This is a genomic window from Streptomyces sp. NPDC107528 (assembly GCF_055639295.1).
Genome location: NZ_JBVKAV010000003.1, coordinates 230687 through 285678, shown reverse-complemented (window position 1 = coordinate 285678; position 54992 = coordinate 230687). Strand labels below are relative to the sequence as shown.

At 71.0% G+C, this 54992-nt stretch carries 58 protein-coding genes and 2 pseudogenes (2 of these 60 running past the window's edge); 32 read left to right on the top strand and 28 right to left on the bottom strand.

The window, feature by feature from the left end; all coding sequences use genetic code 11:
• The 5 genes and pseudogenes from ACZ7L5_RS11110 to ACZ7L5_RS11090 form a co-directional block, all read right to left on the bottom strand.
• Positions 1-1211, bottom strand: the 5' portion of a protein-coding gene (locus tag ACZ7L5_RS11110) for a PP2C family protein-serine/threonine phosphatase (RefSeq protein ID WP_471516744.1). Its footprint begins 61 nt before the window's first position; the window shows 1211 of its 1272 coding nt (coding positions 1-1211); its start codon is at positions 1209-1211; its stop codon lies beyond the left edge, outside the window.
• Positions 1211-2020 (bottom strand): alpha/beta fold hydrolase, encoded by an 810-nt coding sequence (locus tag ACZ7L5_RS11105; RefSeq protein WP_471516285.1) that lies wholly within the window; start codon positions 2018-2020, stop codon positions 1211-1213. The genes ACZ7L5_RS11110 and ACZ7L5_RS11105 overlap by 1 nt, the downstream gene beginning before the upstream one ends.
• A 133-nt stretch (positions 2021-2153) precedes the next feature.
• Entirely contained in the window at positions 2154-2585 is a 432-nt protein-coding gene (locus tag ACZ7L5_RS11100; protein ID WP_328877693.1) for a hypothetical protein, read from the bottom strand.
• Positions 2586-2625: 40 nt separating this feature from the next.
• A pseudogene (locus ACZ7L5_RS11095) lies at positions 2626-2757 on the bottom strand (sigma factor-like helix-turn-helix DNA-binding protein); the annotation flags it as partial.
• Positions 2754-2953: pseudogene (locus ACZ7L5_RS11090) on the bottom strand (RNA polymerase sigma factor SigF); the annotation flags it as partial. The pseudogenes ACZ7L5_RS11095 and ACZ7L5_RS11090, both read right to left, overlap by 4 nt.
• A 248-nt stretch (positions 2954-3201) precedes the next feature.
• Here ACZ7L5_RS11090 and ACZ7L5_RS11085 point away from each other — a divergent pair.
• Both ACZ7L5_RS11085 and ACZ7L5_RS11080 read left to right on the top strand, forming a co-directional pair.
• Positions 3202-4434, top strand: coding sequence for a phospholipase D-like domain-containing protein (locus ACZ7L5_RS11085; RefSeq protein WP_471516283.1), 1233 nt, complete (start codon positions 3202-3204; stop codon positions 4432-4434).
• Positions 4435-4558: 124 nt separating this feature from the next.
• Positions 4559-4729, top strand: a complete 171-nt coding sequence (locus ACZ7L5_RS11080) for a hydrophobic protein (protein WP_363036632.1) — start codon at positions 4559-4561, stop codon at positions 4727-4729.
• Positions 4730-4989: 260 nt separating this feature from the next.
• On the opposite strand, the gene ACZ7L5_RS11075 is transcribed toward ACZ7L5_RS11080, so the two are convergent.
• The 5 genes from ACZ7L5_RS11075 to ACZ7L5_RS11055 all read right to left on the bottom strand — a co-directional run bounded on the left by ACZ7L5_RS11075 (position 4990) and on the right by ACZ7L5_RS11055 (position 12937).
• On the bottom strand, positions 4990-5925 hold the full coding sequence (locus ACZ7L5_RS11075) for a cyclase family protein (protein WP_471516281.1): 936 nt from the start codon (positions 5923-5925) through the stop codon (positions 4990-4992).
• A 49-nt stretch (positions 5926-5974) separates the two neighbouring features.
• A complete protein-coding gene (locus ACZ7L5_RS11070; protein WP_471516279.1) occupies positions 5975-7138 on the bottom strand; it encodes a substrate-binding domain-containing protein in 1164 nt (387 codons plus the stop codon).
• 126 nt (positions 7139-7264) lie between these two features.
• Positions 7265-8428, bottom strand: coding sequence for an ABC transporter permease (locus ACZ7L5_RS11065; RefSeq protein ID WP_471516278.1), 1164 nt, complete (start codon positions 8426-8428; stop codon positions 7265-7267).
• Entirely contained in the window at positions 8425-9924 is a 1500-nt protein-coding gene (locus ACZ7L5_RS11060; protein ID WP_471516276.1) for a sugar ABC transporter ATP-binding protein, read from the bottom strand. The genes ACZ7L5_RS11065 and ACZ7L5_RS11060 overlap by 4 nt, the downstream gene beginning before the upstream one ends.
• A 154-nt stretch (positions 9925-10078) precedes the next feature.
• The gene (locus tag ACZ7L5_RS11055; protein WP_471516743.1) at positions 10079-12937 is read right to left on the bottom strand and encodes a SpoIIE family protein phosphatase; all 2859 of its coding nucleotides are present in this window, start codon (positions 12935-12937) and stop codon (positions 10079-10081) included.
• Positions 12938-13469: 532 nt separating this feature from the next.
• Between ACZ7L5_RS11055 and ACZ7L5_RS11050 the strand changes: the two genes are divergently transcribed.
• Positions 13470-14039: an AAA family ATPase gene (locus ACZ7L5_RS11050; protein ID WP_471516274.1), complete on the top strand. Its 570-nt coding sequence runs from the start codon at positions 13470-13472 to the stop codon at positions 14037-14039.
• A 148-nt stretch (positions 14040-14187) separates the two neighbouring features.
• Entirely contained in the window at positions 14188-15645 is a 1458-nt protein-coding gene (locus ACZ7L5_RS11045; RefSeq protein WP_471516272.1) for a DUF1996 domain-containing protein, read from the top strand.
• A 12-nt stretch (positions 15646-15657) separates the two neighbouring features.
• Here ACZ7L5_RS11045 and ACZ7L5_RS11040 read toward each other — a convergent pair whose 3' ends face one another.
• The 4 genes from ACZ7L5_RS11040 to ACZ7L5_RS11025 all read right to left on the bottom strand — a co-directional run bounded on the left by ACZ7L5_RS11040 (position 15658) and on the right by ACZ7L5_RS11025 (position 20110).
• On the bottom strand, positions 15658-16413 hold the full coding sequence (locus ACZ7L5_RS11040; RefSeq protein ID WP_471516270.1) for a sigma-70 family RNA polymerase sigma factor family protein: 756 nt from the start codon (positions 16411-16413) through the stop codon (positions 15658-15660).
• 41 nt (positions 16414-16454) lie between these two features.
• Positions 16455-17201 (bottom strand): SDR family oxidoreductase, encoded by a 747-nt coding sequence (locus ACZ7L5_RS11035; protein WP_471516268.1) that lies wholly within the window; start codon positions 17199-17201, stop codon positions 16455-16457.
• A gap of 103 nt (positions 17202-17304) precedes the next feature.
• Positions 17305-19005, bottom strand: coding sequence for an L-aspartate oxidase (locus tag ACZ7L5_RS11030; RefSeq protein ID WP_471516742.1), 1701 nt, complete (start codon positions 19003-19005; stop codon positions 17305-17307).
• A gap of 205 nt (positions 19006-19210) precedes the next feature.
• Complete coding sequence (locus tag ACZ7L5_RS11025) at positions 19211-20110, bottom strand: RNA polymerase sigma-70 factor (RefSeq protein WP_471516266.1); 900 nt, start codon at positions 20108-20110, stop codon at positions 19211-19213.
• Between the two features lie 193 nt (positions 20111-20303).
• On the opposite strand from ACZ7L5_RS11025, the gene ACZ7L5_RS11020 reads away from it, so the two are divergent.
• Entirely contained in the window at positions 20304-21233 is a 930-nt protein-coding gene (locus ACZ7L5_RS11020; RefSeq protein WP_362383539.1) for a UTP--glucose-1-phosphate uridylyltransferase, read from the top strand.
• Positions 21234-21250: 17 nt separating this feature from the next.
• Here the strand turns inward: ACZ7L5_RS11020 and ACZ7L5_RS11015 are convergent, their stop codons facing one another.
• The 4 genes from ACZ7L5_RS11015 to ACZ7L5_RS11000 form a co-directional block, all read right to left on the bottom strand.
• Positions 21251-22189, bottom strand: coding sequence for a hypothetical protein (locus ACZ7L5_RS11015; RefSeq protein WP_471516264.1), 939 nt, complete (start codon positions 22187-22189; stop codon positions 21251-21253).
• Positions 22186-22671, bottom strand: a complete 486-nt coding sequence (locus ACZ7L5_RS11010) for a hypothetical protein (RefSeq protein ID WP_471516262.1) — start codon at positions 22669-22671, stop codon at positions 22186-22188. Before ACZ7L5_RS11010 ends, ACZ7L5_RS11015 begins: the two co-directional genes overlap by 4 nt.
• A 3-nt stretch (positions 22672-22674) precedes the next feature.
• A complete protein-coding gene (locus ACZ7L5_RS11005) occupies positions 22675-23898 on the bottom strand; it encodes a macrolide family glycosyltransferase (RefSeq protein ID WP_471516260.1) in 1224 nt (407 codons plus the stop codon).
• 116 nt (positions 23899-24014) lie between these two features.
• Entirely contained in the window at positions 24015-24488 is a 474-nt protein-coding gene (locus tag ACZ7L5_RS11000; RefSeq protein ID WP_363036607.1) for a carboxymuconolactone decarboxylase family protein, read from the bottom strand.
• Between the two features lie 265 nt (positions 24489-24753).
• Between ACZ7L5_RS11000 and ACZ7L5_RS10995 the strand changes: the two genes are divergently transcribed.
• The 5 genes from ACZ7L5_RS10995 to ACZ7L5_RS10975 are packed head-to-tail and all read left to right on the top strand — an operon-like array spanning position 24754 to position 28675.
• Positions 24754-24939, top strand: a complete 186-nt coding sequence (locus tag ACZ7L5_RS10995; RefSeq protein ID WP_328877672.1) for a hypothetical protein — start codon at positions 24754-24756, stop codon at positions 24937-24939.
• 22 nt (positions 24940-24961) lie between these two features.
• Entirely contained in the window at positions 24962-25672 is a 711-nt protein-coding gene (locus ACZ7L5_RS10990) for a hypothetical protein (RefSeq protein ID WP_363036605.1), read from the top strand.
• The gene (locus ACZ7L5_RS10985; protein ID WP_471516257.1) at positions 25669-26682 is read left to right on the top strand and encodes a DUF6895 family protein; all 1014 of its coding nucleotides are present in this window, start codon (positions 25669-25671) and stop codon (positions 26680-26682) included. Before ACZ7L5_RS10990 ends, ACZ7L5_RS10985 begins: the two co-directional genes overlap by 4 nt.
• Positions 26679-27599, top strand: a complete 921-nt coding sequence (locus ACZ7L5_RS10980) for a DUF6895 family protein (RefSeq protein WP_471516255.1) — start codon at positions 26679-26681, stop codon at positions 27597-27599. The genes ACZ7L5_RS10985 and ACZ7L5_RS10980 overlap by 4 nt, the downstream gene beginning before the upstream one ends.
• Positions 27596-28675, top strand: coding sequence for a serine hydrolase domain-containing protein (locus tag ACZ7L5_RS10975; RefSeq protein ID WP_471516253.1), 1080 nt, complete (start codon positions 27596-27598; stop codon positions 28673-28675). Before ACZ7L5_RS10980 ends, ACZ7L5_RS10975 begins: the two co-directional genes overlap by 4 nt.
• Positions 28676-28801: 126 nt before the next feature.
• Here the strand turns inward: ACZ7L5_RS10975 and ACZ7L5_RS10970 are convergent, their stop codons facing one another.
• The gene (locus tag ACZ7L5_RS10970) at positions 28802-30175 is read right to left on the bottom strand and encodes an alpha-lytic protease prodomain-containing protein (RefSeq protein ID WP_471516251.1); all 1374 of its coding nucleotides are present in this window, start codon (positions 30173-30175) and stop codon (positions 28802-28804) included.
• 200 nt (positions 30176-30375) lie between these two features.
• Here ACZ7L5_RS10970 and ACZ7L5_RS10965 point away from each other — a divergent pair, with 200 nt between their 5' ends.
• The 7 genes from ACZ7L5_RS10965 to ACZ7L5_RS10935 all read left to right on the top strand — a co-directional run bounded on the left by ACZ7L5_RS10965 (position 30376) and on the right by ACZ7L5_RS10935 (position 36869).
• Positions 30376-30825 carry a Fur family transcriptional regulator gene (locus tag ACZ7L5_RS10965; RefSeq protein WP_363036598.1) on the top strand — a complete coding sequence of 150 codons (450 nt, stop codon included), beginning with the start codon at positions 30376-30378 and terminating at the stop codon, positions 30823-30825.
• A gap of 24 nt (positions 30826-30849) precedes the next feature.
• Entirely contained in the window at positions 30850-33063 is a 2214-nt protein-coding gene (gene katG, locus ACZ7L5_RS10960) for a catalase/peroxidase HPI (protein WP_471516249.1), read from the top strand.
• A 176-nt stretch (positions 33064-33239) separates the two neighbouring features.
• Positions 33240-34346 carry an NAD(P)/FAD-dependent oxidoreductase gene (locus ACZ7L5_RS10955; protein WP_471516246.1) on the top strand — a complete coding sequence of 369 codons (1107 nt, stop codon included), beginning with the start codon at positions 33240-33242 and terminating at the stop codon, positions 34344-34346.
• 96 nt (positions 34347-34442) lie between these two features.
• Positions 34443-35138 (top strand): P-loop NTPase family protein, encoded by a 696-nt coding sequence (locus ACZ7L5_RS10950; protein WP_471516244.1) that lies wholly within the window; start codon positions 34443-34445, stop codon positions 35136-35138.
• Complete coding sequence (locus ACZ7L5_RS10945) at positions 35135-35422, top strand: hypothetical protein (protein WP_328877662.1); 288 nt, start codon at positions 35135-35137, stop codon at positions 35420-35422. Before ACZ7L5_RS10950 ends, ACZ7L5_RS10945 begins: the two co-directional genes overlap by 4 nt.
• A complete protein-coding gene (locus tag ACZ7L5_RS10940; protein ID WP_471516242.1) occupies positions 35419-36183 on the top strand; it encodes a metallophosphoesterase family protein in 765 nt (254 codons plus the stop codon). The genes ACZ7L5_RS10945 and ACZ7L5_RS10940 overlap by 4 nt, the downstream gene beginning before the upstream one ends.
• A gap of 158 nt (positions 36184-36341) precedes the next feature.
• On the top strand, positions 36342-36869 hold the full coding sequence (locus ACZ7L5_RS10935) for a hypothetical protein (protein WP_471516240.1): 528 nt from the start codon (positions 36342-36344) through the stop codon (positions 36867-36869).
• A 520-nt stretch (positions 36870-37389) separates the two neighbouring features.
• Here the strand turns inward: ACZ7L5_RS10935 and ACZ7L5_RS10930 are convergent.
• Positions 37390-37953 carry a hemerythrin domain-containing protein gene (locus tag ACZ7L5_RS10930; protein ID WP_471516238.1) on the bottom strand — a complete coding sequence of 188 codons (564 nt, stop codon included), beginning with the start codon at positions 37951-37953 and terminating at the stop codon, positions 37390-37392.
• 190 nt (positions 37954-38143) lie between these two features.
• On the opposite strand from ACZ7L5_RS10930, the gene ACZ7L5_RS10925 reads away from it, so the two are divergent.
• Positions 38144-38923 (top strand): SDR family NAD(P)-dependent oxidoreductase, encoded by a 780-nt coding sequence (locus ACZ7L5_RS10925; protein ID WP_471516236.1) that lies wholly within the window; start codon positions 38144-38146, stop codon positions 38921-38923.
• A gap of 19 nt (positions 38924-38942) precedes the next feature.
• Here the strand turns inward: ACZ7L5_RS10925 and ACZ7L5_RS10920 are convergent, their stop codons facing one another.
• Positions 38943-39515, bottom strand: coding sequence for a GNAT family N-acetyltransferase (locus ACZ7L5_RS10920; protein WP_471516233.1), 573 nt, complete (start codon positions 39513-39515; stop codon positions 38943-38945).
• A gap of 71 nt (positions 39516-39586) precedes the next feature.
• Here ACZ7L5_RS10920 and ACZ7L5_RS10915 point away from each other — a divergent pair, with 71 nt between their 5' ends.
• Entirely contained in the window at positions 39587-40039 is a 453-nt protein-coding gene (locus ACZ7L5_RS10915; RefSeq protein WP_471516231.1) for a PPC domain-containing DNA-binding protein, read from the top strand.
• A 17-nt stretch (positions 40040-40056) separates the two neighbouring features.
• Here ACZ7L5_RS10915 and ACZ7L5_RS10910 read toward each other — a convergent pair whose 3' ends face one another.
• Positions 40057-40710, bottom strand: a complete 654-nt coding sequence (locus ACZ7L5_RS10910; RefSeq protein ID WP_471516229.1) for a phosphoribosyltransferase — start codon at positions 40708-40710, stop codon at positions 40057-40059.
• A gap of 251 nt (positions 40711-40961) precedes the next feature.
• Between ACZ7L5_RS10910 and ACZ7L5_RS10905 the strand changes: the two genes are divergently transcribed.
• The 7 genes from ACZ7L5_RS10905 (at position 40962) to ACZ7L5_RS10875 (ending at position 45449) form a co-directional block, all read left to right on the top strand.
• Entirely contained in the window at positions 40962-41360 is a 399-nt protein-coding gene (locus ACZ7L5_RS10905) for an SseB family protein (RefSeq protein ID WP_328877654.1), read from the top strand.
• Positions 41361-41440: 80 nt separating this feature from the next.
• Positions 41441-42331: an SDR family oxidoreductase gene (locus ACZ7L5_RS10900; protein ID WP_471516227.1), complete on the top strand. Its 891-nt coding sequence runs from the start codon at positions 41441-41443 to the stop codon at positions 42329-42331.
• Positions 42332-42371: 40 nt separating this feature from the next.
• Positions 42372-43448, top strand: coding sequence for a glycosyltransferase family 2 protein (locus tag ACZ7L5_RS10895; RefSeq protein WP_471516225.1), 1077 nt, complete (start codon positions 42372-42374; stop codon positions 43446-43448).
• A gap of 86 nt (positions 43449-43534) precedes the next feature.
• Positions 43535-43987 (top strand): YbhB/YbcL family Raf kinase inhibitor-like protein, encoded by a 453-nt coding sequence (locus ACZ7L5_RS10890; RefSeq protein WP_471516223.1) that lies wholly within the window; start codon positions 43535-43537, stop codon positions 43985-43987.
• Between the two features lie 43 nt (positions 43988-44030).
• On the top strand, positions 44031-44270 hold the full coding sequence (locus tag ACZ7L5_RS10885; protein ID WP_471516221.1) for a hypothetical protein: 240 nt from the start codon (positions 44031-44033) through the stop codon (positions 44268-44270).
• 109 nt (positions 44271-44379) lie between these two features.
• A complete protein-coding gene (locus tag ACZ7L5_RS10880) occupies positions 44380-44739 on the top strand; it encodes a hypothetical protein (RefSeq protein ID WP_471516219.1) in 360 nt (119 codons plus the stop codon).
• Positions 44740-44807: 68 nt separating this feature from the next.
• Complete coding sequence (locus tag ACZ7L5_RS10875; protein ID WP_471516217.1) at positions 44808-45449, top strand: phosphoribosyltransferase; 642 nt, start codon at positions 44808-44810, stop codon at positions 45447-45449.
• A 20-nt stretch (positions 45450-45469) separates the two neighbouring features.
• On the opposite strand, the gene ACZ7L5_RS10870 is transcribed toward ACZ7L5_RS10875, so the two are convergent.
• Together ACZ7L5_RS10870 and ACZ7L5_RS10865 are read right to left on the bottom strand one after the other, a co-directional pair.
• On the bottom strand, positions 45470-46594 hold the full coding sequence (locus tag ACZ7L5_RS10870) for a CapA family protein (protein WP_471516215.1): 1125 nt from the start codon (positions 46592-46594) through the stop codon (positions 45470-45472).
• 62 nt (positions 46595-46656) lie between these two features.
• A complete protein-coding gene (locus ACZ7L5_RS10865; RefSeq protein ID WP_471516213.1) occupies positions 46657-47112 on the bottom strand; it encodes an archease in 456 nt (151 codons plus the stop codon).
• Positions 47113-47225: 113 nt separating this feature from the next.
• Here ACZ7L5_RS10865 and ACZ7L5_RS10860 point away from each other — a divergent pair, with 113 nt between their 5' ends.
• The 3 genes from ACZ7L5_RS10860 (at position 47226) to ACZ7L5_RS10850 (ending at position 50564) form a co-directional block, all read left to right on the top strand.
• Positions 47226-47681, top strand: a complete 456-nt coding sequence (locus ACZ7L5_RS10860) for a TIGR03668 family PPOX class F420-dependent oxidoreductase (RefSeq protein WP_471516211.1) — start codon at positions 47226-47228, stop codon at positions 47679-47681.
• Positions 47682-47860: 179 nt separating this feature from the next.
• Positions 47861-49198, top strand: a complete 1338-nt coding sequence (locus ACZ7L5_RS10855) for a gluconate:H+ symporter (protein ID WP_471516209.1) — start codon at positions 47861-47863, stop codon at positions 49196-49198.
• A 37-nt stretch (positions 49199-49235) separates the two neighbouring features.
• Positions 49236-50564 carry an enolase C-terminal domain-like protein gene (locus ACZ7L5_RS10850; RefSeq protein WP_471516207.1) on the top strand — a complete coding sequence of 443 codons (1329 nt, stop codon included), beginning with the start codon at positions 49236-49238 and terminating at the stop codon, positions 50562-50564.
• Between the two features lie 27 nt (positions 50565-50591).
• Here the strand turns inward: ACZ7L5_RS10850 and ACZ7L5_RS10845 are convergent, their stop codons facing one another.
• Positions 50592-51038: a PaaI family thioesterase gene (locus ACZ7L5_RS10845; RefSeq protein WP_471516205.1), complete on the bottom strand. Its 447-nt coding sequence runs from the start codon at positions 51036-51038 to the stop codon at positions 50592-50594.
• Positions 51039-51137: 99 nt separating this feature from the next.
• Here ACZ7L5_RS10845 and ACZ7L5_RS10840 point away from each other — a divergent pair, with 99 nt between their 5' ends.
• From ACZ7L5_RS10840 to ppk2, 3 genes are all read left to right on the top strand, one after another.
• Positions 51138-51572, top strand: coding sequence for a MarR family winged helix-turn-helix transcriptional regulator (locus ACZ7L5_RS10840; protein ID WP_471516202.1), 435 nt, complete (start codon positions 51138-51140; stop codon positions 51570-51572).
• Between the two features lie 21 nt (positions 51573-51593).
• Positions 51594-52058 (top strand): SRPBCC domain-containing protein, encoded by a 465-nt coding sequence (locus ACZ7L5_RS10835; protein ID WP_471516200.1) that lies wholly within the window; start codon positions 51594-51596, stop codon positions 52056-52058.
• A 73-nt stretch (positions 52059-52131) separates the two neighbouring features.
• Positions 52132-53046 carry a polyphosphate kinase 2 gene (gene ppk2 / locus ACZ7L5_RS10830; RefSeq protein ID WP_471516198.1) on the top strand — a complete coding sequence of 305 codons (915 nt, stop codon included), beginning with the start codon at positions 52132-52134 and terminating at the stop codon, positions 53044-53046.
• Here the strand turns inward: ppk2 and ACZ7L5_RS10825 are convergent.
• From ACZ7L5_RS10825 to ACZ7L5_RS10815, 3 genes are all read right to left on the bottom strand, one after another.
• Complete coding sequence (locus ACZ7L5_RS10825; protein ID WP_471516196.1) at positions 53024-53410, bottom strand: luciferase domain-containing protein; 387 nt, start codon at positions 53408-53410, stop codon at positions 53024-53026. The two genes, ppk2 and ACZ7L5_RS10825, sit on opposite strands and share 23 nt — an antisense overlap.
• 87 nt (positions 53411-53497) lie before the next feature.
• On the bottom strand, positions 53498-54418 hold the full coding sequence (locus ACZ7L5_RS10820; RefSeq protein ID WP_471516194.1) for a YceI family protein: 921 nt from the start codon (positions 54416-54418) through the stop codon (positions 53498-53500).
• 87 nt (positions 54419-54505) lie between these two features.
• Positions 54506-54992, bottom strand: the 3' portion of a protein-coding gene (locus tag ACZ7L5_RS10815; protein ID WP_471516192.1) for a maleylacetate reductase. 596 nt of this gene lie beyond the right edge of the window; only the last 487 of its 1083 coding nucleotides appear in the window; its start codon lies off the right edge, out of view; its stop codon occupies positions 54506-54508.

The following is a 54992-nucleotide window of genomic DNA, read 5'->3' as shown; positions in this document are numbered from 1 at the left end:
TCGACGCCGGTGCCGAAGCTGTCGAGCAGGTCGCGGATCGCGGCGACGGTGGTGGCCGCGGTGGCGGGCGCAAGGGACTGGGCGAAGTCGAGGAGGGCTTCGTCGCCGTAGCGGTCGTCGTCCTTGTCCGAAGCGGTGTGGGCTTCGGTGAGGCCGTCCGTGTGGAGCAACAGGGTGTCACCCGCCTCCAGGTGGACGGTGGTGGTCGCGATGTGGGCGTCGGACAGCACACCGATGAGCTGTCCGCCGGGCGTGGGCAGATAACGGGCGCTGCCGTCCGCGCGCATCAGCAGTGCCGGGGGGTGGCCACCGGCGGCCAGGGTGATCCGGAAGCCGCCCTCATCGGTGTCGGGGGTGAGCAGTCCGAAGATCACGGTGCAGAACCGGGGGTCGGTGCCGTTGTATTCGTGGTTGAGGACGGTGTTGAGGTTGCTCAGGACGGCGGCCGGGTCCGGGTCGTAGACGGCGGCGGCGCGCAGGGTGTAGCGGGCCAGGGAGGTGACGGCGGCCGCGGCGGCGCCCTTGCCGCATACGTCGCCCAGGAACAGTCCCCACGTCCCGCCGGCGAGCGGGAAGAGGTCGTAGAAGTCGCCGCCGACCATGTCGGTGGAGGCGATGTGGTAGTACGCGGACACGTCCAGTCCGGGCACGCTCACCAGCGCCGGGGGCAGCAGGGTCTGCTGCAGGGTGGCGTTGAGGCGCTTGAGCTCTTCGCGTTCGTGTTCCGCCTGCTTGCGGGCGCGCAGCAGTTCCGTCTCGTAGGCCCGGCGGTCACGGGCGTCGAAGACGGTCGTGCGGATCAGCAGGGGCTCCCCGTCGGGGCCCGTCTTCACCGTCGAGGTGATCAGGACGGGCAGCCGGGAGCCGTCGGCTGCCTTCAGCTCCAGCGCGATGCCGCGGACCTGGCCCTGCATGCGCAGCAGCGGGGCGAAGTGCGTCTCGTGGTAAAGGCGGCCTCCCACGGTGAGCAGGTCGGAGAACGTTCTGCGGCCGACCAGGTCACCGCGGGCGTGACCGAGCCAGTCCAGCAGCGTCGTGTTGACCTTCGCGATGGTGCCGTCGAGCAGCGTGGAGAGGTAGCCGCACGGCGCATGCTCGTACAGATCCTCGGCGCTGTCTTCCAGCAGCGCGGAGAAGGCCGCGCGGTCGGCACCGTGCGGTTCCCCGGGCAGTGGAAGCTCACCGCTCGCTCCGTCGCCGGTCTTGCACATCATCGCGCGGCTTGGACGAAATCGATGATCGCGGCGGCCGTCTCCTCCGGTGCGGCGAGCTGGGGGCAGTGCCCGGTCGCGTTCAGGGTGACCAGCCGGCTCCCAAATATCCGGGACCGCACGAACGCCCCGACCTCCGGAGGCGCAATCGCGTCGTTGGAGCACTGCGCGACCAGGGTGGGAACGGTGACTTTGACGAGATCGTCGCGGTTGTCGGACAGAAACGTCACGCGGGCGAAGACGCGGGCGATCTCCGGGTCGGTCCGGCAGAAGCTGTTGGTCAGTTCCTCGCCCAGTTCCGGCCGGTCGGGATTCCCCATGATCACCGGAGCCATGGCGCCCGACCAGCCCAGATAGTTCGCTTCCAAGGAGCCGAGGAGTTCGTCGATGTCCTCGGCGCTGAACCCGCCGCGATATCCGGCGCCGGGATCGTCGATGAAACACGGCGACGGGGCGAGCAGCACCAGACCGGCGAATGCCTCCGGCTCGCGCGCCGCCGCCAGGACGCCCATCATCGCGCTCACCGAGTGCCCCACGAACGTCACCGGGCCGAGCGCCAGATCACGGCAGATCTCCAGCACGTCCTCGGTATAGCCGTCCAGCGTGGAATAGCGCTCCTCGCTCCACGCCGACAGATCGGACCGTCCGGCCCCCACATGGTCGAAGAGCACCACGGTGAAGTCGCGCTCCAGAAGCGGTACCACCAGCCGCCACATGTTCTGGTCGCACCCGAACCCGTGCGCCAGCATCACCACCGGCGCCCCGGTACGGCCGGACACCGTCACATGGTTTCTGCTGCGTACAGTCATGCGGCACATCCTCGCAGAGCGCTTCTTCCATCATCGCAGCGCCGAACGAGCCCCGCACAGGTCGCCGGCCCGTGATGGCGGGCGAGAGAAGAAGCCGGTGCAGCGCGTTGCCGATGGCGCTCGTCCTCGGCGGTTACTCGGGCCTGCCCAGGGACCAGCCGGATACATCCGCGAGCCGGCCGCGCCACAGGGGCATGACCACGGGACGGCCCGATGCGGCCGTTCCGGTGGCGTCACGCAGATGGATCCACTGCGGCAGCCGCTGCGCGACCCCGTTGCCCTGCTTGTCGGCGACTGCTTCGTCCACCTGCTCCGGGAACCGTTCCAGCAACTGGGCGCCGGGCCCGTCGACGCCGCGCAGGCTGCGCGCCCAGTCGGCGCGCCAACTCTCGTGGGAGACCAGGTCACCGTGGAGGAAGCAGCCCCCGACGACAAGGGTGATCGGCAGGGCGGCCTGCGCGTCCTGCCCGATCAGTCGTACCAGCATCTGCAGCTGCACGTCCGGCACCGGCTCGGTGACAACGGGCGCGGCGGGCTGACGCAGTGGATCGTGCTCGGCATTCACGCCAGGGCCTCTTTCGGTGGGGGCGAGCGGAGCAGGGAGGTCATGAGGGGAGGGGACCGATGCGCAGCTTGGTAAGGGTGCGGGTGAGCAGGCGGGAGATGTGCATGTGCGACAGACGCAGTTCGCGCCCGATCTCCGCCTGGGTCATCTCCTGGCCGAAGCGCATCCGAACTCGACCTCGCGGGAGAGGTCGAATCGGTTGACGGCCTTGATCAGGCCGATGGTGCCGACCGGATGATGTCCTCCGTGTCGCGGCTGCCCCGGTTCGCGTCCTTGGGAGTGACCTTGCCACCGTCCTCGATCCGCGGCAGGTCAGCTGTGACCTCCGGTGTGTTCGTGCTGCAGGCGGGTGCTTCGGGGACGTTCACGCAGGACCTCACGGTGCCGCCTTAGGTGGAAAGCAGGTTGGGCCTCTCCTGCCCGCCCCGGCTGCATGCATGTCCGCGCGGCCGCGCCCATTGCGTGCGGGGCCGGAAACGCACCGTACGGATGCCCGGCCCCCGCCGCCCGCGAGTCTCGGGTGAAATGCCTGGGGGTACAGTCTGCTCGCTGCGTCCCGCGCCGGACCGGGCAGCGTGGCTCCCCTGTCTCTTTCGGGCGCCGGCCAGGTGACGCCATGACCAGTACACAGGACCAGCCAGAGCTGACCGCCCCCGGCGCCGATGCGCAGGCAGAGGCTGCAGAGGCTTCGGTCCAGGAACGCACCACACGGATACGCCGCCGGCTGGAGCGGCTGATCGGCATCGCGGCGACGGAGGGCAACGCACTCACCGCTCTGCGTAACGGAGATGAGATCTTCCCCGCGATGCTGGCGGCCATCCGGTCTGCCGAGCACACCGTGGACATGATGACGTTCGTGTACTGGAAGGGGGACATCGCCCGGGAGTTCGCGCAGGCGCTGGCCGGCCGGGCCCGGTCGGGAGTGCGGGTGCGGCTGCTGCTGGACGGGTTCGGCAGCCGGCTGATCGAGAAGGATCTGCTGGAGGAGATGGAGCGGGCCGGGGTGCAGGTGGCCTGGTTCCGCAAGCCGCTGCTCCTGTCGCCTTTCAAGCAGAACCACCGCTGCCACCGCAAGGTCCTCGTCGTCGATGAACAGACGGCCTTCACCGGCGGGGTCGGCATCGCCGAGGAGTGGTGCGGCAACGCCCGCAACGAACACGAATGGCGCGACACCCACGTCGAGGTCCGCGGGCCGGCCGTGGACGGCATCGCCGCCGCGTTCGCCCAGAACTGGGCCGAAGGCCACCACGAACTCTTCGACGTGCGCGACCGGTTCGTACCGCACCGCCCGCAGGGCGGCGCGGTGGTGCAGGTGGTGCGCGGGTCGGCCAGCTTCGGCTGGCAGGACATGCAGACGCTGATCCGCGTGATGCTGGAGTCGGCCGAGGACCGCTTCAGGCTGGCCACCGCCTACTTCTCACCAGACGCCTACTTCGTCGACCTGCTGTGCGCCGCCGCCCGGCGGGGCGTCAAGGTGGAGATCCTCCTGCCGGGCCCGCACACCGACAAGCGGGTCTGCCAACTGGCCGGCCAGCACCACTACGACGCCCTCACCGCCTGCGGCGTGGAGATCCACCAGTACCAGCCGACGATGATGCACGCCAAAGTCGTCACCATCGACGGCATCGCCGCCCTGGTCGGCTCCACCAACTTCAACCGCCGCTCCCTCGACCACGACGAAGAGATCATGCTCGCCGTCCTGGACCAGGAGTTCACAGCCACCCTCGACAGCCACTTCGACGGAGACCTCAAGGCCGCCACGCTGATCCGTAAGGGCCGCTGGAAGCGGCGTTCCGTGCTGCAGCAAGCGCGTGAGGTCGCCGTCATGCCCATACGCCGCTTTCTGTAGCCACGCCGTGGATGCGGCTCGCTCGCAGCGCATCTGAGTTCCCTGGAATCGCGGAAACATGCGTTCACGCTGTGAGCGTGAAGGGGATTTGGCGGGGCACCTGAGTGTGCGGAGGTTGATATTCATGGTTCCCCTGCTTGTCGTTCTGCTTCTCGCGCTGATCCTTTTCGGCGCCGGTTTCGCCCTCAAGGCCCTGTGGTGGATCGCCGTCGTCGTCCTGGTGGTGTGGCTGCTCGGCTTCGTGGTCCGACCCGCCGGCCACGGTGGCCGCAAGGGTCGCTGGTACCGCTGGTAGGTAGACAGCACTGAACGCGAAGGGCCCCGCCGAAGATCGCCGGCGGGGCCCTTCGGTACGCCAAGCGGCGCACGCATCCACGAAATTCGACATCAGGCCAATGGGGACGCTTTTACAGGGCAGGAGTATCCGTGAGGCCGGAGCGGGCGGTGCTTCGCAGGGAACCTTGCGCCTCCAACACCTTCCGTTCCGGCCGCATTTGAGTTTCCGGGTCGCCTGCGGTCACGCTTGCGGACTGCACAGGGTCGGCGAAGTCGTTGTCACAGGACCGCGACAGGATTGACGGGGGAGCCCGTGCCGTGGGGGACGTTCAGGGGTGCCACGACGAGCAGGAACTCGTAACGCCCTTCCGTCGCGCACGCGGTGGACAGTGGCTCCAGGTCGAGGTTGTCCAGTAGCGGTACTCCCATGGCGGTGATGGCGAGGGCGTGTACGGGGGAGTGCAGCCCCTCGACCGGAGAGGGCCGAACGTCGCTGTCGCCGTCGCCACCGAGCAGTGAGATCCCGCGTTCGGCAAGCAGGGGCACGGCGTCCACATGGAGGCCGGCACTGGCGTGGTCCGGGTTCCAGGGGCCGAGTCGGGCGCGGCGCCGGAAGTGGCCGGAGCGCAGCAGGACCGCGTCACCCTCGCCGATCTGCACGCCGAGCGCGTTCTCGGCGGCGAGGACGTCGTCGGCGTGTACGGCGGTGCCGGGTTCGAGCCAGTCGGTGCCGAGGACGGCGGGCAGGTCGAGCAGGACGCCCCTGGTGACGAGGGGACCGAGGGAGGAGACCGCGCCGAAGTGGGCGCCGGCGGCGTCGACGACCTCGCGGGCGGTGCGGCCGTCATAGAGCTGCCCCCGATAGGCGATGTGGGAGAGCGCGTCGAGGTGGCTGACGCCCTTGCCGTGGTAGTCGACGGCGATGAAGTCCTTGTGGCAGGACGGCTCGGGCGCCTCCACGTCGCCGAGGTCGGACATGTGGAACAGCGCGGGCTTGCTGTTGTCCGGGCCGGGCACCGTGTTCCAGGGCAGGGCCATCGGCACCGTCGTACCGCTGCGGACGAGTGCGGTGGCACGGCGGACATGTGCGGGCGTGACCCGGTTCCACGCGCCACGGTCGGCGGGGGTCCAGTGCCCCCATGCGCGTACGGTCTCGAAGAGGGCGTCGAACTCCTCCCGTGAGACGTGGGGGCCGTTGTCCGCGGTGCTGGTCATGTGATGCTCCGTGCTCCAGGGGTCGCAGGGAGGCGAGGGCCGAACACGGCTACTTGCCCCAGATCTTCCGATACGCCTGCTGGTATCCCGAGGGATCCCACGTCGTGGCACCGTCGGTGTTGTCGGCCGTACTGATGTGGATGGGGGCCACATAGCCGCTCGCGGGACGGCCGGAGAAGGCCCGGTTGAACTCGTCGATGATCTGCCAGCCCTGGAGGGACAGCGGTTCGGGCACCGTCGCCGACTGGTACTGCTCGTTGTTGATGCGCTGGAAGGCCGAGGGGTCGCCGTCTCCGGCGCCGATGTTGTAGGGCGGGCCGGAACCCTTCTCGCCGGCCGCGCGCAAGGCCGGTGCGGCGTCGGCGAAGTAGAGGTCGTTGATGGCGACGGAGTGGGTCCACCTGTCCTGGAAGCGCGACAGGAGCGAGGAGACCTCCCGGGGCGTGCGGCTGCTCGCGTCCGGGATCGGGATGTTCTGGTACGACAGCAGCTGCACGCCCGAGCAGGTGGCGAGTTCCTTCCTGATCAGCTCCGACTTGTTCCGGGCGAAGGGGATGGAGGCATCGGTGAAGATCACGGCGCCCGCGTTGCCGTTGGATTGGGAGATCACCCATTGCGCGCTGATTCTGGCCACCTCCTCGACGTTCGTGGTGATGTTCGTGAAGAGCGGAGGGCGTCGGCTGGGGCCCGGGGCGGCGACCGCGTGCCAGCCGACGAGCGGAATGCGGGACGCGGCCGCCCGAGTCACCTGCTGCGAGGTCGCGTTGGGGTCGAAGCCGCCGATGACGATCCCCGCCGGCCTGAGGGCCCCCGCCTCGCTCATCGCCGCCTGGATGCCAGCCGGGGTGCCGCCGCCGTCGATCACCCGGACGTTCCAGCCGATGACGCCCGCGGCGTCCCGCACACCCTCGGCGGCGCCCGCCACTCCGGGGTTGGTCATGGTCTGGGCGACGTAGACGATGGTCCGGCCGGACACGGCCGTCGGGCCCGTGGTCGGCCCGTTCCAAGGGACGTCCGTCCGCCGCGCCCGATCGACGGCCGTCTGGGCCCTCGCGTGGGCCGTGGGACAGCCGTTCGGGCCGGAGGTGGGGTCATCCGGCACGTTTTCGGAGCCGCGTTCGCAGCCGGCCAGGACGGTTACCGCGGCAAGCAGGGCAGCGGCCACGGACGTGGCCCTGAGGGTGCCAGGGGTTGCCTTCGGTGTGCGGTGCACGGAAGCTCCTCGCGGAGGATGCGGGGACGAGGGCGGGTGAGGGGGTGTGCGGCTGGGGGCTGTTCTGCCCAGGGACGGGGATCGCGGGAATGTGGATCGCGGGCACGTGGATCACCAGGGCGTGGATCACGGGGCACCGTCGTTTGTGCCGCCGTCCCGCGTGCCGCCGTCCCGCGTGCCGCCGTCCCGCGTCGGGCCCGGCGCCGGCTCCGTCGGCACGTCGGGTGAATCGCGTGCCGTGGCGGCGCCGGTGCGCAGCCGGCGGCGCGCGGTGTAGCCCGCGAGGCCGACGGCCAGGAGGAGGGTGCCGCCGTGGAACAACGGGACGGTCCAGAAGTCGGCGCCCATCTGGCCGATGCCGGTGAGGCCGACGGCCAGGACGGCGACGGCCACGAGGGTGCCCAGGGCGTTGGGGCGGCCGGGCTTGATGGCTGTGGAGCCGAGCAGGGCGCCGACGAAGGCGGGCAGCAGATAGTCGAGGCCGACGCTCGGATTGCCGATCTGCTGCTGGGCCGCGAGCAGCACTCCGGCGAAGCCGACGAGCAGCCCCGACGTGGCGAAGGCGTACACCGTGTACTTCCGGATCGGGATGCCGAGGAGATCGGCGGCGCGCGGGTTCGACCCGACGACATACAAGTACCGGCCGAGCGGCAGCCGCTCCAGCACCAGCCACAGGACGGCTGTGATGGCGAGCACGTAGAACGCCGGGATCGGAAGGCCGAGGAATGTGGAGTTGTAGAGGTCGGTGAAGGCGGCCGGGAGACCCTGCGGGCCGGGGACGATCCGGCTGCCGTCGGTGATCCAGCCGGTCGCGGCGTACATCATGCTGCCGGTCCCGAGCGTGGCGATGAACGAGTCGATCCGGCCGAACTCGACGATGACACCGTTGAGGACGCCGACGACACCGCCTCCGACGATCACCGTGAGGCAGACCAGTGGCCAGGGCCATCCTTCATTGACGATGAGCTGCATCACCAGGACGTGCGCCAGGCCGAGGCCGTAGCCGATGGAGAGGTCGAAGGCGCCCGTCACGATCGGGACCATCGCGGCGAGCGCCAGCACCGCCGGGATCGACTGGGTGGACAGGATCGAGTCGACGGTGTCCCGGGTGGGGAAGGTGCGCGGCAGAGTGAGGGAGAAGATCAGGAAGAGGAGGGCGGTGAGGGCCAGGAGGCCGTAGGCGCCGACGAGGTGTCCGCCCCGGCCACCGCGCAGCCGGGCCGTCGGGCTCGGGCCGTCCCGGCGGCCGGGTCGGCTCCGCGGTCCCGGCGAGGAGGGCGAGGCGCTCACCGGTTCGTGGCCGTGTCGGCGGGCGGCATGGCCGAAGCGGCCCGGGTGAGCCCGGTGACGGTGAGGGACGGGCCGCTCAGCTCCGCCGTCACGGATCCGCGTACGAAGACCAGCGCGCGCCGGCACACGCCCGCGACCTCCTCGAAGTCGGTGGAGACCAGGAGGACCGCGAGGCCGGCTGCCAGCGCCTCGTCGAGCAGACGGTGGATCGCGGCCTTGGCGCCGACGTCCACGCTCGCCGTCGGCTCCTCCAGGACGAGCAGACGCAGCCCCACCCGGAGCCACCGTCCGATCATGACCTTCTGCTGATTGCCGCCGGACAGGGTGGCGATGGCGGCCTCGCTGTCGCGGGGACGCACCGAGAACCGTTCGATCAGGCCGGCGGCCTCGTGGCGTTCCCGGCGCGGACCGATCCAGTGCGGCGCAGGCAGGCCGCCCGCGCGAGGGTTGGCCAAGAGGTTCTCCCGTACGGTCAACTCGGGGAGGCACCCTTCGACCTGTCTGTCGCCGGGTACGAGGGCGACGCCGAGCCGGACGGCGTCGCCGACCGAGCGCGGACGGTACGGCCGGCCGCCGAGCAGGGCCCGTCCGGCGAGCAGAGGCCGGGCACCCGCGACGGCTCGGCCCAGGTCCATGTGTCCGGCGCCCGTGAGACCGACCAGGCCCAGGACTTCGCCGGCCCTGAGTTCCAGCCCGACCGGTCCCGCACCGGTGGTCCGTACGCCGTCAAGGGTCAGGACCGCTGGAGCGCTGCCCGGCGCCGGGGCGGGAAGGTGGTCGGCCGGTGCCTCGCCGGTGATGTCGTACACGAGGCGGGCGGGGCTGTGACCCGCCAGCGGACCCTGGCTGACCAGCCGGCCGTCGCGCAGGACGGCGAAGGTGTCGGCGACCTCGTACACCTCGTCCAGGCGGTGGGTGACGTAGAGGATGCCGTGCCCACGGTCGCGCAGGGTGTGCAGGACGCGGAACAGCCGGGCGCAGTCCGCGGCGGGCAGGCGCGCGGTCGGCTCGTCGAGGACGATGAGCCTCGCCCGCGCCGCGAGGGCCCGTGCGATGGCGACCAGTGAACGCTCCGCCGGGGCGAGCAGTCCGACCGGTACGTCCGGGTCGAGGTGCCCCGCGACGGTCCGCAGGGCCTCGGCACAGCGCTCTCGGGTCCGAGGCCAGGAGATCAGCCCGGCGCGGCGGGGATACCCGGTGCTCAGGGCGATGTTCTCGGCGACGGTCATCCACTCCACCAGACCCAGGTCCTGGTGGATGAAGGACATGGCGCGGGAGGCGTCGTGACTCCCGAGCGGCAGCCCGTCCACCGTGACCTGCCCGGCGTCGGCGTGATGGACGCCGGCCAGCACCTTGATCAGGGTGGACTTACCGGCTCCGTTGGGGCCGAGGAGGGCGAGGACGCTGCCGGCGTGGACGTCGAGGTCGACTCCGGCCAGCGCGACGGTCCCGCCGAAACGCTTGGCGAGCCCACGGACACGGACCAGAGGTTCCACGGACAACTCCGGTGGTCGGCCTGGCGGGTTCCTCCCGACTTCAGGAGCGATACTAATGGGACGTATATCTAAATTGCGGATATTTGCCCATCCTCGCTACCCCTCGCTACCCCTTGCTACCCCGTGTGATCCCTCGTGGATCAATCGGCCCGCCTCACGCGCCGTGCAGCTCGCACTCGGCCCAGATGACCTTGCCATCCGGCGTATAGCGCGTTCCCCAGCTCTGTGCCAGCTGCGCGACCAGGAAGAGCCCTCGGCCGCCCTCGTCGGTGGTCGCGGCGCGGCGCAGGTGGGGAGCGGTGTCGCTGGCGTCGGAGACCTCGCAGATCAGGGTGCGGTCGTGGAGCAGCCGGACCCGGATCGGTCCGGCGGCGTGGCGGATGGCGTTGGTGACGAGCTCGCTGAGCAGCAGCTCCGCGGCGAACGCGGCCTCGTCGAGCCCCCAATCGGCCAGCTGGCGCGTCGTCGAGGCGCGGACCTCGCTGACGACGGCCGGGTCGGCGGGCACGTCCCAGGCGGCGATCCGATGCGGTTCGAGGGCGTGGGTGCGGGCGACGAGCAGGGCGATGTCGTCGTAGGGGTGGGCGGGCGCGACGGTGTCCAGGACGACCTGACAGATCTCCTCGGGTGTGCGCGTCGAGTGGGCCAGGGTGTCGCGCAGCTGGTCGAGCACCGCGTCGACGTCCCGTTTGCGGTCCTCGATGAGTCCGTCGGTGTAGAGGATCAGGCGGCTGTCCTCGGGCATGTCTATGTCGGCGGCCTCGAAGGGCAGACCTCCGAGGCCCAGCGGAGGACCTGCGGGCAGCTCAGGGAACGACACCGTCCCGTCGGGGTGGACCAGCGCGGGCGGGGGATGGCCGGCCCGGGCCATGGTGCACCGCTGCGAGGTCGGGTCGTAGACGGCGTACAGACAGGTCGCGCCGATGATGCCGGCGCCGTCGGAGGCCGGGTCCTCCCGGTCCAGACGGCTCACGAGGTTGTCCAGGTGGACGAAAACCTCGTCCGGTGGGAAGTCGAGCTCGGCGAAGCTGCGTGCGGCGGTGCGCAGTCGTCCCATGGTGGCGGCCGAGAGCATGCCGTGGCCGACGACGTCGCCGACGAAGAGGCCGATGCGCGTACCGGAGAGCGGGATGACGTCGTACCAGTCCCCGCCGACGTCGGACTTGGCGGGCAGGTAGCGATGGGCGACGTCGACGGCGCTGTGGTCGGGCAGGCCGTGCGGGAGCAGGCTGCGCTGGAGAGCAAGGGCCATGGTCCGTTCGCGGGTGTAGCACCGGGCGTTGTCGAGGGACAGCGCCGCGCGGACGGCGAGTTCCTGGGCCAGTGAGCGGTCGTCGTCCTCGAAGGGGGCGGAGTCCTGCGCGCGGTAGAAACTCACGATGCCCAGGACGACGCCCCGCGCGACCAGGGGAACGGCGATGAGGGAGTGCACGTGGCGCAGCAGTCGTGCGGTGTGCTCGGGGTCCTGTGCGAGCCAGCCCGCGGCGGCGTTCAGGTCGGGCTCCAGCACGGCCTGTCCGTCCGTCAGTGATCGCAGCTGGGGCGTGGTCGGGCTGTACTCGACCGTCTGGCCGACCGACCTGAAGGGACAGTCGTCGCGGATGCCGTGGACCACCGCGCGGTGCAGGACGTCCAGGGGAGTGGCGGCCTCCTCGCCGCGCAGGACGGCCTCGGGCAGGTCGATGGTGACGAAGTCGGCCAGTCGCGGCACCGCCGTCTCGGCGAGCTCCTGGGCGGTACGGCGCACGTCCAGGGTGCTGCCGATGCGCGTGCCGGCCTCCGACAGCAGCTCCAGGCGGCGCCGGGCGGCCAGGGCGTACGTCCCCACCTGCGGTTCCCCCACCAGTACGAGCCCTCTGGGCGGGGGCGGGGAGGAGTGGTGATCGCCCCCCGTGCCGTCGAGGCCGGCGGTTGTGATGCCCGCGGCCCCCGGGGCGCTCCAGCCGGGGGTCGCGTCGGGAGGGTGCCCGGTCGGCGGTACGGCGGAAGGATCCCCGAGCGCGGCAACGACGGCGACGGTCCCGGACAGTGGCGGCGCAGCGGCGGCAGGCAGGGTGGACAAGCCCGGCGGCTCGTCGAACTGGTGCGGGATGGCGTCGGCCCCGAGTGGCGCGGGACCGGGCAGAACGGCCTCGATGGCGAAGCCCTCCACTCCGGACGCGCTCGTCATCGGACGGCTCACCAGCGTGATCGACCGTCCGTCGGGCAGGGCCACGTCGACGGCGGCCCGCTGGGCGCGGGAGATCAGCTCGGCGGCCTTCTCCAGGAGGATCGCCCGGTCGCCGGGGCGCAGCTCCAAGGCCAGCTCGTCCACAGCGACGCTGTGGTGAAGTCCGGAGACGGCCTGCGCTCCGGCGGCCAGGTACGCCCGCAGCAGATCGCGCTCCCGCGTGGAGTTCTGCCGCAGCAGCCGCCGCTCGATGGCCTCGGCAGCCTTGCGTATCACGTGGTCCAGCGACGGGTCCTCGGCGCTGCGCGGATAGCCCAGGCACAGCACGCCCTCGATGCGCCCGTTCAGCGGATCGCGCACGGGAAGCGCGCGGCAGGCGCTGCCCTGGGAGCGCTCGGCGAAGTGCTCGGCACCGTAGACCCGGATAAGTTGCCGCTCTGCCAGGGCGAGACCGATTCCGTTGGTACCGGCGAACCGCTCGGCGAACACGAACCCCGGGACGCTCTGGATCGCAGGCAGGCTCCTGGCCAGCGACATCCTGCCGAAACGGCGCAGCAGAACCGTCCCGTTCGCGTCGGCGACGGAGATGTTCATCTCGCTGCCGTCGAACCTGGACCGCAACCGGTCCAGCACCGGCACGGCGGCACGGACGATCCGGCCGTCGGGCTCGAAGTCCTCCCGGAACGGCAGCTCGGACTGGTTCGGCGACAGGCCGAGGGCCCGGGAACGCTGCCAGGAACTCAAGATCGCGGGCCGAACACCCGCCGCGACCGACTCACCCTGCAGAAACCGCTCGCGAAAGTCGGCGGGTCCTGTGCCGCCTGCCGCACGTCCCGTCAGCATCGGTTCGTCGTCGGACCGAACCACGCCTCGCCTCACTCCGCGTCTACGACCATGCGCTCATCGGAAGAATCTGGCATTGATGAGGATACGGGCATTGTGGACACGAGTCACGGCGCGCAAGTCTGTGCTTGCGTGGCCCGCACCAAGGTGCGGAAGAACGACACCGCTGAGAACACCGTCGCGACGCCGCGGAGTAACTGAGATCCGTCGCGGTGAACGCGGCAGGCACCAGACGCAACCACGTCGTGCCCCGTTCGCCCGGATCATCGTGCAGGTAGTGCACGAACGCGCGTCCCACAGAGATCGCACTCGTCCACGACGAGAGCGACGTTCGGGTCACCCTTCACGCGGTCGAACAACCGGGCCCATGGGCCTGTCAGGATCCAGAAGGCTCCCTCTTCCCAGAGGAACCAGACAGGACGTACCGTGGGCCCGCTCGTCGCGATCCGAGCCGGACGGCACCTGGTCCCTGGGTCCGAGCGGGAGTCACATTCGAAAGCGGTGTGCCGGCCGAACCTGGCACGGTGGCGACATGAACGCGCCGCCCCTCAACCGGACGTGCCCTCACCGCGGACAGGTCGTCGTCCTGACCGGGCCGCCCGGCGCCGGCAAGAGCACGGTGGCGCAACTGCTGGCCGATCACCTGACTCCCAGCGTCCACCTGCACAGCGACGACTTCTGGCGCTGGATCAAGCAGGGCCGGATCGAGCCCTACCTGCCCCAAGCCCATCGACAGAACCAGGTGGTCCTGCGGGTGCTGGCGTCGGCGGCCTTCGGTTACGCCGACGGCGGTTACCAGGTGATCTGCGACGGGATCGTCGGCCCCTGGTTCATCGATCTCTTCCGCGTGACGGCCCGGGAGCGGGCCCTGCCGCTGAGCTACGTCATCCTTCGGCCGGACCCACACATCACACTCGAACGGGCAACGAGCCGGCTCGGCGACGCCTTGACCGACCCCGAGCCGATTCGCTCGCTGCACGACCAGTTCAGCGACCTGGGCGCCTATGAGGCCCACGTCCTGGACTCCACCAACCTGACCGCGGAGGCGACCGCCAACAGCGTCCTGCAAGGCCTTGCGAGGGGCGCCTACCTCAGCTCCTGACCATGGCCGGCGTGGTCGACACCACCGTTGCCGGCCTGCTGTGCCCGAGTTCTTACGAGAAACTGACGCGACAACCGAACTCCTCCTTCACATCAGCCCCATGGACAACTCTGGTGATGGTCCCACCACGAGAGTTCGGAGAAGGTCCATGCGGCGCAACGCGCGAAAACGAACGAAGAGCACGAGCGGCAAGGTCATTGCCGCCCTGGCGGCCCTCACGCTCGGAGGGGGTGGGCTGGTGGTCGTGAACGTGTATGCCTCCGCCCATGAGACGTCCGGCGGCAACACCGTCAAACGGTCTTCCGAGGGCGGCGCGGGCCAGGCCGTGGCCCCGCAGGCCTCGACCATCGACTGCCCCGACGTCGGCAGCCGGCTGGAGCAGACCCCGGCCGGGGCCAGGGCTCAGGTCGACAAGGAACTCGCCCTGCTGGACAGCCAGATCTCCGAGGCGTACCAGAAGCTGCGGAATTCGGGCCGGGCGATGGCGCAGGACAGCGGCTTCGCGAACAACGCCGTCCTCGGCCCCCTCAAGGACAAGCGGACCGCGACGATCGAGCGGATCGCCACCGCCATCGACAGGGTGGGGGACAGGCCGCAGGGCCTTGAGCCACTGGCCGCCTGCACGTTGCGCGGGTCCGACAGCGGCCAGGAGCAGGGACAGGGCGAGCCTGGTGCCGGCGGACAGCAAGGGAACGGCCCCGTCGCCGCCGACTTCGTCGACATCACCAAGGTCCGGCCCAACGCGACAGCGCCCCGCAAGGCGCGCAACGCGTCCCGGGGAACCTTCACCACCCAGTGCGGTGTGAACGAGAACAAGCTCTACAACTCCGACAACGTCATCGTCGCGCCCGGTGTGGACAACGGTGCTCATCACACCCACGACTACGTCGGCAACCAGGCCAACGACGCGTTCGCCGACAACCAGGACTTCGCGAACGGCGAGACGACCTGCCGGAACCAGGGCGACAAGTCGTCGTACTACTGGCCCGTCCTCCGGCTGCAGGACGGCACCGAGGAGTTCGACGCCGGGCAACAGGGCGGCGGCGCCGAGGGCAACACCGGCAGGATCCTCACCGCGTCGCAGGTGACCCTGGACTACGTGGGGAACGCGCGGGGCAAGGTGGTGGCCATGCCCAAGTTCCTGCGGATCATCACCGGTGACGCCAAGGCGTTCACCAACGGCACCGCGAACGCCAACGCGGCGTGGAGCTGCACCGGCTTCGAGAACCGTCAGCTGACGGACAAGTACCCGATCTGTCCCGAGGGCAGCCGCCTGGTCCGGACGTCGAAGTTCCAGAGCTGCTGGGACGGCCGGAACGTGGACAGCGCCAACCACCGCACCCACGTCGCCTACGCCGATCCGCGCACCGGCGCCTGCCCGAGCGGCTTCCGGGCCATTCCGCAGCTCGTGCAACGCCTGGTCTACGACGTGGACGCGCCCAGCCTGAACGACAACGGTGGCTCCAGCCCGTTCTACGCGGTGGACGGTTTCCCCGAGCAGATGCACAAGCCGGTCACGGACCACGGCGACTTCGTCAACGTCTTCGACGAGCGGCTGATGAACAAGATGGTCCGGTGCATCAACACCGCCCGGCAGTGCCGGTGATGCGGACGGCCGTTACGTGCGGGGTGAGGGGCGGTTCCAGGTGCGGAGCTTGTCGGGGTTGAGGGTGCCCCACACCTGGACGACGTGAGGCCCGGCGACGTCGAGGCTGATGACGGCGGCGACGTGAGGGCCGTAGCGCACCACCAGACCGGTCCGTCCGTTGACGGGGCCGGGGCACAAGGTGGTTCGTGGATGTCGGGCCAGCAGGGTCAGCAGGGTGCGGGCCACGTGGGTATTGCCGTGTACCGGATTGATCAGCGTCCGCACCTTGCCGCCGCCGTCGAAGAAGGCCGTGGCATCGGCCGCGAGGAGAGACGTCAGGAGTCCTTCGTCGTGCGTCACGCAGGCCAGATGCACCGCACGCGCCACCGTGTCGTGCTGCCGGGCCGGCGTGGGACGCGCGTGCCGGGCCCGCAGACTGTGCCTGGCCAGGGCGGCCGGTTCGGCACCCTGCGGTTCGGCACCACGCGACCCGGCACCACGCGATTCGGTCCGGCGCACGAGGTGGGCCACCGCGCCGGCCCTGTCCGGTTCGGGCAGGGCCGGCCACGTCAGGCAGATACTCCCGGCGACGCCCGCCAGCCACGACCGCGGCGCCGCGATCCGTGCCCGGGCCTGCTCCGGCAGCTCGAACCACCGTCGGTAGGTCTCGTCGATGACGCTCTCCGCCGCACGGCTGCTCCCGAGCATCCAGTACGCGAGATGCAGCAGATGCCGCCGTTCGTCGAGCAACTCCGCGATCGGGACCGCGTCATCCATACCCGCCATACGGCATCTCCCGGGCAGGGGCCACGTAGCAGGAGCAGGACCTACTGCTGCTTCGCGAGCCAGTCGGACAGCCTGGTCCCGGTGAGGTGCGCGTCCGGACCCGGCAGGAGCGTGGTTTCCTCCAACTCGGCGCCCGAGTAAGGGGCGTGCGGGTCGGTGACGACCGTGCGGGGGTCGTTCTGGGCGGCGAGCGTCTCGCGGATGAGCTCGTCGAGCTGGAACACGTCGGGGCCCGCGATCTCCACCGTGCCGTTGACGGGATCGCCGACCGCGGTACGGCCGACGGCCGCTGCCACGTCGTCGGAGTAGATCGGCTGGAACTTGGCGGGGGCCAGCCGCACCGTGTCGCCCTCGGTCGAGATGTCCGCAATCCCCTTGATGAACTCGAAGAACTGGGTGGCGTGGACGAGGGAGTAGGGCATGCCGGACGCCTTGATCAGCTCTTCCTGGGCCTGCTTGGCCCGGAAGTACCCGCTCTCCTGGAGGCGGTCGGTGCCGACCACGGACAGGGCGACATGATGCGTCACGCCGGCCTCGGCCTCCGCGTTGAGCAGGTTTTCCGTGGAGGTGCGGAAGAACTTCATGACGGCGTCGTCCTCCCACGAAGGGGAGTTGGACACGTCGACCACGACCGACGCGTCCTTCAGGACCTCGGCGAGACCCTCGCCCGTCAGCGTGTTGACACCGGTGTTCGGCGCGGCTGCGACCGCCTCGTGCCCGTGCTCCTCGAGCTTGCCGACGAGCTTCGAGCCGATGAGCCCGGTTCCACCGATCACTACGACCTTCATGGTGCTTTCCTCTCGGAGAATTTCTTGGTCTGCACGGGATTGGTCTGCACTGGAAGTGACAGAGCAGGGGTCCTGCTTGTGACAGCAGCGCTCACCCGGCGGCTCATTCGGCGAGCTTGCCGTCGGTCGAGACCTCCTCCATCAGCGACGAGATCTCGTCGGAGACGCCCGGGATGCTCTCGCGGGTGACACCGGTCGTCGGGGACCACACGAGATTGACCTGCAGAGCGGGGTCGAGGTCGGGGTGGTCGCTGCGGTTGTGACAGCCGCGGGTCTCGCGTCGCTCCAGCGCCGCTTCGAGGGTGGCCCGGGCCGCCAGGGCGGCGGACTTGAGATCGAAGGCGTGCGCGAGGTCCTGATAACCGGCGATGTCGGGGTGTACGCCGACGTCCTCCATCCGCTTCTCGATCAGGGCGAGTTCCGTCAGCCCCGCGCGCAGGCCCTCCTCATCGCGTACGACCCCTGCGTGCTCGGTCATGGTGTTGCGGATGGCGCGTTGCAGGGCACGTACGTTCTCCGCCCCGTCCGCCGCGAGCAGGCTGTCGACCTCCGCGCGGGCCTCGGCGACGGCCGACGCCGACCGGCGCTGTGCGGTCAGCGACTGCGAGTACGCGGCGGCGGCCCGCCCCGTGACACGGCCGAAGACCAGCAGTTCGATGAGACTGTTGCCGCCGAGGCGGTTGGCGCCGTGCAGCCCGCTGGACGCCTCCCCGATGGCGTACAGGCCCCGCACATCGGTGCTGTGGTCCTCTGGACGCACCCACACGCCGCCCATCGAGTAGTGCGCGGTGGGCGCGATCTCGATCGGCTCGCGGGTGATGTCCAGCATCTGGAGGTCGAGCATCGTCTGGTAGACGCGGGGGAGCCGCGTCATGATCGTCTGCCGCGGCAGATGGGAGACGTCGAGCCACACACCGCCCTTGGGGGTGCCCCGCCCTTCCTTGATCTCCGTGTAGGAGGCCAGGGCCACGCGGTCGCGGGTGGACAGCTCCATCCGGTCGGGGTCGTAGCGGGCCATGAACCGCTCCCCGAGGGCGTTGCGCAGGATCCCGCCCTCGCCCCGGGCGGCCTCGCTGACCAGGGTGCCGGCCGCGTTCTCCGGTTCGATGATCCCGGAGGGGTGGAACTGGACCAGCTCCGGGTCGCGCAGGCGGGCTCCGGCCTCCACGGCCAGACGGAACGAGTCCCCCGTGTTCTCGTCGCGCCGCGAGGACGTGCGCCGCCAGATCCGGGTGTGGCCGCCGGCGGCGAGGATGACGGCGTCGGCGTGGATCACGTAGCGCCGTCCGGTCGCGAGGTCGAAGCCGTACGCACCGAAGACGGCACCCTCATGCACCAGCAGCCGGGTGATGTAGACGCCGTCGAGCACGGGGATCTTGAGCTGCTCGGCGCGGCGGACCAGGGTGCGCTGGATCTCCAGTCCGGTGTAGTCGCCGGCGAAGGCGGTGCGCCGGAACTTGTGCGCGCCGAAGAACCGCTGCGAGATACGGCCGTCCTCCTCCCGGGCGAACGCCATGCCGAAGCGCTCCAGGTCGTCGATGCCCCGGGCGGCGCCCTGGGTGACGATCTCCACGGTGCGGGGGTCGGCGAGCAGATAGCTCTCCTTGATGGTGTCCGCCGCGTGCTGTTGCCAGCTGTCCTCGGGATCCATGGTGGCCAGCGCCGCGTTGATGCCGCCGGCGGCGAGTGCCGTATGGGCGTCCTCCTTGGGGCGTTTGCCTACGGCGAGGACGTCGACGCCGGCCTCGGCCAGCTCGATCGCCGCCCGCAGGCCCGCACCTCCGGTGCCGATCACCAGCACCATGGTGGAAAGACGTTGTTCGGTGACTGCCACGGTCTTCTCCGATCAGGGGGCGTCACTCACTACGACCGAGCAGTGGTTGGAACTGTGACAGCACTCGGTAGGAGAGACGCACGCGCGGAGCAGAACTCCAGTGTGCTGGGCACCGGCGTTCCGTGCCACGCCATCCCCGCGCCGGACAGCGGCGAGTCGGCCGTCAGGAGCGGCCTCAGCCGGCCAGCGAAGCCACGTAAGGGGCCAGCTTGGCCGGGTTCAGGACCCACATGATGCGTTCGATGCCGCGCGCCGAGATGTCGACGCATAGCAGCGCCTTCGCGGTGCCGTCGGCCGAGACGACGAGGACGGCCGGCCTGCCGTTGGCCTCGACCCAGCGCACGTCCGTCGAGGGCCAGAACCGTGGGGCGAAGGCGGCGAGGTACTTGGAGACGTGCTCGAGCCCGACGACCGGGATCCTGGACGCCCCGCGCATGCCGCCACCGTCGGAGTAACTGACCACGTCCTGTGTGAGGACCTCCTCCAGCACCGACAGACTGCCGGTCCGGGCCGCCGAGAGAAATGCTTCCAGAAGGCGCCGGTGAGCGGTGGAGCTGACCGGCTCCCTGCGCTCCGCCGCCAGGTGTTTCCTCGCGCGGCTCACCAGCTGGCGGGTGTTGGCCTCGCTGGACTCCAGGATGTCCGCGATCCGCTTGTAGGGGTAGGCGAAGGCCTCCCGCAGCACGTAGGCGGCCCGCTCCACGGGATTGAGCTTTTCGAGGAGCAGCAGCACCGCCATGTCGACGGCCTCGGCCCGCTCCGCCCCCACCTGCGGATCCGCCCGGGTGTCGACCGGCTCCGGGAGCCAGGGACCGACGTACGACTCACGCCGCATCCTCGCCGACTGGGCGAGGTTGATCGCCAGCCGGGTCGTGACGGTCGTCAGGAACGCGGTCGGTTCCCGGATGTCGGTGCGGTCGGTCTTCTGCCACCGCAGCCACGTCTCCTGGACGATGTCCTCGGCCTCCACGGCGCTGCCGAGCACGCGGTAGGCGATGCCGAAGAGCTGGGGGCGCGCCGCCGTGAACTGCTGTGCGGCCTGGTCGAGGGGGGCTGCGTCATCCTCGGCGGGCATGGATTCCTCCAGTCCTGGACGACCAGGCTACAAGCGGGCACGACAGGGTGCGCGCCGCCGGGAGCCGCCTTCCCGGGACGTCCGTCGCAGCTGCCCGGTCCCGGGCGGTCGGCGGGGCCGTGGCAGGCGTTGGTAGCGTCGAAAGCGTGCCGTGTCCGCCGGTACGGCGCGTCGATCGACCGAGAGAGATGTGATGTCCCCGACGATCCGCAGGGCTGTGATCCCCGCCGCCGGACTCGGCTCCCGACTGCTGCCTCTGACGAAGGCGACACCGAAGGAGATGCTCCCGGTCGGCGACAAGCCGGTCATCGAGCACACGGTGCGTGAGCTGGTGGATTCCGGCATCACCGACATCACCATCGTGGTCTCCGGCGGCAAGAGCCTCATCCAGGACCACTTCCGGCCCAACCCCGCCCTCGTCGAGCAGCTCCGCAGGGACGGCAAGACGGCGTACGCCGACGCGGTGGAGGAGGTCGCCGAGCTGGCCCGCCAGGGACACATCACCTACCTCGACCAGTACGGCCCGTACGGCAACGGCACCCCGGTGCTGAACGCCGCCCGTTCCTTCGGCGACGAGCCCGTACTGGTGCTGTGGCCCGACGACGTCTTCGTGGCCGAGGTCCCCCGCGCCCAGCAGCTGATCCGCGCCTACGAGCAGACCGGCTGCCCCGTGCTGGCCCTGCTGCCGATGGACCCCACCGAGTCCCAGCGCTACGGCGTGCCCGTCGTCAAGGAGGACCTCGGGGACGGCCAGCTGCGCATCACCGGCCTCGTCGAGAAGCCCGAGCCCGCCGCCGCCCCCTCGTCGTACGCGGCGATCGGCGGCTACGTCATCACCCCGGGCATCATCGACGAACTGCGCGAGCAGACCCGCCGCTGGTACGAGCACCGGACCGGCGAGGTCTATCTGACCGACGCCATCAACGCCTACGCCGCCACCCGCGCGGTGTACGGCCAGGTCATCAAGGGCCGCTGGTACGACACCGGCAACCCGGCCGACTACCTGGTCGCCCAGATGGCCTTCGCCCTGGCCCACCCGGAGTACGGCCCGCTGCTGCGGGGCCTGGTCTCCGGGCTCGACGCCGACGGTGCTGCGGCCCGCAGGACGGGGACGGACAGCTGATCGGCCGGCGCCGGGCCTCATGACATCGGGCGGTCCGTCGCCGCCTTCGCCCAGTGCCGGGCGCGGATGAGAGCGATTACGGTGTCGGTCGTACGGTCGAGGTTGCTGCGGCCCCCGGGCAGCTGAGCCACGGGGCTGATGTAGCTGCGCGGACCGAGATGGGTGGCCGGATCGAGTCGGTGCACGGTGATCTTCCCGGCGCGGCGGGCGCGGTTCCATCCGCTGCCGCGCAGCAGCCGCCTGCGCTGCGGGAACATCCAGGTGCCGACCCGCTCGATCCGGTCGTGGGCGCTGGTGAGTTGATGCAGGTGCTCGGCCTTGGTGAGGTCGTTGGCGCCGTTGTGGAACCCGCCGAGCGTGATCAGCAGGAGCGGGCAGCGCAGCCGGGTGTGCAGTTCGTCGACCGCGCCGGTGGCGACCTGGGCGCCGCCGCTGTAGCTGAGCAGCACCACGGGGATGCCGCTGTCGGGCTCGTACCCGGCCAGCCGCAGCTGCGAGGCGATCTGGGAGCCGACGGCCCGGTTGTAGAGGGGCCGGTACCGGTGGTCGGCGGCGACGAAGATCTGCATGACGTTGTGCAGGAACAACAGCAGCCCGATGCGGCGGCGCAGCCACGCCCACACCGGCCGGTCGGCGAGCGGGTCGGCCAACGGCGAGTAAGGCTGCACCTGCCCCAGCACGCGCAGCTCGGGCGCTGCGGCGAGCAGCGCCTTGACCAGCTGGCCGCCGTCCCGGGTGTCGCGGACGCGGCGCTTGCCGATGCCGTCCAGGTAGACCAGGTAGGCCTCCGGGGGCCGGTCGGCGGCAGCACCCCGGGCGTAGGGCACCCCCTCGGGGAGCTCGCTGGTGGGGGCCCGGAAGCCGGCGCTGTAGACCAGCACCTCGTAGCGGGCCAGCAGACCTTCGGCGAGCAGGACGGGCCCGAGTACACAGGCCCAGAACAGGAAGTCGTTCATGCGGCCGGCTCCGGTGTACGGGACGCACTGATCCGTACGACCAGACGCCGGACGGTCTCGACGGCGACACCGAGTCCGGCCCCGGCGACGGCCACGCAGCCGGCGGCACCCCACCAGCCGAGCCCGGTCGCCGCAGCCAGCGGGCCGGCCAGCCCGGCGCCGACCCCCACGAAGAGCAGCAGGTGCAGCAGCGGCCCGAGGAGGGGGAACGCGAGCACGGCAGAGAGCAGCAGCGGCGCGACCAGGCCCGGTGTCCAGCCCATCCCGTCGCCCGGCGGTGGCGAGGACACCACCAGCTCGGCGAGGGTCCACGCGGTCAGCGGCCACAGCGCGAACACGGCGGCCTCGACGAGGCCGGCGGCCGGCAGCAGCCCGGCCACGAGCAGCCGAGGCATGCCCGGGCGGCCCGCCAGCAGCGGCAGGATGCGCCCGGCGGCCTCGGACAGCCCGGCGAACAGCAGCAGGACGACGACAGCGGACATCGCTCAACCTCGCTGTGACGGGTCGGCGGGAACCGGCCGGTGTGCCGAGCCGGCCGTATGCACGTACCGCTCCAGTTCGTCGGCGGCCCGTCGATGTCCGCCGGCGCCGCGCTGGGCGGTCCTGAGGGTCGTCGCGGCCGCCCGGAACGCGGGCTCGTGCAGCAGGCGTCGGGCGAGGGCACGCACCGAGCCCTTGGCGACGTCCTGGGTACGCAGCGACAGGCCCGCGCCGAGCGCTGCGACGCGGCGGGCGATCATCGGCTGGTCGGCGCCCTGCGGGACCACCAGCATCGGGACCCCGGCGTACATGGCCTCGTTGACGCTGTTCATGCCGCCATGGGTGACGAACAGCGCCGCCCGGGCCAGCACTTCCGGCTGAGGGACGAAACGCCGCGGGAGCACATTGGCCGGCAACGGGCCCAGTGCGTCGGGATCGGTCTGCCCGGTGGAGACGATCACGGTGCCGCCCAGCGGGGAGAGTGCGGTGGCGAAGGTGCGCAGCAGCTTCGGTTCGGTGTTGAACACCGTGCCGAGGGAGGCGTACAGCACCGGGTCCTGGAGCCGGTCGGCCTCGAACGACGGGTCGACCGGGCGGGCGCCGATACTCGGGCCGACGAAACGGTACGACTGGTCGAAGTGCTCGACGGCGGGCTGGAACGCTCGTGACGTGTAGACCAGGTTGAGCGGCTGACGGATGTTCAGCAGGTCGAGCGGCGGCAGCCCGCGCGCGTCGAAGCGGCGATGCAACTCCCGGCGGGAGCGCAGGTAGCCCTGCACGCTGCCCGGTTGCCTCCGTGCCGCTGCCAACAGCTGCCACGACCCGCGGGTGGGACTCGGGACCTGCCGGTTGAAGGCGAACGTGGTGAACGACGACGCCGCCGGTACGTCGAGTTCACGTGCGGCCACCGCGCCCCACGGACAGGAACTGTCGTGGACGATCAGGTCGGGCCGGTCGCGGCGCAGGTCGTCGAGCACGGCGGGCAGCAGCCGGACGGTGGTGCCCGCGAGGGACTCAAGCAGCGTGACCGGCGTCGGCGGATCGGGCAGCGGCAGTTCGCCTCCGGGGTAGAGGTGCACGGTCGCGCCGGTGGCCTCGATCTCCGCTCGGAACGCGGGCGAGGTGTGGTACGTGACGGTGTGGCCGCGCCGGACCAGCTCGGCCACGACCGGCAGCGTCGGGTTGACGTGCCCGTGCATGCCGATGTTGAGAAACGCGATGGTGCTCACAGCCTGGCCTCCACCAGGGAAGAAGTCGATGTCCCGCCCGGGCGGGCGGCCACCGCGGTGCACGGGACCGGAAAGGGCTCGATCCGCGACGGCAGCCCGGCCCGCGTCATGACCGGTCAGCCGAACTGGCCGGGCTGGTAGTCCCCGGCGGGCTGCTGGTTGATGACGTTGATGCGGTTGTAGGCGTTGATGACCCCGAGGAGGGAGATCAGGGCCACGAGCTGGTCCTCGTCGAAGTGCTTGGCGGCGTTGGCCCATGCCTCGTCGGAGACACCGCCCGCGGCATCGGCGATACGGGTGCCCTGCTCCGCCACTTCCAGGGCGGCGCGCTCGGCCTCCGTGAACACCGTCGCCTCCCGCCAGACCGCGACCAGGTGCAGGCGCTGCGCGGTCTCGCCGGCGTGAGCCGCATCCTTGATATGCATGTCCGTGCAGAAGCCGCAGCCGTTGATCTGGCTTGCGCGGATCTTCACCAGCTCCTGGATGGCGGCAGGCAGGGTCGAGTCCGACACCACCTTGCCGGCTGAGTTGATGTGCTTCAGGACCTTGCCTGCCAGGGCGTTGCCGAAGTAGTTGACACGCGATTCCACGGGATCTCCTTGTCTTGCAGCGGGGTACGCCCTACTGACCGGAGTAACGCGGAACATGTGACAGGACGAGGTATGTGAGCTGCGTCTCACCTTCCGTGAGGTTCAACTGCGCGTCGCGGCAAGGGAGTTCGAGGTGCGGTCGGTGCGCATGGTGGAAATGTTGAAGAAGGTACTTATGTTGCCTTCTGGGAAAAGATGCGCGCTATGTGACTGTGTGGTGCTCTGGGTCATGGAGGCTATGGCTGACCCCAGAGGAGATGGTGATATGCCTTCCATTGACAAGGCGATCGAAGAGATCACGGGTGTCCGGACCGACCTGGAAGCGGCACTTGACCCTGCCGAGTCCGACGGTGTCTTCCGCGACAGCCGTGAGTGCGCCGCCCTGGCGCTGCTCTCCGCGGACACCAAGCTGCTGCTGTCCCCGCCGACCCCTCGCCCCAAGAAGGGCTGAGCGGACGAACGGGAGTAGCTGAATGGACCAGTCAGGCACTTCGGCCCTCTTGCAGGGCGCTGTGCAGGACATCGCGTCCGACGTGGTCTCCGCCCTCCGGGGCGGAGACCACGTGCGCATGTCCGGCACAAGGGCAGTCGACGACCCCGAGGGACAGTTCGCCCTCGCGGCCGTACGCGTGGTGGGAGCAGACCTGTTGCTGCCGCACGTACTGTTCCCGACTCCGCCCGCCTCGGACGTACTCACGGTTTTCCGGCAGACGGTGGAGGCCTTCCCGCCGCGCGCCGACGCGGCACCCACCGTCCAGTGGAGTCACTGGGCGATGCGCCGCACCCTGCTGCGCCTCGACGCACCCCTGACAGGCGCATCCGCCGGGGACGGGGACACAGAACCCGACGCCGCATGGCTCGACGCGGCGACCTGGCAGGTGCTGACGCACCAACTCGCGGTCCTGGCCCCTCTCGCGGTGCCCGGCGAGGACAGCGCCGCGGTCCGCGTGGCCCGGGGGCGCCCGGTCGACCTGGCCCGCGGCTTCGTACGTGCGGTGCGCCGCAGGGACTGGCAGCAGGCCGCCGGAGCGGGACGCTGGCTGACCCTGATCGAGGGGGTACCGGACACGCTCGGCCTCGAAGCGGGCCTGGACTTCGTGGAACTGATGGGCGGCAAGGACCCCCGGGTGGCACTCCAGGTTCAGGCGGCCCGGGTCATGCGGGCCGCCGGAGCACTCGTATGACCGATACGACGACCGTGACAGCCATGGGCGTCGATGAGATCCGGGACGTCGGAGCCGCCGCGTTCGCCTGGCTGTCCGCCCACCGCGAGGACTTCGCGCTGGGCGAGGACGCGCTCACCGCCGACGGTCATGTCGACGCCACCTGGAAGCCGCTCGGGGAACTCGCCCAGACCTGTTCGAGCGTGCGCGCGCACACCCCGGCGTGGGACCCGCTGCACGCGTACGCCGCGGACCTGTTGCGCTTCGCCTGGCAGCAGACCGGGCAGGGGGAACTGTTTCTGCGCCTCCAGCGGTGGGAGCCCTTCGCGACCTACCCGCTGGAGGTCTACTCCGTCTTCGCCGCGGCCGGACTGCGGCATGCCGGGTACGAGGCAGCCGCCGCGACGACGGCCCGCACCCGTGGCTGGCGGCTCACCGAGCAGGAGCCCACCCGCCGGCTCGGCGTCCTGAAGGCCGAACGGCGCAGCGGCATCCACCGGAAGGAGCAGGCCGAGCCGGTGCTGCGGAGCACCTGGCTGGGCGGGCTCGCGGAGCCATGGACGTTCGAGCGCTCCTCGGGGTACGCGCTCACCCACGTCGTCTTCCACCTCACCGACTGGGGCCGCCTCCCCGCGGGCGTCCCCGCCGACCTGGCCGGCTACCTGGCGCACTGGCTGCCGGCCTGGCTCGACACCTGCCTGGACGCCGGGATGTGGGATCTGAGCTGCGAGTTGCTGGTCGTCGCCGCGAGCCTCCCGTGCCCGCCCGACCCGGCGACGCTCGAACACGCCTGGACCCGGATCGCGCGGGCGCAGTACGACTCGGGCGCACTGCCGCAACAGGCCCCAGTAGGTGAAGGGGGAGCGGATCCGGAGCCGGACTTCCTGCGCTGCTACCACTCCACGCTGATGGCCGCCTTCGCGGCTGCACAGACCGTCAAGTGCCTGAGCGGCGAGGCCGATGACGACGGCGCCGCACCGCACGCGGACAGCGTGCGGAACCGGTACGGGGGACAAGGAGTGCCCGGATGACCGACACCCGTCTGATGCACACCGTCGGCGTACGCGCCCTGGAGTGGCTGTGGGCCCATCGCGACGGCTTTCGCCTGGAGCCCGACGTCGATCCCGAAGTGGGGTTCCTGGAGCGCTTCAAACCGGTCGGCGAACTGGCCCTGATCTGCCGAGTGCTGTTCCGCGAGGGCGTGGCCGGTTCACGCCAGGCCGAGCTGGCGCGCAAGCTCCTCGACCACACCTGGCGGCACACCCTGGACGGCGGTCGCATGCTGGTACGCGGCCAGCGCATCGAGCCGCTCTCGCCGATCCCGTTCGAGGTGTACCTGCCGTACAAGGAACTCGGGTACAGCGAACCCGAGGTGGAGCGCGCGACCGTCCTCTACCAGCGGCTCAACAGCTGGTCGGCCCTCGAACTGGACCCGACCCGACGCCTCGGACTGTCCGCGTTCCAGCGCCGCTTCGGCCTCACGCCCCGCATGCCCGAGGCGGACATCGTCGGCTCCACCTGGCTGGGCAGCAGGCCCGAACCCTGGACGGTCAGCGGGCACATCGCCTACGACCTCACCCACACGGTGTTCCACCTCACCGACTGGGGAGAGCACCCCGACGGCCTGCCGCCGGACATCGCCGACTACCTCGCCATGTGGCTGCCGGTCTGGATCGACGACTGGCTGGACCTCGAGCGCTGGGACCTGCTCGGCGAACTCCTCGTCGTCGACGCCTGCCTGCCCCGCCCCACCCTGGACGAACGGGGCTGGGAGGGCTTCGCCGCCGCACAGCAGGCCGACGGCGCCATGCCGGCCGTACGGGACATGCCGGAGGGCGAGCCGGACGATCTGTTCGACATGATCTACCACCCGACGCTGGTCGCCGCCTTCGCCTCCGTGCTGGCCACCTCCCGCGCCCTGTCCGAGCTGACGCACGCCACCTCATGACCGGCCGGTCCACGCCCTGGCCGGGCATCGCCGACGACGTGGACCAGCCCCGAGCGGACGGCGGTCCCGTCGACGACGACACCCTGCGCGAGCGCCTGGAGAGCGCCGCCGATGCCGTCGACGCCCCCGACGTCGTCTTCGCGGTGTCCCGGCACGGCCGCCACACGCTGCACTGCGCCGGGACGGCCCCGCCCCCGCCGGTCCCCCGGCAGGACCTGCGCTACGAGATCGGTTCGGCCTCGAAGACGTTCACCGGCCTGCTGCTGGCCCAGCTCGTCCGGCGCGGCCTGCTGACCGGGGGCGAACCGGCCGCCGCCTGCCTGCACCCCGGCCGGCGGACCGGCGCGGACCCGGTGACGCTGGCCCACCTCATCACGCACACCGCCGGGCTGCCCGCCCTGCCGGCCGACTTCTACCGCCGGGCGCTGCCCGCCTGGCGTACCAACCCCTATGGCCGCTATCCGGCCGAGCGGGTCACGGACGCCTTCCTGCGGTACCGCCCGCGGCACCGGCCCGGCACCCGGTGGCACTACTCCAACTTCGGCGTCGCCGTCCTCGGCCACGCCCTCTCGGCGGTGTCCGGTACGGCGTGGGAGGACCTGCTCGCCACGCACGTACTGCGTCCTCTCGGCCTGAGCGGCACGGCCCTGCGGGCGGAGGACCCGAAGGCCGACGCCGTCGGGCACGGCAAGGACGGGCGCACCCCGACCCTCGCCTTCGACGCGGGCGGCTTCGAGGCCGCCGGCGCCGTCCGCGCGACGCCGCATGACCTGCTCACGTTCCTCGAGGCGCACCTCGACCCGGACGGTTTCCCGCCGGCCGACGCACTGCGGGCGGTGCGCACGCCCGTACTGCGGCGCGGCCGGGGGCACCGGCACGTGCACACGGTGGCGTGGTTCCGGCACCCCACGGACGGCGGACCGATGTACTTCCACAGCGGAGCCACCCTCGGCCAGCAGGCCTTCCTTGGCTTCAGGCCCGACACGGGAACGGCCCTCGCCGCGATGTGCACCCGCCGCTTCCGCGCCCACGACCCCTTCGTCACCACCGCGTACGGGTTCCTGGCCGAGGACTAGAGGACTAGAGGACTAGTGGACTAGAGGACTAGTGGACTAGTGGGGGAGTAGCGAGCGGGCGGGGCCGGGAGCGGACGGTGCGGGGACGGTGCCCCGCACCGGAAGCCGTACGACTCCTTGGACCACCTACATCTTCTGCCACAGGGCCGGAGTGGCCACCGGCGACCACCTGCCCTGGGCCTGGTGGGTCTGCAGGCACTGGTAGCGCACACCCGCGACGGTCACCGTGGTGCCGGCCTCGTAGACGCGGCCCGCGGCCCAGGTGTCGGCCGCCCCGTTGTCCTGTGGAGCGGGAACGCCCTTCTGGGCGGACGCGGTCTTAAGGACGAGGCCGAAGTCGTTGAGGATCGGGTTGATCGGCTGGTAGAAGGTGGTCCCGCCGGACGTGCAGTTGCCCGAGCCGCCCGAGGTCACGCCCTGTGCCTGGGAGCCCGACATGTACGGGCCGCCGGAGTCGCCCGGCTCGGCGCACACGGTCGTCTCGGTCACGCCGTCGACGGTGCCCTCGGAGTAGCTGACACTCGTGTCGTGCTGCTCGATGGTGCCGCAGTGCCATCCGGTGGTGGAGCCGGAGCGGCAGATCGACGCCCCGACGAGCGCCTGGACCGAGCCGGTGACCTGGGTGCGCTGGCCGCCCTCGCCCTTCACGTCGGCCGTGGCCTTCCAGTCGCTGTTCACGGCGACCCAGGACATGTCCTTGCCGGGGAACGTGGAGGCCTGGAACGTGCCCTGTTCGTCCATGTTGGAGCCGGTGGTCTCGTCCTCCGCGTTGCCGCAGTGGCCCGCCGAGGCGAAGCCCTGCTGGGTGCCCTTGGTGACGGAGAACCCGACGGAGCAGCGGGCGGAGCCGTTGATGTAGTAGGCCTCGCCGCCGACGACGTCCGCGAAGAGCCGCGGCCGGTGCTCCGACACGCGTACGCCGACGCCCTTGCCCCGGACGCCGGCGGCCTTGATGAAGGCGGTGGCGGCCGACCGCTTGGTCGCCTGCACGACGACCCGGTTCGTCGGCACGTCGACGTACCAGACCGGCGTGTCGCGCGTCTTGACCCGGGCGGAGGCGGCGTCCAGCTTCTGCTTGACGGCTCGCAGCTCGCTCAGCGGCCGCTTGACGACCGCGGCCTTCGCGCCCTGCGCCTGAATGGCGGACACGTCCCCTGCGTGGGTGGTGGCGACGGTGAGCTCGGCCGCGGTCGCCCCCCGCAGCCAGGCCCCCGCGAAGCGATCGCCCAGGGAGTTGCGGAGGCGACCTGCGCGGACGCCCGCCTCGGCCTCGTTGACCAGCCGCTCGGCCGCCTGCCCCGGCTTCAGCTTGAGGTCACGCTCCAGGGCCCGCAGCAGCGCGGCCGGCGGCCGGTCGGCACCGAGCGTCTGCGCGGCGGTGGACGCGGGCACCGCGGGGGGCGGCTCGGCCGCCGCGGCCGAGGTGGCTCCGGTGAGGGCGAGGGCGCCGAGAGCGGTGAGGGCGACGCGGCGACCCGCCGCGGTATGTCTGCCGAGCATGCGTTGTACCTCCATCGAGTACAGGTGGGGTTACGACCAATGAAGGCCTTGACAAAAAGGCATGACTCAATGTCAGAAAAGATGATTTTTCGCGCTTTGGGCGGTGCGCGGGGCCGTGTCCGGGTGACCCGGGGTGGCGCGCCAAAGTTTCATCATTCGTTTTCTTGAATCATTCGTGTTTAGCGCGGTAGCTTGGCGCCATGACCGCATCCCAGACTCCGACCCCTGCCGAGGAGCTCCGCGGTGCCGGCCTGCGGGTGACGGCGGCGCGTGTCGCGCTGCTGGAGGCCGTCCGGGCCGGTGACCACCTCGGTGTCGAGGCCATCGCCTCCGGGGTTCGTGATCGCGTAGGTCATGTCTCCCTGCAAGCCGTGTACGAGGGCCTCCACGCCCTCACGGCGGCGGGACTCATCCGTCGTATCGAGCCGGCCGGCAGCCCGGCCCGGTTCGAGGGGCGTGTCGGCGACAACCACCACCACATCGTGTGCCGATCATGCGGTGTCGTCGCCGATGTCGACTGCGAGGTCGGCGAGGCGCCCTGTCTGACCGCGTCGGACGACCACGGCTTCACGATCGACGAGGCCGAGGTCATCTACTGGGGCCTGTGCCCCGACTGCTCCACCGCCCGCAGTGCACCCCGAGCACTGTGATCCACCTAGTTCGGAAGGTTTCCCATGGCTGAGAACCCCGATGCGATCGTCACCGACGCGAAGACGGAGGGCACCGGAGGCGGCTGTCCCGTCGCGCATGATCGCGCCGCGCACCCCACGCAGGGCGGTGGAAACCGCCAGTGGTGGCCGGAGCGGCTCAACCTGAAGATCCTTGCCAAGGACCCGGTCGTCGCCAACCCGCTCGGTGCGGAGTTCGACTACGCCGAGGCGTTCCAGGCCCTCGACCTGGCGGCCGTGAAACGTGACATCGCCGAGGTGCTCACCACCTCGCAGGACTGGTGGCCCGCCGACTTCGGCAACTACGGCCCGCTGATGGTCCGTATGGCCTGGCACAGCGCCGGCACCTACCGCATCAGCGACGGCCGTGGCGGTGGCGGCCGTGGCCAGCAGCGCTTCGCCCCGCTGAACAGCTGGCCGGACAACGGCAACCTGGACAAGGCCCGCCGTCTGCTGTGGCCGGTCAAGAAGAAGTACGGCCAGTCCATCTCCTGGGCCGACCTCATGATCCTCACGGGCAATGTCGCGCTGGAGACGATGGGCTTCGAGACGTTCGGCTTCGCCGGCGGTCGCGCCGACGTCTGGGAGGCCGACGAGGACGTGTACTGGGGTCCCGAGACCACCTGGCTCGACGACCAGCGCTACACCGGCGACCGTGAGCTGGAGAACCCGCTCGGCGCCGTCCAGATGGGCCTCATCTACGTCAACCCCGAGGGCCCGAACGGCAACCCGGACCCGATCGCCGCGGCCCGCGACATCCGCGAGACGTTCCGCCGCATGGCGATGAACGACGAGGAGACCGTCGCCCTCATCGCCGGTGGTCACACCTTCGGCAAGACCCACGGCGCCGGCCCGGCCGACGCGGTCGGCAACGACCCCGAGGCCGCCTCCATGGAGGAGCAGGGCCTGGGCTGGAAGTCCACCCACGGCACCGGCAAGGGCGGCGACGCCATCACCTCCGGTCTGGAGGTCACCTGGACCACCAAGCCCACCCAGTGGTCCAACGACTTCTTCGACATCCTCTTCGGCTACGAGTGGGAGCTGACCCAGAGCCCCGCCGGCGCCAACCAGTGGGTGGCCAAGGACGCCGAGGCGATCATCCCCGACGCCCACAGCGACTCCAAGAAGCTGCCGACGATGCTCACCACCGACCTCTCGCTGCGCTTCGACCCGATCTACGGCCCGATCTCGAAGCGCTTCCACGAGAACCCGGCCGAGTTCGCGGACGCCTTCGCCCGCGCCTGGTACAAGCTGACCCACCGTGACCTGGGCCCGAAGTCCCTGTACCTCGGCCCGGAGGTCCCGGCGGAGACGATGCTGTGGCAGGACCCGCTGCCGCAGGCCGAGGGCGAGGCCATCGACGCCGCGGACGCGACGGTGCTCAAGGCCAAGCTCCTGGAGTCGGGCATGACCGTCTCGCAGCTGGTCTCCACCGCGTGGGCGTCGGCCTCGACGTTCCGCGGCAGCGACAAGCGCGGCGGTGCCAACGGCGCCCGTATCCGTCTGCAGCCGCAGAACGGCTGGGAGGTCAACGACCCCGACCAGCTCGCGCAGGTCCTGCGCGTCCTGGAGGGCGTCCAGTCGGAGTTCAACTCCGGTGCCAAGAAGGTCTCCCTGGCCGACCTGATCGTCCTCGGCGGTGCCGCCGCGGTCGAGAAGGCCGCCAAGGACGCCGGCTTCGACGTGGAGGTCCCCTTCACGCCGGGCCGCGTGGACGCGACCGAGGAGCACACCGACCCCGAGTCGTTCGCCGCGCTGGAGCCGTCCTCCGACGGCTTCCGCAACTACCTCGGCAAGGGCAACCGCCTGCCGGCCGAGTACCTGCTGCTCGACCGCGCCAACCTGCTCACCCTGAGCGCGCCGCAGCTGACCGCCCTCGTCGGTGGTCTGCGTGTCCTGGGCGCCAACCAGGGGCAGTCCTCGCACGGCGTGTTCACGGACACCCCGGGCGTGCTGACCAACGACTTCTTCGTCAACCTGCTCGACCTGGGCACGACGTGGAAGTCGACCTCCGGCGACCAGACGACCTTCGAGGGCCGTGACGCCTCGGGCGCCGTCAAGTGGACCGGCACCCGTGCCGACCTCGTCTTCGGCTCGAACTCCGAGCTGCGCGCGCTCGCGGAGGTCTACGCGAGCGACGACGCGAAGGAGAAGTTCGTGAACGACTTCGTCGCGGCGTGGGCCAAGGTCATGGACCTGGACCGGTTCGACCTCGTCTGATCCGTCTGATCCATACGAAACACGGCGTCCAGGCCGGCCCGCAGGGGTCGGCCTGGACGCCGTGTTTGTGCACTGCTGCAACACCAGCCGCACCTTTCACAGAACGCGCACCCGTCTCCATCAATTATTTAAGTTTCAATCGCTAGGCTCGCCGCAGAGGAAGAAGGAGACACGGCGTGCTTGATGGCGACGTAGTGGTGATCGGCGGCGGCTATGCCGGCGTCCGTCTGGCGAAGCGACTGGACGCGACGGCGCGGGTCACGCTCGTGGACCGCAAGGAGGTCTTCTTCCACCGCATCGCGGCCCTGCGGGCCGGGGTGCGCCCGGACTGGTCGCACAGCCCCTTCATCCCGTACGACCGGCTGCTGCGCAACGGCCGGGTCGCCGTGGGCAAGGCGGTCCGCATCGACACCACCGAGCGGCATGTCACGCTCGCGACGGGGGAGCGGCTCCCGTACGACGTGCTGGTGATCGCCACCGGCGCCGACTACCCCGAACCGGCCCGCTTCACCGGCACCAGCACCGAGGAAGCGGTGAAGTCCCTCGTCGCCCATCAGCAGCACATCGCCGCGGCCGAGCATGTCCTGGTCGTCGGCGGCGGGCCCTCCGGGGTCGAGCTCAGCGCCGAGATCCGCCTCGCCCGGCCGGACGCCCGCGTCACGCTCGCCCACTCCGGGCCGGAGCTGCTGCACGCGACGGGCAGTGCGCGGGCCGGACGCAAGGCGCGGGCCTGGCTGGAGTCCCACGGCGTGGACGTGTGGCTGGACTCCTTCATGTCCCCCGGCACCGACTTCGACACCTACCGCGACGCCCGCGGCAACATCCTCGCGGCCGACCGCTCCTTCTGGGCGACCGGCACCACGCCCAACACGCTCTGGCTGCGGCTGGCCGGGCTCGGGAGCTGGCTGACCGGAACGGGCCACGTGAAGGTCGACCAGGCGCTCCGGGTGCAGGGGTGGCTGGACGTCTTCGCGGTCGGCGACGTGAACGACGCCACCGAGGTCAAGATCACCCCGGCCGCGCTCGCCCAGGCCGACCTGGCCGCACACAACATCCGCGCCTATCTGAACAGCGCCGGCAAGCACCGCAAGGAGCCCCGCTCCTACCGTGCGGTCCACCGCACCCCGCTCATCGTCCCGTTCGGCCCGGCCGACGGAGTGACGATGCTGCCCGTGCCGGGCGGCGAGACTGCGGTCCTCGGCGGCCGCACCACCACGCTGGCCAAGGCAAAGACGCTCATGACGCCCTACATGAGGCGACAGCTCGGCTACACCGCGGCGTGACCCTGCCGTATCGAAACCCCGACGCCGGGTACTCGGTTCCCTTACCGAGCCCGCCCCGGGCTCGTACCGGACCTCCGTGCGGCGAACGGAGTGGGCATGACGCAGAACCAGCAGAGCGCGACACCGGCCCCGCGACCCGATTTTGCCGAGCTGCGCCCGGTCGGCAACAGCCCGGGTGAGCCGGCGCCGGGCGGGTCGCGTTCGCTGAACAGCCAGGAGCTGCCCCACGACCGCAGCCAGGCGATCCTGGAGGCGGCCAAACAGGTGGGTGCGTTGCTGAAGCGCAAGGGGCACAGATTCGCCCTGGCCGGCAGCGTAGCGGTGTACGCCCACGGCGGAAGCGGTCATCTGCAGCACGACGCCGACTTCTGCGTGCTGCGCGCGGACGCCGACGCGGTCGCGGACACACTCGCCGAGGCGGGCCTCGCGGTCCGTACACCGCCCGAGGACTGGCTGATGAAGACGACATGTCTCGGACAGGAGATCGACTTCCTCTTCGAGATGGCACACCGCCCGGTCACCACGGACGTGCTGGCCCGCGCGCAGGACGTCCCGGTCGACTCGGTGCACATGCCCGTCCTCGCGCCGACCGATTTGATGCGCGGGCTGATCGAGGCCTTCTCGGAGCACTACTGCGACTTCGGGCCGGTGCTCGCCGCCGCCCGCGCCCTTCGTGAGAAGGTCGACTGGGAGGACGTACGCGGCTCCTGCGGGGACGAGCCGATGCCGGCCGCGTTCTTCTTCCTCCTGGAGCGCCTCAACGTGATCGCCCCCAGGGAGCAGCCCCGATGAGCCGCCCCGGCACTGAGCCGGCCCAGGGCCCGGGCGGCGCGCAGAACCTGGACTACCTCGTGGCCCATCTGACGGACCACCTGGCCGCCGGGCCCCTCGGCGAGCTGGGGGTGCGCATCGAGATCCGCGGCGAGGCGATCCTGCTGACCGGCACCGTGCCGTCCGCCCGGTACCGCGACGACGTCCTGCGCACCGCCCGCGCGGAACTGGTGGGACACCCGGTGCACTGCGACATCGTGGTCGCGGACAGCGCCGCGCCCGACCACGCCGAGGAGGTCGAATGATCCGGATCGCGGCCGTAGGGGACATCCACATGGGCCCTGAGAGCCAGGGCGTGCTGCGGCCCTCGTTCGAGACCCTGCACGAGAGCGCCGACGTCCTGCTGCTCGCCGGGGACCTCACCAGGCACGGCACTCCCGAGGAGGCCCAGGTCGTCGCACGGGAGATCAAGGACCTGGCCGTTCCCGTGGTCGCGGTCCTGGGCAACCACGACCATCATGCCGACTGCCCGCAGGAGGTCACCGCCGTGCTTCAGGACGCGGGTGCGCGGGTCCTGGAGGGCCGGGCCACCGTGGTGGAGAACGGCTCCGCGCGGATCGGCGTGGCCGGTACGAAGGGGTTCGGCGGCGGGTTCGTGGGCCGCTGCGCGGGCGAGTTCGGCGAGCCGATCATGAAGGAGTTCGTCCGCTACTCGCGGCGCAGCGCGGACAGCCTGCGGGCCTCCCTGGAGGAGCTGCAGGGGCAGGACTGCGACGTACGCATCGCCCTGACCCACTTCTCGCCGGTGCCGGACACGCTGGCCGGGGAGCCTTGCGAGATCTATCCGTTCCTCGGCAGCTATCTGCTGGCGGAGGCCATCGACACGGCGGGCGCCGACCTCGCGGTGCACGGGCACGCCCACCTCGGCACCGAGCACGGCATGACCAGCGGGGGCGTGAAGGTGCGCAACGTCGCCCAACCGGTCATCGGCCGGGCGTTTCACGTCTACCACCTCGCGCGGCCCGACCGGTCCACGGCCGGCGCGTCGGGCGGCAGGGCGGGCTGACCGCGCCGTTTCGGCGCCCCTGCGCTCCGCCCCTGCGCACCGCCCCGGTGTGGGCGAGGCCACGGCGTTCACGAGGCGAAGGACATGTCGGACGCCCGGATCGCCGGGCTACCGTGTGAGGGATCCCCGTTCCCGCCAGTACCTCGGACGGCCCTGCAGTGCTCGCAGATCTCTCCCCGCTCATCGCGGCGACCACCCAATGGCTGACGTGTTCCTACCCCGCGTGCGGTGGCGCGCTCGCCGCCGCCCTCGGCGAGGTGCAGGCCCGCCAGGCCGTCACCGTGGCGGCATGGCTGCGCTACCCGACGCCGACGGACGCCGCCCTCGTCGCGATGGCCGGGCCCGGCGGGTCGGCCGGCCTGGACTGGATCACCGGCGCCGACAGCGCCACGCCGGACCACGCGGACGACTTCGCCTGGCGCACCTGGGTGGACGAGGTGGTGGCGAGCTGGGCGGCCTGCCTGCTCACCGACACCGACCTGGCCCGGCTGGCGGTCACCGAGATCGCCGAAGGCACCCACGCGACCGGCGTGCCGGTCGAGTTCCGCCGCCTGTTGGCCCCGGACACCCAGGACCGCCAGGCAGCGGCACTGCTGCGCCACCCGGATCTCCTAGACCCGGTGGCCGCGCTGCACCGCCCCGCCCTCCACGAGCGCCTCGACCCGGGCCGGGCGCTCATCGCCTGAGCCTTCGGCTGAGCACCCCCGCCTGAGCTGCTCTTGCCGGAGCGGGCCCGTGCCTGAGTGGTGCTCGCCCGAGCGCATCCGTGCCTGAGTGGTGCTCGCCCGCGCATCCGTGCCTGAGTTGCCTGGCCCGAGCGGGTCCGTGCCTGAGTGTTCTCGCCCGGGCGCGTGCGTGTGGCTGGGTGGTGTTTGCCGGAGCGCGCCCGGGCCTGGGTGGTGTTTGCCGGAGCGCGCCCGGGCCTGGGTGGTGTTCGCCGGAGCGTGCCCGTGCCTGAGTGGTGCTCGCCCGCGCATCCGTGCCTGAGTTGCCTGGCCCGAGCGGGTCCGTGCCTGAGTGTTCTCGCCCGGGCGCGTGCGTGTGGCTGGGTCGTGTTTGCCGGAGCGTGCGTGTGGCTGGGTGGTGTTCGCCGGAGCGCGCCCGTGCCTGAGCCGTGCTCGGCCGAGCGCGCCCCTGCGTGCCCTGTTCTCGCCCGGGCGGCCGCCGAGTCAGAGCCGGGTTGCCGCCCGTGGGAAGTACGCCCAGTCAGTCCTTCTTGCCGCGTCCCGACAGCGCGTCGCGCAGCCGGTCGACCAGGCCGGTCCCCGGAGCCAGCAGCTTGTTCGCCGGCGGCGTGTCCGGGGCGGACGGGTGGGGGCGGGTCGGCGCCACCTTCTTCGCCTGACGCACCTTGTCGCCCAGCTGGTCCAGCGTCTCCGGGGTGCACGCCGCGCGCAGCCTCGGGAAGAGGTTCTGCTCCTCGTCGGCCAGATGCGAGCGGACCTCGGTCATCAGCATCCCGATGAGCCGGTCGAAGTCGGGGTCACCGGCGTCGCATCCCTCCAGGTCCTTCATGAGCCGCTCGGCCCGGGAGTGGTCGTCGATCTCCCGGTCGACGATGGCGTCCCCGCCCGCGACATGCTCACGCACGGCCGGGTACAGATAGATCTCCTCGGCCACCGAATGCCGCACCAGCTCGATCGTGGCCTGGTCGGCGTACACCTTGCGGTCCTTGTCACCGGACGGAAGCGCCTCGATCCGGCCGAAGAACTCCTCGACCTCGCGGTGATCGGTCACCAGCTCGTCGATGACGTTCCCACCATGACCCATAGCTCTCCACCTCCAGAATCGGGCGGCGGTCCGGTCGGACGCGCCGCGGACTCCGAGTGCCCGCACCCGGCGGGCTCACACGAAGGGCGGGGAAACGGAAGGGACGGTCGCTGCCACGGCATCCCGCAGGCGCCGTGACGACGACGCCCCCGAGCGCCGTCCCCCCGAACAGGCCGCCTAGGGTGCGGGCATGATGTCGCAGGCATACCTCTCCGAACTGTTCTCCCTGGATGGCCGGGTCGCCGTGGTGACCGGTGGCAGTTCAGGCATCGGCCGGGCCATTGCCGAGGCCCTCGCCCGCGCGGGCGCGAGTGTCGTGGTCGTGGCGCGCAGGGAGGCCGAACTGGCCGCGACGGTCGGTGAGTTGGAGGCGCAAGGCTGCCGGGCGGCCTGGGTCAGCGCCGATCTCGGCACGCGCGACGGCGTGCGGGCGGCTGCCGAGGAGGCGGTCGGGGCATTCGGTGAGCCCGACATCCTCGTCAACTGCGCCGGGATCAATCTGCGGCCGCCGATGGGCGAGCTGGGCGAGGACGTGTGGGACACCACGATGGCCGTGAACCTGGAGGCGCCCCACCTGCTGGGGCAGCGTTTCGGCCCCGGCATGGCCGAGCGGGGCTTCGGACGGATCATCCACATCACCTCCCAGCAGGCCCACCGGGCGTTCGTCCAGAGCGGCGCCTACGGCGTGTCCAAGGGGGCGCTGGAGGCGCTGGCCCGATCCCAGGCCGAGGCATGGTCGCCCTACGGCGTCACCTGCAACACGCTCGTGCCGGGGTTCGTGATGACGCCGCTCAACACTCGCCTGTCGTCCGACCCCGAGAAGGTGGCGGCGCTCGCGGCGCGCACGATGGTCGGACGCAACGGCCTGGCCGAGGACTTCGCCGGCGCGGCGGTGTTCCTCGCGAGCGGCTCCTCCGCCTACGTCACCGGGCAGGCGATCTTCGTCGACGGCGGGTTCTCCGTGCACTGAGCCCCGCGGGGCCGTCGCGTCAGCGCAGGTCGAGCCGCATCAGGATGCGGGGGTGACCGGCCAGGACGGAGGTCGTGTCGGCGGCGTGGACGAAGCCGGCACGTTCGAAGTTCTTCCGGATGCCGGCGTACGCCATCGTCAGGTCGACCCTCGCGTCACCGTTGTCGAGGGGGTACGCCTCGATCACCGGGGCGCCCCGGTCGCGGGCGAACTCGACCGCGCCGGCGATCAGGGCGTGCGTGATCCCCTGCTTGCGGTGGCCGGGGCGGACACGGATGCACCACAGCGACCAGACCGGCAGGTCGTCGACGTGCGGGATCTTGCGGTTGCGCGCGAAGGACGTGGCCGAGCGCGGTGCCACCGCGGCCCAGCCGACCGGCTCGTCACCGTCGTAGGCGATCACTCCGGGAGGAGGATCGGTGCGGCACAAGTCCGCGACGTACTCACCGCGGGCCGGCCCTCGCAGCTCGTTGTTGAGCTTGGACGGGATCCGGTAGCTCAGGCACCAACACACGTTTGCCGCGGGTGACTTCGGGCCCAGCACCGCGCGAACGGCCTCGAAGTCCGAAGCCGGGCGGACGTCCATGGTCATGGCACCACCCTTTCACGGCGCGCTCGCGTGCGCCGCGTGGTGGCACAGCGCGATGCGGGTACCCGAGGCGCATGAAGTGGCAACAGGTGGAGGCTTCTCCGGCGTCGGTGTACGTCCTGGTGCCGGCTGCCGGCGAGGACGCCCTCGCCGAGATCACCGGCTTCGCCCGGGAGCAGGGGCTCGGGGCGTCCCAGGTGACGGCCGTGGGGGCCTTCTCACGGGCCGTCGTGGGGTGGTTCGACCGCGCGGCGAAGGACTATCGCCGCATCGGGGTCGACGAGCAGTGCGAGGTCCTGTCCCTCCTGGGGGACATCGCCGTCGGCGAGGACGGACCCACCGCACACCTGCACGCCGTACTGGGCCTGTCGGACGGCACGACCCGCGGCGGCCATCTGCTGGAGGGCCGGGTGTGGCCGACCCTGGAGGTGATCGTCCGCGACAGCCCGGCTGCCCTGGCGAAGATCCACCGGCCCGAACTGGGGCTTGCGCTGATCGACCCGGAATCGCTGATCGACCCGGAGTGACGTCACGCCAGGGTGCGTCATACCGTGGCGCGGAACCTGTGCAGCATGTCCGCGACCTCTGTCTCCGAAAGCCGGTCGAAGTCCTCGTACCACTCGCCGACCGCGTGCAGGGACGCCGGCTGCTCCAGGCACACGAGGTCGTCGTACTGGGTTCGCAGGGCGGTCAGGGTTCGCGGGCTGCCGACGGGGACGGCCAGGACCAGGCGGGCAGGGCGGTGGTGGCGCAGGAAGTGCAGAGCCGCCGTGGCGGTGAGGCCGGTGGCCAGGCCGTCGTCGACGAGGACGATCGTGCGGCCGTCGACGGACGGGAGCGGGTGGTGGCCGCGGTAGACGTATTCGAGGCGGTGCAGCTCGTTGCGCTCGCCGGCGACGACATCGCCGAGCCGGTCCTCGGACAGATGCATCATGGCCAGACTCTGCCGGTCGTACAGCGGCGGATCGTCGGCGACGATCGCCCCGATCGGCGTCTCCGGCCGGATCGGCGTGCTGATCTCGCGGGCCACGAGCACGTCCAGCGGGGCGTGCAGAGCACGGGCCACCTCGACCGCGACCGGCACGCCACCGGCCGGGAGGGCCAGCACGAGCGAATCAATCAGATCACCGGAGTCGGCCCACTCGACCAGCCGCAGGGCGAGTTCCTGTCCGGCGTGGGTACGGTCACGGAACGGCACGGCGCACCTCCCTCGCGCTCGGCGCGGTCGCCGGGTGCCCGGCGCGGCGGTCCGTGAAACGACGCAGGGTCCGCGACATGAGCGCCGGGGACGAGTGCGCCAGCACCCGGGAGGGAGTGCGAGCGTTCGCAGGAGGGCCGGGACGACGATGCGCACATGAGGCGGGCGGACACATGAGGGACGGTGGAGCGGGTACGCGGATCATGCGGCGCGTACCGGACGGACGGGCACGACACGGCAAGGGGATGGACATGACTGACCCCCACTTCGAGAGCGGTGCCTTCGCGGCACAGCAGGCTCTGCGCACGGTCGTCGAGAACGGCGTGGACGAGGCGGCGCTGAGCACGCTGGCCCACAGCGAGGTACTGGTACCGGCGGCTGCGGACGCGGAGGGGCCGGCCCCCAAGGCACTGACGCTTCCGGTGTTCGAACAGGAGGACGGGACCGAACTGGTGCCGGTCTTCACCACCCAGGAACGCATGGAGCAGGCCCTGCCCCGGATGCACCGGCACCGCAGCGTGCAACTCGGTGCCCTCGCCCACGGTTGGCCCTCCGACAACCTCTCCCTCGTCATCGACGCGGGCACCCCCGAGCAGCTCGCGCTGACGGCCCACGGCGTCAAGGCGCTGCTGGACCGGGAGGACGGCTGACCGGCTGACCCAGCTTTTCGGCAGCTGCGAGGCGGGAACCCGGCCAGTCGTCCGTGCCCGCCAGCGGTCAGGAGGCCGTCGTGACCGATCCGCAGCACAGCCGGCAGAACCCGGCCACCCAGCACCCGCAGCCCGAATTCCCCGCACAGGACCAGCCCCATCCCGGGTGGACGGGGCCGATGGACCCGCCGCCCGATCACGGTGAGGACAGCTACCGCGGCAGCGGCCGGCTGGACGGCCGCAAGACCGTCGTCACCGGCGGCGACTCCGGCATCGGACGGGCGGTGGCGCTGGCCTTCGCCCGGGAGGGCGCCGACGTGCTCTTCACCCACCTCCAGGAGGAGACGGACGAGGCACGCGAGACGTCCCGGCTCGTCGAGGACGCCGGCCGCAAGGCGGTAGCCGTCCCCTGCGACATCCGGGACGAGGACAACTGCCGGACCCTGATCGAGCGCGCCGTCGCGGAGTTCGGGCACATCGACGTCCTGGTGAACAACGCCGCCTACCAGATGTCCCAGCCGGACGGCATCGAGGCGATCACCACCGAGCAGTTCGACCGGGTCATGCGCACCAACCTCTACGGCATGTTCTGGCTGACGAAGTTCGCGCTGCCGCACATGCCCGAGGGCGGCAGCGTCATCAACTCGACCTCGGTGCAGGCCTACAAGCCGAGTCCGCATCTGCTGGACTACGCGATGACGAAGGGCGCGATCGTGACCTTCACCCAGGGGCTGGCCCAGATGGTCGTCGACCGGGGCATCCGGGTGAACGCGGTCGCACCGGGGCCGGTGTGGACGCCGCTGATCCCCGCGACGATGCCCGACACGGTCGAGTTCGGAAAGCAGAGCCCGCTGGGCCGCCCGGCACAACCCGCCGAACTGGCCCCGGCGTACGTCTATCTCGCCTCCCAGGACGCCAGCTTCGTCACCGCCGAGATCCTCAACGCCACGGGCGGAACGCCACTGCCGTAGCCGGGGGACGCGACCGATGCCGACAGAGGAGGACCGTCGTATGACGAGGCCGAGCCGGGTGGTGGACGGCGCGGACACCACAGCGCCACCGCTCTCCTACGCCGTGGTCGTGCCGACCCGGTTGCGCGACACCCTCGCGGACTGTCTGGGCGCGCTCGCCGCCGCGACCGGAGCGCCGCCGGACGAGATCGTCCTCGTCGACGACCGTCGCGGGCCGGACCACGGTGACCTGGGCCATCCGCTCGACGTGCTCGGCGACCTGCGGGCCCGCACCACGGTGGTGCGCAGCGGCGGCCACGGCCCGGCGGTCGCGCGCAACGCCGGTCTGCGGGGCGTGCGTACCGCTGACTGGGTCGTCTTCCTCGACGACGACGTGCAGGTGGGACCGCACTGGTGCGAGCAGGTGGTGCGGGACCTGGCCGAGGCGCCGTCGACCACGGCGGGCGTCCAGGGCGTGATCACGGTGCCGCTGCCCGGCGGGCGCCGCCCCACCGACTGTGAGCGCCGCACCGTGGGCCTGGCCACGGCCCGGTGGATCACCTCCGACATGGCCTACCGCACCGACGTCCTAAGGGAGGTCGGCGGCTTCGACGAACGCTTCCGGCACGCGCAGCACGAGGACACCGACCTCGCCCTGCGCGTCCTGGACGCCGGCTGGGGCATCCGGCGGGGCCGGCGCACCACCCGCCACCCCGTCCGTCCCGCTGACCGGTGGGACTCCCTGCACGACGAGCGCGGCAACGCCGACGACGCGCTCATGGTCCGGCTGCACGGCCCCGACTGGTGGTACAAGACGGCGTCGCCGCGCGGCCGTATCCGCGCCCATGCGGCGGTCACCTCGGCGGGCGTGGCCGCCTGCGCGCTCCTCGCGGCCCGAAGGCCCGCGGCCGCGGGCCTCGCGGCAGGTGCCTGGACCCTCGGCACCGCCCGTTTCGCCTGGAAACGGATCGCTCCCGGGCCCCGCACCAGGTACGAGGTCGACACGATGCTCGTGACCAGCGTCCTCATCCCGCCCGCCGCCGTCTGCCACCGCCTCGGCGGACTGTGGCGCCATCGCACGGCCCGCCCCTGGCGAGAGCTGACGAGGGGTTCCGAGCCCGCCGTCCCGACGAACTGACCGGCGCGGCACCCGGCGGGCCTGCGCCCGGCACACCCGAACGGGTGCCGCGTGTGGTCCGCGTGACGACGGGTACTGCGGCGCACATGACCGACATAGAACTCAAGAGCTCCGCGTTCGACCACGACGCGATGATCCCGCGGCGGTACGCCCTGGAAGGGGAGAACCTCTCCCCGCCGCTGGCCTGGTCCGGAGTACCCGACGAGGCGGCGGAACTGGCCCTGCTGTGCGAGGACCCGGACGCCCCGTCGGGAACCTTCGTGCACTGGCTGGTCACCGGCATCGATCCGCACGCGGACGGACTGCCGGCCGGCGGAACGACCCCTGGCAGCCACCCGCACACGAACGGCTACGGCGAATCGGGGTGGGGCGGCCCCCTGCCCCCGGTGGGCGATGACGCGCACCGGTACTTCTTCCGCCTGTACGCCCTGCCGGGCCCCGTTTCCGTCCCGGAGGCGGCCTCGGCCGTGGAGGCCCACCGGGTGTTCGACGAGCAGCAGCTCGCCAGCGGGACACTCATCGGGCTCTACAAACGGTGACGGCCGGGCTGCGTTTCCGGCGCGCAGAGCGCATGGTGGTGGCATGAGCACGCGTCCCCCCGTGGTGGTGCAGCCGCCGGCGTCGGACGGCGGGCGTCAGGTGACGATCCGCGGCGAGCCGACCGGCACCGCCTACAGCCTGTTCGACGTCATGGACCTGGTGCACCGCGCCGGCCTCCCCGGCGAGGACCGGGCCGTCGACGACCCCGACCTGATCGAGTGGCGCGGCGGCGGGCCGTACGACTGGAACGGCACCGACACGTCCGACACGGCAAACGGGTGAACGGGGGACCGGCCCCACCCTCGGAGGTCTGAGGTTCCCGTCGGAGCGCCGCTGACCTTGACTGAAGGCAGCAGGTCCGAACGGGACCACTACCTCACGGGGGATCCACATGAACCGCAGGACGAGCATCTTCGCGGCCGGCCTCGCCACCACCGTTTCCGCCCTGGCCCTCACCGTCGGCGCATCGGCCGCCCCGGCCCAGGCCGCGGCGGCCGGCGATGCCGCCGCCATGGCGGGCACCGTCGACTGCGACGGCTGGGTGCACAACAACAACCCGGACCACGGCATCGCGGGCTGCAAGAACAACACCGACCGCACCGTCACCTTCCGCGCCGAGGTCGTCTGCGGCTGGGCACCGGACGTCTCCGGCCAGTGGGTGACGCTGGCGCCGGGCCAGTACGGCGAGTCGTCCGGCGTCTGTGCGATCTACAGCTCCGGCGTCGGCAGCGTCGGCTGGAGCATTCAGTAGGGCCCAGGCCGACGGGGTGTCCGACACGGATGGGTGGGGTACGCGGCGACGGACGGAAGGGGAAGCCCATGCAGTTCCGTGACCGCGCGGAGGCCGGGCGTGAGCTGGCCGAGCAGCTGCGTGTCCGGCAGGACAAGGGCCTCCTTCCGCATCCCGTGGTCCTCGCGCTGCCACGCGGAGGCGTCGCGGTCGCCCGGGAGATCTCCAGGGCGCTGCAAGCCCCGCTGGACGTGCTCGTCGTACGCAAGATCGGCGCCCCGTTCCACGAGGAGTTCGGGGTCGGCGCGCTCGCGGGCGACGGGCCTCCGCTCTTCGACGAGCAGACGCTGCTGCGGCTCGGGTTGAACGAGGCCGACCTGGCGCCGGTGGTGGAGCGGGAGCGGCACGAGCTGCGGCGGCGCGAGGAACGCTATCGGCAGGGCCGTCCGGCTCCCGAGCTGCTTGGCCGTACGGCCGTCGTCGTCGACGACGGAGTCGCGACCGGCTCCACCGCACGCGTCGCCCTGCGCGCCCTACGGGCCCGGCACCCCGAGCATCTGGTGCTTGCCGTCCCGGTCTGCGCACCCGAGGCGGCCGAGGAACTGCGCCGGGAGGTCGACGACTTCGTCTGCCTGCACCAGCCAGGGCTGTTCAGCTCGGTCGGAGAGTGGTACGAGGATTTCGGCCAGCTGACCGACGCCGATGTGCTGGAAGCACTGGGCGGCGAGTGACATCGGACGGAGCGGGCCGTTCAGCGGGCGGCTCGGCCGACGGGCTTCGACAGGATGAGCGCGCCGTCCGCCTCGAGGGCGAGGTGGACGCCGTGACTGATGCCGTCGAGGGTGGCGTGCAGCCACGTGCGGTCCTCGGGCGGGGCGGGCTCCAGGCGCATGCGGCGGGCGAGCAGCGGCACCATGCGCAGCCCGACGAGTTCGCCCGTGTCCGCCGCCACCGTCACGAAGCAGGCCAGGCGCAGGTCGTCGCGGTACTGCTCGTAGCCCGGGATGCCCTCGTAGTCGTCGATGAAGTCGCCGCAGCCGTGCAGGATCAGCCGGCCGCGGTGCACCTCGACGGGGCGGGGATGGTGCGAGGAGTGACCGTGGACGACATCGGCGCCACCGTCCACCAGGGCGTGCGCGAAACGGCGCTGGTCCCGGGGGACGGTGTAGCCCCAGTTGGATCCCCAGTGCACGGACACGACCACGAGGTCGTCGGCCCGCTTCACCTGCCGTATGTGCCGTACCGCTTCGGCGGCCGCGGTCGGTGACAACGCGGGAACGTGGGCGACGCCGGGCCGGTCCGCCGTCGCCGCCCAGGCCGCGGGGACGCCGCTGCCGGCGGCGCCGAGGGCGAAGACGAGCACGCGGCCGCCGTGGGGGAGCGGGAGTGCCACGGGCGCGTACGCCTCGTCGGCGCTCCGCCCCGCGCCGGCCGTGCGCAGACCCGCTCCGTGGAGCACGTCGAGAGTCTCCTCCAGGCCGGCGCGGCCGAAGTCGAGTACGTGGTTGTTGGACAGGACGCACACGTCGGGCCGGGCGACGGTGAGGGCCGGCAGGTTGGCCGGATGCATGCGGTAGTGGACCGCCTTGCCGGGCTCGAACGAGTCGCTGCACGTCACCGACGTCTCCAGATTGACGATCCGCACGTCCGGACCGCCCGACTCCAGCAGCCCCAGCGCCTCGCCCCACGGCCACGACGGGTCGACGGGCGCCGGAATCGGTCCGTTCACCGCCTCCGCCATGCTCACGTAGGAGCGGGCGTCCGTCACGTACCCCTCCCGCAGCGCCGGGTCGCCGGGCCGGGCCAGGATCTGGTCGACGCCGCGTCCGAGCATCACGTCACCGCAGACGAACAGCGTCACCGTGCCGCCGCTCATGTCTCCACCGTACGGGGGGTACGGCGGTGACGAGGGGCCTGCCCTTCCTCCGGTCGGCGCCCTCACACGTCCACGGTCACCGCGCACGACCACCCGTACGGATCCGGACCGATGTGCAGCCCGTGCCAAGAGACGCCCTTCGGGGAGGCGCCGGTGGCCTGCACGTCCGCCAGGTCGGCGAGTGCGAGCCGTAGGTCGAGGGCGCCGTCCGAGGTGGTGGCCTCCAGGTCGACGGGCACCCGGCCGTTCGCGTCCAGCCGGAGGGCGACCTCGTCGAGCAGGGCGCTCAGCAGCCGTTCGTCGTCCTCCTCGGCGAGCCGTACCCGTTCCATGGAGGTGGGCCGCACCGCCGTCACGTCGGCGAAGCACTCCACCATGCCCATCGCCGCCTCTACCAGGCAGCGCTCGCGGCTGACGCCCCAGGCCTCGATCCGTACGTCGTCCGGGTGGGGCACCGCCCGATGGCCGCTTCCACCGCGCCGTCGCGTCTGGATGTCGTCGTCCGTGTCGCCGACCATCGGCACCACCTGATCCGCTCATGCCGTCCGGGCCGCTCTGGGCCGCTCAGGGCCACACGGATAGGGGTACCCGTCTCAGGGCGCGGCGTACCGCCGGGGCGGAGGGAGCCGACATGCCGGACATGGAACGGGACGAGGCGCGCAGCCGGTTCGCCGGGGCGCCGGTGGCTCGGCTGGCGACGGTCGATCCGGAGGGCCGCCCGCATCTGGTCCCGGTCGTGTTCGCGCTGCGCGGCGACGAGATCGTCACCGCCGTCGACCACAAGCCGAAGCGCTCCCAGCGGCTCAGGCGGCTGCACAACATTGCCGGGCACCCGGCCGTCTGTCTGCTGGCGGACGTGTACGACGACGACTGGGACCGCCTGTGGTGGGTCAGGGCGGACGGCGACGCCCGGATTCTGCCGTCGGACGCGACCGACGGGGCAGTGCGTGACGAGTACGCCGCCGCCGTCGAGTCGCTGCGGCAGAAGTACCCCCGCCACTACGAGGCACGGCCGCCCGCAGGGCCGGTGATCGTGATCACCGTCGTGCGCTGGAGCGGCTGGCGGGCCGCACCGGACGCCGGGTGAATCACCCCGGGTGAATCACGCCGCCTGAGTCACGCCGAGTGAATCAACGGGCGCAGACCCATTGACCTTGACCATCCATGAACATAATCTCCGTCTTCATATGTAGACGACGTCTTCATGTGAAGACCCCGTTCAGCGGGTTGAACATAGGCGGCCGGCGTTCAAAGGAGAACTGACATATGCCGCTCGTGGTGGTCGGGATCAGCGTCCTGGTCCTGCTCGTCCTGATGACCAAACTCCGGCTGAACGGCTTCGCCGCCCTGCTCCTCGTGGCGGTGGGCGTCGGCCTGGTCCAGGGGATCGGGCCGGCGAAGATCCCGGACGTCCTCGCCGAGGGCATCGGCGACCAGATCGGCGACACCATGCTCACCATCGGGCTCGGTGCCATGGTCGGCCGGGTGATGGGGGACTCCGGCGCCGCCCAGCGAATAGCCGGCCGGCTTCTCGACGTGTGCGGGCCGCGCTGGGTGCAGGTGGCCATGGTGCTGACGGCCATGCTCATCGGCGTCACGATGTTCTATGAGGTGGCCTTCGTCATCATCGTGCCGATCGCCTTCACTCTCGTCCGGGTCACCCGGGCCAACCTGCTGTGGGTGGGGCTGCCCATGTCGATCGCCCTGTCCACCATGCACAGCTTCCTGCCGCCCCACCCGGGCCCCACCGCGGTGGCCGCAACCTTCCACGCGTCCGTCGGACTCACCCTGTTCTACGGCCTGTTCATCGCCGTCCCGGTCGGCGCGTTCATCGCGCTGCTGTGGCCGCGCCTTCCGTTCGTCCGCGCGATGAACCCGTCCATCCCCAAGGGCCTGGTCAGCGACCGTGTCTTCGAGGACGACGAGATGCCCGGCATGGGCTGGTCGCTGTCCGTCGCCCTGCTGCCCGTGGTCCTCATCGCCGGCGCCGCGGTGACCGACCTCGCCGCCTCCGGCGACAACGGCCCGCTGCACTTCATCGCCTTCATCGGATCCGCGCCGATCGCCCTGCTGCTCACCCTGCTCGTGGCGATCTGGGCGTTCGGCCCGCGCATCGGCCGCAGCCTCGCCGAGGTCAGCGCCTCGTGCAAGGAGGCCGCCCAGGCGATGGCGATGATCCTGCTCGTCATCGGCGCGGGCGGTGCCTTCAAGAACGTCCTCGTCGAGGGCGGCATCTCCGACTACATCAAGGACGCCACCGACGGCTGGTCGATCTCCCCGATCCTGCTGGCCTGGCTGATCGCGGCCATACTCCGCATCGCCCTCGGCTCCGCGACCGTCGCCGTCGTCACCGCCTCCGGTGTGGCGCTGCCCCTGCTCGCGGGCAGTGGCGTCCACCCCGAGGTGATGGTGCTCGCCGTCTCCTGCGGCTCGATCGCCTTCTCCCACGTCAACGACCCGGGATTCTGGATGTTCAAGGAGTACTTCAACCTGTCCGTCCTCGACGCGATCAAGGCGCGCACCACGTACACGACGGTGCTCGCACTTCTCGGGCTGGCCGGCGTCCTGGTCCTGGAACCGGTCCTCGACGCCCTCAGCATCTGACCGACCTCCCTCCTCACGAGAACGGCATCCGCCAGCCATGACCCAGCCCGTCGTCACCAGCTTCGCCGTCTATCCGGTCGCCGGCCACGACTCGATGCTCCTCAACCTCTCCGGCGCGCACGCCCCGTACTTCACCCGCAACGTCGTCGTCATCGAGGACTCAGAAGGGCGTACGGGCCTCGGTGAGGTGCCCGGCGGCGAGAAGATCACCCGGACCCTGCGCGACGCCGAACGTCTCGTCGTCGGCGCGCGTGTGGGCGACCACAAGCGCGTCCTGCGTGCCATCGAGTCCGCCTTCGCCGACCGCGACACGGGCGGTCGCGGCGCCCAGACCTACGACCTGCGCACCACCGTCCACGCGGTCACCGCCGTCGAGTCGGCCCTCCTCGACCTGCTCGGCCAACACCTCGAAGTCCCGGTCGCCGCCCTCCTCGGCGACGGGCAACAGCGCGACTCCGTACGGGTACTCGGCTACCTCTTCTACGTCGGCGACCCGGACCGGACCGACCTGGACTACGTCCGCGCCCCGGACGCGGACGTCGACTGGTACCGCATCCGGCACGAGGAGGCACTGACGCCCGAGGCGATCGTCCGGCAGGCCGAGGCCACCTACGACCACTACGGCTTCCGCGACTTCAAGCTCAAGGGCGGAGTCCTGCCCGGCGCGGAGGAGGTCAAGGCCGTCACCGCGCTCAAGGAGCGCTTCCCCGCAGCTCGGATCACCCTCGACCCGAACGGCGCCTGGTCGCTGCGCGAGGCGGTCGAGCTGTGCCGTCCACTCCTGGGCACCCTCGCCTATGCCGAGGACCCCTGCGGGGCCGAAGGCGGCTACTCGGGGCGCGAGATCCTCGCGGAGTTCCGCAGGGCCACCGGGCTGCCCACGGCGACCAACATGATCGCCACGGACTGGCGTCAGCTGACCCACGCCCTGGCCCTGCAGTCGGTGTCCATCCCGCTCGCCGACCCGCACTTCTGGACCATGCAGGGCTCGGTGCGCGTTGCCCAGCTGTGCAACGCGATGGGGCTGACCTGGGGCTGCCACTCCAACAACCACTTCGACATCTCCCTGGCGATGATGGCCCACTGCGGTGCGGCGGCACCCGGCGACTACAACGCCCTGGACACGCACTGGATCTGGCAGGAGGGGCTGGAGCGGCTCACCGCGGAGCCGCCGAGGATCGCCGGCGGCGAGGTCGCCGTACCGGACACGCCCGGACTCGGCATCCGGCTGGACATGGACCGGCTCCTGGCCGCCCACGAGCTCTACGAGGAGAAGGCGCTGTCGGGCCGGGACGACGCCGTCGGCATGCGGTATCTGATCGACGGCTGGACCTTCGACGCCAAGCGGCCCTGCCTCGTGCGCTGAACCTCGCCGGGTGCTCTCAAATCATGGTCAGGGGGCGTCACGCTCGCTGTCCCGGGCCGGTTCGGTGACCGCGATGCTGCCCTGGGCCACGGCGCACAGGGTCGTGGTGCCGTCGGCGGCGACCGTCGTCAGATCGCAGCGGCACACCGCGCGCGTACGGCCGGCCCGGATCACCCGGGCATGGGCGCGCAGGGTCTCGCCCTTGGCGGGGCGCAGGAAGTCGATGGTGAATCCGGCGGTCATCACACCGAAGCCGACCGCGGCGCCCGCGGCGAACGACAGCGCGTTGTCCGCCGCGTAGCCGAGCAGACCGCCGTGGGCGAAGCCGTGCTGCTGCAGCAGATCCTCACGGAGGTCCAGTTCGAGTGTCGCCTCGCCGTCCCCGAAGGCCGTGAGCCTGGCACCCAGCAGCACGCTGAAGGGTTGGGCGGCCAGCACCTTGCGGGCCAGGGGCAGATCGAGAGTGTTGTTCACGAGACCACCGTCCACCGTCGTCGTAGGTCACTTCAACGAGGTCACTTCACTAGTGAAGTGAGGATGGCGTTGTCCCGTCCCGTCTGTCAACATCGGTCCATGCCCGAGCCCGATCAGCGACTGTTCTTCCTGCTCCAGCGGGCGGCGCACCAACTGCGCACCGCCTCGGACCGGCGCCTGCTGGCCACCGCCGGGATCACCACGGCCCAGCTCGGCGCGCTGTTCGCGATCCGCGACGAGCCGGGCATCACCCAGCAGGCGCTGGCCCGCACCCTAGGGCTGCGCGAGTCCGCCGTCACCGGGCTGGTCGGCCGCCTCACCGCGGCCGGTCTGGTCGCCAGAAGGGCGCATCCGCGGGAACACCGCGCCGTGGTGCTGGAGTTGACCGTCGACGGGGCCGCCGCACTCGACGCGGCGCAGCCCGAGGTCGACCGGTTCAACGCCGAGGCGCGGGCGCTGCTGGGCGAGGACGGGTTCACGCGGACGGCGGCGGCGATGCGCGCACTGGCCTCTTGGGAGTCCCCTGACCCGTAGGCCCGCCACTATGGTGAGGCCATGTACTCGACGCGGGTCTCCTGGCATGTGAACGCCTCACGCGCGGCCGTCTACCGGGCGCTGCTGGACGCGGACGCCGTCGAGAAGTGGCGGGTTCCGGACGGCATGAGCGGGCATGTGCACGAGTTCGAGGGGCGCGAAGGCGGGGCGTTCCGGGTCTCGCTCACCTATGACCTGCCGACCGGCGCCGGGAAGTCGGACGCACACACCGACACCTACCACGGCCGCTTCGTGCGGCTCGTGCCGGACGAGCAGGTCGTCGAGGAGGTCGAGTTCGAGACCGACGACCCCGCCCTGCGCGGCCTGATGACGATGACCACCACCCTCACCGACGCCGACGGCGGCACGGACGTCCTCGTCGTGCACGAGGGAATCCCCGACGTGGTGCCGGCCGCGGACAACGAGACCGGCACGCGGATGGCGCTTGCGAACCTCGCCCGGCTGGTCGAGGCCGGACCACGGTGATCCGTCCGGGAGTTACGTGATCTTTGCCTGGGGTTCGCCGCCCGTATGAAAGCGCTCGCTTTCATGGGTATGCATGGACACCGAACTGCTGTCAGGGTTGCGCGTCGACTACACCGACCAGGACGACCCCGTGCTGATCCGGCCGGACGGAAGTCCGGTGGACACATGGCGCGAGAACTACCCGTACGACAAGCGCATGGAGCGCCCGGAGTACGAGTGGCACAAGCGGCTGCAGCAGATAGAACTGCTGAAGCTGCAGAGCTGGATCAAGGAGACCGGCCGCCGGCTCGTCATCGTCTTCGAGGGGCGGGACGCGGCCGGCAAGGGCGGCACGATCAAGCGGTTCACCGAGCACCTCAATCCGCGCGGCGCCCGGGTCGTGGCGCTGGAGAAGCCGACCGAGCGGGAGCGCGGACAGTGGTACTTCCAGCGGTACGTCGAGCATCTGCCCACCGCGGGCGAGATCGTGCTGTTCGACCGGTCCTGGTACAACCGGGCCGGCGTGGAACGGGTGATGGGCTTCTGCACGGATGACGAGTACCGGCGCTTCATGCGGCAGGCGCCCGCCTTCGAGCGCATGCTCGTCGACGACGGCGTCGACCTGATCAAGTTCTGGTTCTCGGTGTCCCAGGGCGAGCAGCGCACCCGCTTCACCATCCGCCAGGTCGACCCCGTACGGCAGTGGAAGCTCAGCCCGATGGACCTGGCGTCGCTGGACCGCTGGGACGACTACACCGCCGCCAAGGTCGCCATGTTCCGCGAGACGGACACCGAGCACACGCCCTGGACCGTGGTGAAGAGCAACGACAAGAAGCGGGCGCGCGTCGAGGCGATGCGCAGCGTGCTGGCCCGCTTCGACTACAACGACAAGGACGAGGAAGTCGTCGGTACCGCCGACCCCCGGATCGTCGGCGCGGCCGCGGGCCTGCTGGAGGCGGGGGAGGACGACTCCTGGGCCCCGGGCACTAGCGGCGGGGCAGCACCGTGACCCTCCGGAAGTTGCACTCGCCCCCTGCCGGACGCTTCCCGGCAGGGGACGGCACGCTCTGGTGGGCCTTGAGCGCGGCGCTGACCAGGCTCATCAGCAGATCGACGTCCGTGTCGCAGTCGAGATGCACCGTCACCCAGCCCGAGCCGGGGACCAGCCTGATCGCGGTGGACTCCTGGAGGTCGGCGTGGAAACGTCGGATGGCCGACACCGTCAGGTGCAGGTCCACGTCATGGTCGGAGTGGAAGTGCACGATGTCGCTGTGGACGGAGCGCAGTGCCCGCCCTGCACCGCAACTGGCCGGGCCCGGGCTCAGATCGGGCCAGACTTCCAGTTGCTTCATGGCGCGCTGGGCCAGTGTCATGCCCCCATAGTCACCCGATCACCGCGTCGCAACCAGAGGTTGAGCGATTCGTAACCGTGGCGTGAGGTACCTCTCGGCCATCCTGGCCTAGTCGGGAGGGGTCGGCGTGTCGTGCGTGCGGTACATCGCCTGGACGTCCAGCTCCAGCTGCACGGTGGGCCCGACCACCGCGATCCCGCGGGCCAGCATGCTGCGCCAGTTCAGGGTGAAGTCCTCGCGGTGCAGCTCCGCCCTGGCCAGCGCCGCACACCGCAGCTCCTCACCGTAGCCGCCGTTGACCGACCCCAGGTAGGTGGTGTCCAGCTCCACCGAGCGGCTCACGCCGTGCATGGTGAGCGACCCCTGCAGCGTCCACTTGGCGCCGCCGCGGAAGGCGAAACGGGTGCTGGTGAAGTCGATGTACGGGTAGCGCTCGACGTTCAGGAAGTCGGCCGAACGCAGATGGTTGTCCCGGGTGTTGTTGCCCGTGGTGATGCTGGCCGCCTCGATGCGCACCGACACCTGGGAATCGGCCATGTCGGGCGCCACCCTTATGCCGCCGGTGAACCGCTCGAAGCGGCCGTGGACATGGGCCATGCCGACGTGCTTGGCGATGAACCGGATCGCCGTGTGCGGCGGGTCGAACAGCCAGGTGCCCGCAGTCGGCAGTTCCAGCTGCCGGCCCGACGTCAGCTGGACCCGCGCGGCGGGCTGCGGCGCACCGGCGACGACGTCCAGCGACTCCCGGTGCGGTGTCAGGCCCTCGGCCGTGATCATGAGGCTGTAGCGGCCCGGCGGGAGCGCGGCGAAGAAGAGGCCGTACGGGTCCGTCGTACCGGACGCCACGACCTCGTGCGAGTCCATCGCGGACACGGTCACGTCGGCGCCGCGCATCGGCAGCCCGACCGGGTCCACGACCTCACGGCCCACGACGCCTGCACCGGCCGGCACGGGCAACGGGATTCCCGGCGCTCCCCGCGAGCGTCGGCTCCCTCGGGAGTTTCGGCTCCTGAGTAGACCGAGGGGCATGCTGATCACCTTTCTTCCGTCGTGGGGGGATCTTCGAGCGTGGGGGGCAGGGGGTGTGTCAGTAGGCGCTGAGGCCGGCGAGGGACGTCACTGGGCGCCCGAGACGGGCGGCACGCCCTCGTACGCCGCCCGCAGCAGGGCGAGTACGTCGTCGGCGGTGACCGGGCGGGGGTTGGGGTACGCCTGGCCGGCGGTCTGCGCGGCAGCTGCCGCCAAGTCGGCCTCAGCGAGGCCCAGTTCGGCGAGCGAGCGGGGTGCGCCGAGGCGTCCCGCCAGTTCCCACAGGGCCGTCGGAGCGTCGGCCGCGTCCAGCGCGCGGGCCACGGTGGCGGCCGCGTCCGGGGCGGCGGGCGCGTTGTGCGCCAGGACGTACGGCAGGACCACCGTGTGCGTCTCGGCGTGCGGGAGGCCGAAGCTGCCGCCCAGGACATGGCACAGCTTGTGGTGCAGACCCATGGTGGTGCCGCCCAGGCAGGACCCGCACAGCCAGGCCCCGTACAGCGCGCGACCGCGGGCGCCCGGCGACGCCGGCTCCTCGGCCACCGCCGGGAGCGCCCGCGCCATCGCCCGAACG

Coding starts and splice junctions, on each gene's coding strand:
- ACZ7L5_RS11025 (WP_471516266.1), bottom strand. CDS start 20,110: ATGCCCGCCGAGGATGACGCAGCCCCCCTCGACCAGGCCGCACAGCAG.
- ACZ7L5_RS11015 (WP_471516264.1), bottom strand. CDS start 22,189: ATGAACGACTTCCTGTTCTGGGCCTGTGTACTCGGGCCCGTCCTGCTC.
- ACZ7L5_RS11075 (WP_471516281.1), bottom strand. CDS start 5,925: ATGACCAGCACCGCGGACAACGGCCCCCACGTCTCACGGGAGGAGTTC.
- ACZ7L5_RS11010 (WP_471516262.1), bottom strand. CDS start 22,671: ATGTCCGCTGTCGTCGTCCTGCTGCTGTTCGCCGGGCTGTCCGAGGCC.
- ACZ7L5_RS11020 (WP_362383539.1), top strand. CDS start 20,304: ATGTCCCCGACGATCCGCAGGGCTGTGATCCCCGCCGCCGGACTCGGC.
- ACZ7L5_RS10880 (WP_471516219.1), top strand. CDS start 44,380: ATGAACCGCAGGACGAGCATCTTCGCGGCCGGCCTCGCCACCACCGTT.
- ACZ7L5_RS10980 (WP_471516255.1), top strand. CDS start 26,679: ATGACCGACACCCGTCTGATGCACACCGTCGGCGTACGCGCCCTGGAG.
- ACZ7L5_RS10965 (WP_363036598.1), top strand. CDS start 30,376: ATGACCGCATCCCAGACTCCGACCCCTGCCGAGGAGCTCCGCGGTGCC.
- ACZ7L5_RS11030 (WP_471516742.1), bottom strand. CDS start 19,005: ATGGTGCTGGTGATCGGCACCGGAGGTGCGGGCCTGCGGGCGGCGATC.
- ACZ7L5_RS11055 (WP_471516743.1), bottom strand. CDS start 12,937: ATGCTGACGGGACGTGCGGCAGGCGGCACAGGACCCGCCGACTTTCGC.
- ppk2 (WP_471516198.1), top strand. CDS start 52,132: ATGGACACCGAACTGCTGTCAGGGTTGCGCGTCGACTACACCGACCAG.
- ACZ7L5_RS10970 (WP_471516251.1), bottom strand. CDS start 30,175: ATGCTCGGCAGACATACCGCGGCGGGTCGCCGCGTCGCCCTCACCGCT.
- ACZ7L5_RS10825 (WP_471516196.1), bottom strand. CDS start 53,410: ATGACACTGGCCCAGCGCGCCATGAAGCAACTGGAAGTCTGGCCCGAT.
- ACZ7L5_RS10820 (WP_471516194.1), bottom strand. CDS start 54,418: ATGCCCCTCGGTCTACTCAGGAGCCGAAACTCCCGAGGGAGCCGACGC.
- ACZ7L5_RS10930 (WP_471516238.1), bottom strand. CDS start 37,953: ATGGGTCATGGTGGGAACGTCATCGACGAGCTGGTGACCGATCACCGC.
- ACZ7L5_RS10925 (WP_471516236.1), top strand. CDS start 38,144: ATGATGTCGCAGGCATACCTCTCCGAACTGTTCTCCCTGGATGGCCGG.
- ACZ7L5_RS10920 (WP_471516233.1), bottom strand. CDS start 39,515: ATGACCATGGACGTCCGCCCGGCTTCGGACTTCGAGGCCGTTCGCGCG.
- ACZ7L5_RS11085 (WP_471516283.1), top strand. CDS start 3,202: ATGACCAGTACACAGGACCAGCCAGAGCTGACCGCCCCCGGCGCCGAT.
- ACZ7L5_RS10850 (WP_471516207.1), top strand. CDS start 49,236: ATGACCCAGCCCGTCGTCACCAGCTTCGCCGTCTATCCGGTCGCCGGC.
- ACZ7L5_RS11080 (WP_363036632.1), top strand. CDS start 4,559: ATGGTTCCCCTGCTTGTCGTTCTGCTTCTCGCGCTGATCCTTTTCGGC.
- ACZ7L5_RS10975 (WP_471516253.1), top strand. CDS start 27,596: ATGACCGGCCGGTCCACGCCCTGGCCGGGCATCGCCGACGACGTGGAC.
- ACZ7L5_RS10890 (WP_471516223.1), top strand. CDS start 43,535: ATGACCGACATAGAACTCAAGAGCTCCGCGTTCGACCACGACGCGATG.
- ACZ7L5_RS10875 (WP_471516217.1), top strand. CDS start 44,808: ATGCAGTTCCGTGACCGCGCGGAGGCCGGGCGTGAGCTGGCCGAGCAG.
- ACZ7L5_RS10840 (WP_471516202.1), top strand. CDS start 51,138: ATGCCCGAGCCCGATCAGCGACTGTTCTTCCTGCTCCAGCGGGCGGCG.
- ACZ7L5_RS10995 (WP_328877672.1), top strand. CDS start 24,754: ATGCCTTCCATTGACAAGGCGATCGAAGAGATCACGGGTGTCCGGACC.
- ACZ7L5_RS11105 (WP_471516285.1), bottom strand. CDS start 2,020: ATGACTGTACGCAGCAGAAACCATGTGACGGTGTCCGGCCGTACCGGG.
- ACZ7L5_RS10990 (WP_363036605.1), top strand. CDS start 24,962: ATGGACCAGTCAGGCACTTCGGCCCTCTTGCAGGGCGCTGTGCAGGAC.
- katG (WP_471516249.1), top strand. CDS start 30,850: ATGGCTGAGAACCCCGATGCGATCGTCACCGACGCGAAGACGGAGGGC.
- ACZ7L5_RS10905 (WP_328877654.1), top strand. CDS start 40,962: ATGACTGACCCCCACTTCGAGAGCGGTGCCTTCGCGGCACAGCAGGCT.
- ACZ7L5_RS10865 (WP_471516213.1), bottom strand. CDS start 47,112: ATGGTCGGCGACACGGACGACGACATCCAGACGCGACGGCGCGGTGGA.
- ACZ7L5_RS11035 (WP_471516268.1), bottom strand. CDS start 17,201: ATGAAGGTCGTAGTGATCGGTGGAACCGGGCTCATCGGCTCGAAGCTC.
- ACZ7L5_RS11040 (WP_471516270.1), bottom strand. CDS start 16,413: ATGGCGGGTATGGATGACGCGGTCCCGATCGCGGAGTTGCTCGACGAA.
- ACZ7L5_RS10895 (WP_471516225.1), top strand. CDS start 42,372: ATGACGAGGCCGAGCCGGGTGGTGGACGGCGCGGACACCACAGCGCCA.
- ACZ7L5_RS10860 (WP_471516211.1), top strand. CDS start 47,226: ATGCCGGACATGGAACGGGACGAGGCGCGCAGCCGGTTCGCCGGGGCG.
- ACZ7L5_RS10855 (WP_471516209.1), top strand. CDS start 47,861: ATGCCGCTCGTGGTGGTCGGGATCAGCGTCCTGGTCCTGCTCGTCCTG.
- ACZ7L5_RS10985 (WP_471516257.1), top strand. CDS start 25,669: ATGACCGATACGACGACCGTGACAGCCATGGGCGTCGATGAGATCCGG.
- ACZ7L5_RS10950 (WP_471516244.1), top strand. CDS start 34,443: ATGACGCAGAACCAGCAGAGCGCGACACCGGCCCCGCGACCCGATTTT.
- ACZ7L5_RS10915 (WP_471516231.1), top strand. CDS start 39,587: ATGAAGTGGCAACAGGTGGAGGCTTCTCCGGCGTCGGTGTACGTCCTG.
- ACZ7L5_RS10835 (WP_471516200.1), top strand. CDS start 51,594: ATGTACTCGACGCGGGTCTCCTGGCATGTGAACGCCTCACGCGCGGCC.
- ACZ7L5_RS11045 (WP_471516272.1), top strand. CDS start 14,188: ATGCGGCGCAACGCGCGAAAACGAACGAAGAGCACGAGCGGCAAGGTC.
- ACZ7L5_RS10945 (WP_328877662.1), top strand. CDS start 35,135: ATGAGCCGCCCCGGCACTGAGCCGGCCCAGGGCCCGGGCGGCGCGCAG.
- ACZ7L5_RS10885 (WP_471516221.1), top strand. CDS start 44,031: ATGAGCACGCGTCCCCCCGTGGTGGTGCAGCCGCCGGCGTCGGACGGC.
- ACZ7L5_RS11050 (WP_471516274.1), top strand. CDS start 13,470: ATGAACGCGCCGCCCCTCAACCGGACGTGCCCTCACCGCGGACAGGTC.
- ACZ7L5_RS10940 (WP_471516242.1), top strand. CDS start 35,419: ATGATCCGGATCGCGGCCGTAGGGGACATCCACATGGGCCCTGAGAGC.
- ACZ7L5_RS10870 (WP_471516215.1), bottom strand. CDS start 46,594: ATGAGCGGCGGCACGGTGACGCTGTTCGTCTGCGGTGACGTGATGCTC.